50 protein-coding genes and 1 pseudogene (1 of these 51 only partly in view) are annotated in these 55962 nt (G+C 74.0%); 26 read left to right on the top strand and 25 right to left on the bottom strand.

The window, feature by feature from the left end; genetic code table 11:
• Positions 1-280, bottom strand: the start of a protein-coding gene (locus ACWGSR_RS20005) for an SDR family oxidoreductase (RefSeq protein ID WP_376235980.1). Its footprint begins 464 nt before the window's first position; only the first 280 of its 744 coding nucleotides appear in the window; the start codon lies at positions 278-280; its stop codon lies off the left edge, out of view.
• Positions 281-415: 135 nt separating this feature from the next.
• Between ACWGSR_RS20005 and ACWGSR_RS20000 the strand changes: the two genes are divergently transcribed.
• The gene (locus ACWGSR_RS20000) at positions 416-2047 is read left to right on the top strand and encodes an alkaline phosphatase D family protein (RefSeq protein ID WP_453567856.1); all 1632 of its coding nucleotides are present in this window, start codon (positions 416-418) and stop codon (positions 2045-2047) included.
• A gap of 15 nt (positions 2048-2062) precedes the next feature.
• On the opposite strand, the gene ACWGSR_RS19995 is transcribed toward ACWGSR_RS20000, so the two are convergent.
• The gene (locus ACWGSR_RS19995) at positions 2063-3049 is read right to left on the bottom strand and encodes a Gfo/Idh/MocA family protein (protein ID WP_453567853.1); all 987 of its coding nucleotides are present in this window, start codon (positions 3047-3049) and stop codon (positions 2063-2065) included.
• A 100-nt stretch (positions 3050-3149) separates the two neighbouring features.
• Between ACWGSR_RS19995 and ACWGSR_RS19990 the strand changes: the two genes are divergently transcribed.
• Both ACWGSR_RS19990 and ACWGSR_RS19985 read left to right on the top strand, forming a co-directional pair.
• On the top strand, positions 3150-4544 hold the full coding sequence (locus ACWGSR_RS19990) for a Bcr/CflA family multidrug efflux MFS transporter (RefSeq protein WP_453567851.1): 1395 nt from the start codon (positions 3150-3152) through the stop codon (positions 4542-4544).
• Positions 4545-4553: 9 nt separating this feature from the next.
• Positions 4554-5540 (top strand): small ribosomal subunit Rsm22 family protein, encoded by a 987-nt coding sequence (locus ACWGSR_RS19985; protein WP_453567849.1) that lies wholly within the window; start codon positions 4554-4556, stop codon positions 5538-5540.
• A gap of 16 nt (positions 5541-5556) precedes the next feature.
• Here ACWGSR_RS19985 and ACWGSR_RS19980 read toward each other — a convergent pair whose 3' ends face one another.
• Positions 5557-6969, bottom strand: a complete 1413-nt coding sequence (locus ACWGSR_RS19980) for an MFS transporter (RefSeq protein ID WP_453567846.1) — start codon at positions 6967-6969, stop codon at positions 5557-5559.
• 70 nt (positions 6970-7039) lie between these two features.
• Between ACWGSR_RS19980 and ACWGSR_RS19975 the strand changes: the two genes are divergently transcribed.
• On the top strand, positions 7040-7711 hold the full coding sequence (locus ACWGSR_RS19975) for a TetR/AcrR family transcriptional regulator (protein WP_453567844.1): 672 nt from the start codon (positions 7040-7042) through the stop codon (positions 7709-7711).
• Positions 7712-7831: 120 nt separating this feature from the next.
• Here the strand turns inward: ACWGSR_RS19975 and ddaH are convergent, their stop codons facing one another.
• A complete protein-coding gene (ddaH, locus tag ACWGSR_RS19970; RefSeq protein WP_376235963.1) occupies positions 7832-8662 on the bottom strand; it encodes a dimethylargininase in 831 nt (276 codons plus the stop codon).
• Positions 8663-9039: 377 nt separating this feature from the next.
• Between ddaH and ACWGSR_RS19965 the strand changes: the two genes are divergently transcribed.
• On the top strand, positions 9040-9603 hold the full coding sequence (locus ACWGSR_RS19965) for a TetR/AcrR family transcriptional regulator (RefSeq protein ID WP_453567870.1): 564 nt from the start codon (positions 9040-9042) through the stop codon (positions 9601-9603).
• 104 nt (positions 9604-9707) lie between these two features.
• Positions 9708-10487 (top strand): bifunctional DNA primase/polymerase, encoded by a 780-nt coding sequence (locus ACWGSR_RS19960; RefSeq protein ID WP_376235959.1) that lies wholly within the window; start codon positions 9708-9710, stop codon positions 10485-10487.
• Positions 10488-10526: 39 nt separating this feature from the next.
• Here the strand turns inward: ACWGSR_RS19960 and ACWGSR_RS19955 are convergent, their stop codons facing one another.
• The 3 genes and pseudogenes from ACWGSR_RS19955 to ACWGSR_RS19945 form a co-directional block, all read right to left on the bottom strand.
• Positions 10527-11564, bottom strand: coding sequence for a hypothetical protein (locus ACWGSR_RS19955; RefSeq protein WP_376235957.1), 1038 nt, complete (start codon positions 11562-11564; stop codon positions 10527-10529).
• On the bottom strand, positions 11521-12483 hold the full coding sequence (locus ACWGSR_RS19950) for an FTR1 family iron permease (RefSeq protein WP_453567840.1): 963 nt from the start codon (positions 12481-12483) through the stop codon (positions 11521-11523). The genes ACWGSR_RS19955 and ACWGSR_RS19950 overlap by 44 nt, the downstream gene beginning before the upstream one ends.
• Before the next feature lie 147 nt (positions 12484-12630).
• Positions 12631-12897: pseudogene (locus ACWGSR_RS19945) on the bottom strand (hemin ABC transporter ATP-binding protein); the annotation flags it as partial.
• Between the two features lie 381 nt (positions 12898-13278).
• On the opposite strand from ACWGSR_RS19945, the gene ACWGSR_RS19940 reads away from it, so the two are divergent.
• Positions 13279-13977, top strand: a complete 699-nt coding sequence (locus ACWGSR_RS19940) for a PhzF family phenazine biosynthesis protein (RefSeq protein WP_453567837.1) — start codon at positions 13279-13281, stop codon at positions 13975-13977.
• Between the two features lie 22 nt (positions 13978-13999).
• On the opposite strand, the gene ACWGSR_RS19935 is transcribed toward ACWGSR_RS19940, so the two are convergent.
• On the bottom strand, positions 14000-14650 hold the full coding sequence (locus tag ACWGSR_RS19935) for a biliverdin-producing heme oxygenase (protein WP_453567835.1): 651 nt from the start codon (positions 14648-14650) through the stop codon (positions 14000-14002).
• 126 nt (positions 14651-14776) lie between these two features.
• A complete protein-coding gene (gene map, locus ACWGSR_RS19930) occupies positions 14777-15634 on the bottom strand; it encodes a type I methionyl aminopeptidase (RefSeq protein WP_376235946.1) in 858 nt (285 codons plus the stop codon).
• Between the two features lie 59 nt (positions 15635-15693).
• Between map and ACWGSR_RS19925 the strand changes: the two genes are divergently transcribed.
• Entirely contained in the window at positions 15694-15927 is a 234-nt protein-coding gene (locus ACWGSR_RS19925) for a hypothetical protein (RefSeq protein ID WP_376235943.1), read from the top strand.
• A gap of 115 nt (positions 15928-16042) precedes the next feature.
• Here ACWGSR_RS19925 and ACWGSR_RS19920 read toward each other — a convergent pair whose 3' ends face one another.
• Positions 16043-17356, bottom strand: coding sequence for an MFS transporter (locus tag ACWGSR_RS19920; RefSeq protein WP_376235941.1), 1314 nt, complete (start codon positions 17354-17356; stop codon positions 16043-16045).
• Positions 17357-17437: 81 nt separating this feature from the next.
• Positions 17438-18040 carry a hypothetical protein gene (locus ACWGSR_RS19915; protein WP_376235938.1) on the bottom strand — a complete coding sequence of 201 codons (603 nt, stop codon included), beginning with the start codon at positions 18038-18040 and terminating at the stop codon, positions 17438-17440.
• 105 nt (positions 18041-18145) lie between these two features.
• On the opposite strand from ACWGSR_RS19915, the gene npdG reads away from it, so the two are divergent.
• Positions 18146-18859 carry an NADPH-dependent F420 reductase gene (gene npdG, locus ACWGSR_RS19910; RefSeq protein WP_376235936.1) on the top strand — a complete coding sequence of 238 codons (714 nt, stop codon included), beginning with the start codon at positions 18146-18148 and terminating at the stop codon, positions 18857-18859.
• 71 nt (positions 18860-18930) lie between these two features.
• Positions 18931-19176 (top strand): hypothetical protein, encoded by a 246-nt coding sequence (locus tag ACWGSR_RS19905; protein ID WP_376235934.1) that lies wholly within the window; start codon positions 18931-18933, stop codon positions 19174-19176.
• Positions 19177-19193: 17 nt separating this feature from the next.
• Here ACWGSR_RS19905 and ACWGSR_RS19900 read toward each other — a convergent pair whose 3' ends face one another.
• Positions 19194-19988: a site-2 protease family protein gene (locus tag ACWGSR_RS19900; RefSeq protein ID WP_383323402.1), complete on the bottom strand. Its 795-nt coding sequence runs from the start codon at positions 19986-19988 to the stop codon at positions 19194-19196.
• 250 nt (positions 19989-20238) lie between these two features.
• Here ACWGSR_RS19900 and ACWGSR_RS19895 point away from each other — a divergent pair, with 250 nt between their 5' ends.
• Positions 20239-23574: a BTAD domain-containing putative transcriptional regulator gene (locus ACWGSR_RS19895; protein ID WP_453567831.1), complete on the top strand. Its 3336-nt coding sequence runs from the start codon at positions 20239-20241 to the stop codon at positions 23572-23574.
• Between the two features lie 24 nt (positions 23575-23598).
• Here the strand turns inward: ACWGSR_RS19895 and ACWGSR_RS19890 are convergent, their stop codons facing one another.
• The 3 genes from ACWGSR_RS19890 to panB all read right to left on the bottom strand — a co-directional run bounded on the left by ACWGSR_RS19890 (position 23599) and on the right by panB (position 26462).
• Positions 23599-24468, bottom strand: coding sequence for an ABC transporter permease (locus ACWGSR_RS19890; RefSeq protein ID WP_376235927.1), 870 nt, complete (start codon positions 24466-24468; stop codon positions 23599-23601).
• Positions 24465-25457, bottom strand: a complete 993-nt coding sequence (locus ACWGSR_RS19885) for an ATP-binding cassette domain-containing protein (RefSeq protein ID WP_376235924.1) — start codon at positions 25455-25457, stop codon at positions 24465-24467. The genes ACWGSR_RS19890 and ACWGSR_RS19885 overlap by 4 nt, the downstream gene beginning before the upstream one ends.
• Positions 25458-25589: 132 nt before the next feature.
• Positions 25590-26462 carry a 3-methyl-2-oxobutanoate hydroxymethyltransferase gene (panB, locus tag ACWGSR_RS19880; protein ID WP_376235922.1) on the bottom strand — a complete coding sequence of 291 codons (873 nt, stop codon included), beginning with the start codon at positions 26460-26462 and terminating at the stop codon, positions 25590-25592.
• Between the two features lie 384 nt (positions 26463-26846).
• Here panB and ACWGSR_RS19875 point away from each other — a divergent pair, with 384 nt between their 5' ends.
• Both ACWGSR_RS19875 and ACWGSR_RS19870 read left to right on the top strand, forming a co-directional pair.
• A complete protein-coding gene (locus ACWGSR_RS19875) occupies positions 26847-27869 on the top strand; it encodes an endonuclease/exonuclease/phosphatase family protein (protein ID WP_453567828.1) in 1023 nt (340 codons plus the stop codon).
• A 146-nt stretch (positions 27870-28015) separates the two neighbouring features.
• Positions 28016-29299 carry an MFS transporter gene (locus ACWGSR_RS19870; protein WP_453567826.1) on the top strand — a complete coding sequence of 428 codons (1284 nt, stop codon included), beginning with the start codon at positions 28016-28018 and terminating at the stop codon, positions 29297-29299.
• Here the strand turns inward: ACWGSR_RS19870 and ACWGSR_RS19865 are convergent.
• Positions 29265-31028: an NAD+ synthase gene (locus ACWGSR_RS19865; protein WP_453567824.1), complete on the bottom strand. Its 1764-nt coding sequence runs from the start codon at positions 31026-31028 to the stop codon at positions 29265-29267. The two genes, ACWGSR_RS19870 and ACWGSR_RS19865, sit on opposite strands and share 35 nt — an antisense overlap.
• Before the next feature lie 224 nt (positions 31029-31252).
• Between ACWGSR_RS19865 and ACWGSR_RS19860 the strand changes: the two genes are divergently transcribed.
• Both ACWGSR_RS19860 and ACWGSR_RS19855 read left to right on the top strand, forming a co-directional pair.
• Positions 31253-31996, top strand: coding sequence for a DUF998 domain-containing protein (locus tag ACWGSR_RS19860; RefSeq protein WP_453567822.1), 744 nt, complete (start codon positions 31253-31255; stop codon positions 31994-31996).
• The gene (locus ACWGSR_RS19855) at positions 31993-32847 is read left to right on the top strand and encodes an alpha/beta fold hydrolase (RefSeq protein ID WP_453567819.1); all 855 of its coding nucleotides are present in this window, start codon (positions 31993-31995) and stop codon (positions 32845-32847) included. The genes ACWGSR_RS19860 and ACWGSR_RS19855 overlap by 4 nt, the downstream gene beginning before the upstream one ends.
• Positions 32848-32999: 152 nt before the next feature.
• Here ACWGSR_RS19855 and ACWGSR_RS19850 read toward each other — a convergent pair whose 3' ends face one another.
• The 4 genes from ACWGSR_RS19850 to ACWGSR_RS19835 all read right to left on the bottom strand — a co-directional run bounded on the left by ACWGSR_RS19850 (position 33000) and on the right by ACWGSR_RS19835 (position 35289).
• Positions 33000-33419, bottom strand: a complete 420-nt coding sequence (locus tag ACWGSR_RS19850; RefSeq protein ID WP_376235908.1) for a CBS domain-containing protein — start codon at positions 33417-33419, stop codon at positions 33000-33002.
• Positions 33420-33548: 129 nt separating this feature from the next.
• Complete coding sequence (locus tag ACWGSR_RS19845) at positions 33549-34178, bottom strand: DUF305 domain-containing protein (protein ID WP_376235905.1); 630 nt, start codon at positions 34176-34178, stop codon at positions 33549-33551.
• Entirely contained in the window at positions 34175-34852 is a 678-nt protein-coding gene (locus ACWGSR_RS19840) for a DUF3105 domain-containing protein (protein WP_376235903.1), read from the bottom strand. The genes ACWGSR_RS19845 and ACWGSR_RS19840 overlap by 4 nt, the downstream gene beginning before the upstream one ends.
• Positions 34853-34944: 92 nt before the next feature.
• Positions 34945-35289, bottom strand: coding sequence for a hypothetical protein (locus tag ACWGSR_RS19835; RefSeq protein ID WP_376235901.1), 345 nt, complete (start codon positions 35287-35289; stop codon positions 34945-34947).
• A gap of 290 nt (positions 35290-35579) precedes the next feature.
• On the opposite strand from ACWGSR_RS19835, the gene ACWGSR_RS19830 reads away from it, so the two are divergent.
• From ACWGSR_RS19830 to ACWGSR_RS19810, 5 genes are all read left to right on the top strand, one after another.
• Positions 35580-36941 carry a glutamine synthetase family protein gene (locus tag ACWGSR_RS19830; RefSeq protein WP_125666630.1) on the top strand — a complete coding sequence of 454 codons (1362 nt, stop codon included), beginning with the start codon at positions 35580-35582 and terminating at the stop codon, positions 36939-36941.
• A 137-nt stretch (positions 36942-37078) separates the two neighbouring features.
• Positions 37079-37582 (top strand): hypothetical protein, encoded by a 504-nt coding sequence (locus tag ACWGSR_RS19825; RefSeq protein ID WP_453567815.1) that lies wholly within the window; start codon positions 37079-37081, stop codon positions 37580-37582.
• 107 nt (positions 37583-37689) lie between these two features.
• Positions 37690-38052: a hypothetical protein gene (locus ACWGSR_RS19820; protein WP_453567813.1), complete on the top strand. Its 363-nt coding sequence runs from the start codon at positions 37690-37692 to the stop codon at positions 38050-38052.
• A 39-nt stretch (positions 38053-38091) separates the two neighbouring features.
• Positions 38092-38616, top strand: coding sequence for an Imm21 family immunity protein (locus ACWGSR_RS19815; protein ID WP_453567811.1), 525 nt, complete (start codon positions 38092-38094; stop codon positions 38614-38616).
• Positions 38617-38657: 41 nt separating this feature from the next.
• Positions 38658-39152 carry a GNAT family N-acetyltransferase gene (locus ACWGSR_RS19810; protein ID WP_453567809.1) on the top strand — a complete coding sequence of 165 codons (495 nt, stop codon included), beginning with the start codon at positions 38658-38660 and terminating at the stop codon, positions 39150-39152.
• Positions 39153-39194: 42 nt separating this feature from the next.
• On the opposite strand, the gene ACWGSR_RS19805 is transcribed toward ACWGSR_RS19810, so the two are convergent.
• Positions 39195-39626: a VOC family protein gene (locus tag ACWGSR_RS19805; RefSeq protein WP_435187742.1), complete on the bottom strand. Its 432-nt coding sequence runs from the start codon at positions 39624-39626 to the stop codon at positions 39195-39197.
• Positions 39627-39972: 346 nt separating this feature from the next.
• Here ACWGSR_RS19805 and ACWGSR_RS19800 point away from each other — a divergent pair, with 346 nt between their 5' ends.
• On the top strand, positions 39973-41244 hold the full coding sequence (locus ACWGSR_RS19800) for a cytochrome P450 (RefSeq protein ID WP_376235876.1): 1272 nt from the start codon (positions 39973-39975) through the stop codon (positions 41242-41244).
• Positions 41241-42500, top strand: a complete 1260-nt coding sequence (locus ACWGSR_RS19795; RefSeq protein ID WP_453567806.1) for a cytochrome P450 family protein — start codon at positions 41241-41243, stop codon at positions 42498-42500. Before ACWGSR_RS19800 ends, ACWGSR_RS19795 begins: the two co-directional genes overlap by 4 nt.
• Positions 42501-42644: 144 nt before the next feature.
• Here ACWGSR_RS19795 and ACWGSR_RS19790 read toward each other — a convergent pair whose 3' ends face one another.
• Entirely contained in the window at positions 42645-44915 is a 2271-nt protein-coding gene (locus ACWGSR_RS19790) for a PIG-L family deacetylase (RefSeq protein WP_453567804.1), read from the bottom strand.
• Between the two features lie 368 nt (positions 44916-45283).
• Between ACWGSR_RS19790 and ACWGSR_RS19785 the strand changes: the two genes are divergently transcribed.
• Positions 45284-48271, top strand: coding sequence for a bifunctional [glutamine synthetase] adenylyltransferase/[glutamine synthetase]-adenylyl-L-tyrosine phosphorylase (locus tag ACWGSR_RS19785; RefSeq protein ID WP_376235867.1), 2988 nt, complete (start codon positions 45284-45286; stop codon positions 48269-48271).
• 30 nt (positions 48272-48301) lie between these two features.
• On the opposite strand, the gene ACWGSR_RS19780 is transcribed toward ACWGSR_RS19785, so the two are convergent.
• Entirely contained in the window at positions 48302-48910 is a 609-nt protein-coding gene (locus ACWGSR_RS19780) for a TetR/AcrR family transcriptional regulator (protein ID WP_376235865.1), read from the bottom strand.
• Positions 48911-49070: 160 nt separating this feature from the next.
• Here ACWGSR_RS19780 and ACWGSR_RS19775 point away from each other — a divergent pair, with 160 nt between their 5' ends.
• The gene (locus tag ACWGSR_RS19775; RefSeq protein ID WP_453567800.1) at positions 49071-50615 is read left to right on the top strand and encodes an APC family permease; all 1545 of its coding nucleotides are present in this window, start codon (positions 49071-49073) and stop codon (positions 50613-50615) included.
• Positions 50525-52096 carry an amidohydrolase gene (locus ACWGSR_RS19770; RefSeq protein ID WP_453567798.1) on the top strand — a complete coding sequence of 524 codons (1572 nt, stop codon included), beginning with the start codon at positions 50525-50527 and terminating at the stop codon, positions 52094-52096. The genes ACWGSR_RS19775 and ACWGSR_RS19770 overlap by 91 nt, the downstream gene beginning before the upstream one ends.
• Before the next feature lie 11 nt (positions 52097-52107).
• Here the strand turns inward: ACWGSR_RS19770 and ACWGSR_RS19765 are convergent, their stop codons facing one another.
• The gene (locus ACWGSR_RS19765) at positions 52108-53016 is read right to left on the bottom strand and encodes a phosphatase PAP2 family protein (protein ID WP_376235856.1); all 909 of its coding nucleotides are present in this window, start codon (positions 53014-53016) and stop codon (positions 52108-52110) included.
• 74 nt (positions 53017-53090) lie between these two features.
• Entirely contained in the window at positions 53091-54125 is a 1035-nt protein-coding gene (locus tag ACWGSR_RS19760) for a LacI family DNA-binding transcriptional regulator (RefSeq protein ID WP_376235853.1), read from the bottom strand.
• Between the two features lie 357 nt (positions 54126-54482).
• Here ACWGSR_RS19760 and ACWGSR_RS19755 point away from each other — a divergent pair, with 357 nt between their 5' ends.
• On the top strand, positions 54483-55763 hold the full coding sequence (locus ACWGSR_RS19755) for an extracellular solute-binding protein (RefSeq protein ID WP_376235851.1): 1281 nt from the start codon (positions 54483-54485) through the stop codon (positions 55761-55763).
• The last annotated feature ends 199 nt before the right edge of the window (positions 55764-55962 follow it).

Raw genomic sequence — 55962 nt, 5'->3', positions numbered from 1 at the left:
CCGGGGTCCCGCCGCCCGCGAACGTCCCCGCGTTGTTGAAGAGCAGGTCCACGCGCCCGTAGCGGTCCCGTACCGAGGAGAAGAGGGCCGCGACCTGCGTCTCCGACGTCACGTCCGTCGGGACGCACAGGAAGTCCCCGTCCGGGAGGGCCGCCGCCGTCTCCTCCAGGTGCTCCGCCCGGCGGCCCGCGAGCGCCACCGACCAGCCCGCCGCCGCGAGCGCGCGGGCCACGCTCCGGCCGATGCCCGAACCCGCTCCCGTCACCACTGCGATGCTCATGGGCGCGCAGCGTACGCGAGACGCGTGCACCGTGAACTCATCCGTCCGACACGTGGATGTCCTGTACCCGACAACGCGTGGTCGTCCCGGCCCCCTCGAATGACGGACGCACGGCATCCGTCAGGGGAGGGTCACATGAGTCAGACGCATCAGCACGGGCGGGAACTCCGGGAGGCCGCGCGGCACTTCGGGCGGCGGCGGTTCCTCACCGTCACCGGCGCCGCCGCCGCGCTCGCCTTCGCCACCCAACTGCCCGCGGCCGGCTCCGCGGCCGCCGCCGAGCTCGACGCCCGGCGCGTCACCGAGGACCCGTTCACCCTGGGCGTCGCCTCCGGCGACCCCCAGCCCGGCTCCGTCCTGCTCTGGACCCGGCTCGCGCCCCGCCCCTTCGAGCCCGGCGGCGGACTGCCCGACCGGCGGGTCACCGTCCACTGGGAGCTCGCCCACGACGAGCGCTTCCGGCGCGTCGCGCGGCGCGGGGCCGCCACCGCCCACCCCGAGTTCCGGCACACCGTCCACGTCGAGGTCGAGCACCTCGAACCCGGCCGCGCGTACTTCTACCGCTTCCGTGCCGGTGCCTGGACCAGCCCGGTCGGCCGCACCCGCACCGCTCCCGCCCCCGGCGCCCGCAACGCGGCGCTCTCGTTCGCCGCCGTCTCCTGCCAGGCGTACCACGACGGCCACTTCACCGCCCACCGCCACCTCGCCCAGGAGGACGTGGACGTCGTCCTCCACCTCGGCGACTACCTCTACGAGTACGCCGTCAACGCCACCGGCGGCGCCCGCGCCTACACCGACCGCGTCCTGCCGGACCTCTTCAACCGCGAGACGCTCACCCTGGAGGACTACCGGCTGCGCTACGCCCTCTACAAGACCGACCCCGACCTGCGGGCCGCCCACGCCGCCCACCCCTTCGTCGTCACCTGGGACGACCACGAGACCGAGAACAACTACGCGGGCGACACCCCCGAGAACACCGTCCCGCCCGAGGAGTTCCTGCTCCGCCGCGCCGCCGCCTACCGCGCCTACTGGGAGCACCAGCCGCTGCGCCGCCCCCAGCTCCCCGACGGCCCCGACATGAGGCTGTACCGGCGGCTGAGCTTCGGGCGCCTCGCGCAGTTCGACATCCTCGACACCCGCCAGTACCGCTCCGACCAGGCGTACGGCGACGGCTGGCAGGTCCCGGGGCCCGAGTCCGAGGACCCGTCGCGCACCCTGACCGGCGCCGCCCAGGAGCGCTGGCTGCTCGACGGCTGGCGCCGTTCCCGGGCCCGCTGGAACCTCCTGCCGCAGCAGGTCGTCCTCGCCGAGCGCCGCGACCGCCCCACCGCCGACTTCAAGCTCTCCATGGACTCCTGGGACGGCTACCCGGCCTCCCGGCAGCGGATCCTGGCGGGCGCGGAGGCCGCCGGCGTCGAGAACCTGATGGTGCTCACCGGCGACGTGCACGTCTCCTACGGCCTCGACCTCAAGACCGACTTCCGCGACCCGGCCTCCCGGACCGTCGGCACCGAGATCGTCACCACCTCGATCACCAGCGGCAAGGACGGCGCCGACCGCCCCTCGAACTACGACAAGCTCATGCAGGCCAATCCGCACCTGCGGTTCTTCAACGGGCGGCGGGGCTACGTGAAGGTCTCCCTCGACCGCGAGAGCGCCCGCGCCGACTTCCGCACGGTCCCGTACGTGACGACCCCGGGCGCCCCCGTCACCACCGCCGCCTCCTTCGTCACCGAGGCGGGGAACCCGGGGCTCGTCCCGGCGTAGTCCCCCGCGCGGAGGTCACTCCCCGGGATAGCGGACGCCGATGCGGTCCCGTACCGCGTCGAGCGTCCGCATCACCGCGAGCGAGCCGTCCAGCGGCACCAGCGGGGACTCCCTCTCGCCCGCCCGCAGGCAGCGCATCACCTCGGCGGCCTCGTGCCGGAAGGAGTGCGGGTCGTCCCCGGCGACGAACTCCTCGGGCTCGGCGCCGTCGCGGTGCAGGGTGAACCGCTCCGGGAAGAAGAAGCCGCGCGGCACGTCGATCCGGCCGAGCGAACCCGTCACCGAGGCCGTCAGCGGGGTGTCCGCGGCGATCGAGCAGGACAGCAGGGCCGACGCGCCCGTGCCGGACCAGCCGAGGAGCATCCCCGTGTTCAGGTCGACGCCCTCCGGCGAGAGCAGCGCGTGGGCCTGGACCGAGTCCGGCTCGCCGAGCAGGAGCTGCGCGAACGACACCGGGTACACCCCGAGGTCGAGCAGCGCCCCGCCGCCCGTCTTCGGGTCCCGCAGCCGGTGGTCGGCCGCGAACGGGCCCGCGAGCCCGAAGTCCGCCTGGACCGTGCGGACCTCGCCGACCGCCCCGTCGCGCACCAGCTCCGCGATCCGCCGGATCATCGGGTTGCAGTACATCCACATGGCCTCCATCAGGAAGAGGCCGCGGTCCCGGGCGAGGGCGACCAGCTCGGCCGCCTCCCGGGCGTTGAGCGTGAGGGCCTTCTCGCAGAGCACCGCCTTTCCCGCCTCCAGGGCGAGGCCGGCCGCCGTCCGGTGCGCGTGGTGCGGGGTCGCCACGTACACCACGTCGACGTCCTCGTCGGCGAAGAGCCCGGCCCACTCCCCGTACGCCTTCGGTATCCCGAACCGCTCCGCGAAGGCCTTCGCGGGCGCCTCGCTGCGGGAGGCCACCGCCACCACCTCGGCGTCGTCGAGCGTCAGCAGGTCGGTGGTGAACCGCTCCGCGATGCCGCCCGTCGCCAGGATCCCCCAGCGCACCTTCCCGCCCATGTGCCCACCCGTCCCCATGTCCCCGCCCGTCTCGCAGAGGTCTCGACCACGCCGGTCGAGCTGAGAGCATAGGCAAGGTTTCAACGAAATGGAGCGGTCGATGCCGGAGAGCGGTCAGAAGACAACACGAGGGAACATAGACGAAACGGGGCCCGTCGCTCCCGACGCGCCCGGCGCCCTCGCCGCCGCCGGTGTCCCCGCCGCGACCGCCGACCCCGCCGCCCCCGCGCCCGCCGCCCCCGGCGTCACCGCCGCCCGCCGGGCCGGTCTGCTCGTCACCCTCGTCCTGGGCGGCCTCACCGCCCTCCCCCCGCTCTCCATGGACATGTACCTCCCGGCCCTGCCGGAGGTCACCGGCGCGCTGGCCGCGCCCGCCGCCACCATCCAGCTCACCCTCACCGCCTGCCTCGCCGGCATGGCCCTCGGCCAGCTCGTCGTCGGCCCCATGAGCGACAAGTGGGGCCGCCGCCGCCCGCTGCTCGCCGGCATGGTCGTGTACGTCCTCGCCACCGCCGCCTGCGCCCTCGCGCCCACCGCCGAGGCCCTCATCGGCTTCCGGCTGCTCCAGGGCCTCGCGGGCGCCGCCGGCATCGTCATCGCCCGCGCCGTCGTCCGCGACCTCTACGACGGCGTCGAGATGGCCCGCTTCTTCTCCACCCTGATGCTGATCTCCGGCGTCGCCCCGATCGTCGCCCCGCTCATCGGCGGACAGATCCTGCGGATCACCGACTGGCGGGGCGTCTTCCACGTCCTCACCGGCGTCGGCGTCCTGCTCACCCTCGTCGTCCACCGCTTCCTCGCCGAGACGCTGCCGCCCGAGCGGCGGCACGAGGGCGGGGTCGGGCAGGCCCTGCGCACCATGCGGGGACTCCTCGCGGACCGGGTCTTCACCGGCTACATGCTGACCGGCGGCCTCGCCTTCGCCGTCCTCTTCGCCTACATCTCCGCCTCGCCGTTCGTCGTGCAGGAAATTTACGGCGCCTCGCCGCAGACCTTCAGCCTGCTCTTCGGCCTCAACTCCGTGGGCCTCGTCATCGTCGGCCAGATCAACGGCAAGCTCCTCGTCGGCCGCGTCAGCCTCGACAAGGTGCTCGGCTGGGGCCTCGGCACCATCCTCCTCGCCGCGCTCGCGCTGCTCCTCATGACCGGCGGGGTCTTCGGCGAGGTCGGGCTCGTGCCCGTGGCCGCCGGACTCTTCGTCCTGATGTCCGCGATGGGCCTCGCGATGCCGAACACCAACGCCCAGGCCCTGATGCGCACCCCGCACGCCGCCGGATCCGCCTCCGCCCTCCTCGGCACCACCTCCTTCCTCGTCGGCGCCGTCGCCTCCCCGCTCGTCGGCATCGCGGGCGAGCACACGGCCGTCCCGATGGCCGTCGTCCAGCTCACCTGCGCCGTCCTCGCCCTGGTCTGCTTCCTCGGCCTGTGCCGCCCGTGGCGGAAGCCGGCGGCCGGACCCGCCGGACCGGGGAAGGGGCAGGACCCGGCCGCCTAGAATGTCTCGGTGAACGCCTCCGCCCCCTCCGCCGACTCCCTGCGCGCCGCCCTCGCCGGGCTCCTCGGCGGTCTGCCGCCCCACCGGACCGCCCAGGCCGTCGACCGGCTGATCGCCAACTACCGGGGCACCACCCCGACGGACGCCCCCGTGCTCCGCGACCGCTCGGACGTCGCCGCGTACGCCGCGTACCGGATGCCGGCGACCTTCGAGGCGGTACGGGGCACCCTGGACGCCCTGCGGGACGCCGCGCCCGACTGGGAGCCGCGCACCCACACCGACGTCGGCGGCGGCACGGGCGCGGCGAGCTGGGCCGTCGCGGAGGCCTGGGGCGACGCCCCGCCCCGCACCACCGTCCTCGACTGGGCCGAGCCCGCCCTCGCGCTCGGCCGCGAGCTGGCCGGCGGCGTCCTCGACGCGGAGTGGCGGCGCGAGCGGATCGGCGGCGCGCTGCGCCTCGCCGACACGGACCTGGTCACCGTCTCGTACGTCCTCAAGGAGCTGACCGGGGCCGACCGCGCCTCGCTCGTCACCGAGGCGGCCCGCGCGGCGCAGGCCGTCGTGGTGGTCGAGCCGGGCACCCCGGACGGCTACGAGCGGATCATCGCGGCCCGCACCCTGCTCGTCGACGCCGGGTTCACCGTCGCCGCGCCCTGCCCGCACAGCGGGGCCTGCCCGATCGCGCCCGGCACGGACTGGTGCCACTTCTCGGCCCGGGTCAGCCGCTCCTCGCTGCACCGGCAGGTGAAGGGCGGCTCGCTGCCGTACGAGGACGAGAAGTACGCGTACGTGGCCACCACCCGGTTCCCCGTGACCCCTGCGCCCGCCCGGATCGTCCGCAGGCCGCAGATCCGCAAGGGCCTGGTCCAGCTGGAGCTCTGCGACCCCGAGGGCCTCTCCCGCGACACCGTCACCAAGCGTCACGGGCCCCTCTACAAGCAGGCCCGTGACGCGGAGTGGGGCGACCCGTGGCCGCCGGAGGCGGACGGGTCCTGAGCGACCCGCCGCGCGGCTACCGGCGGCTCCCGCGCAGCAGGAACACCGGGGCGAGGACGGCGACGAGGACGACGGTCGCGTTGACGAGGACCGCGCGGCCGATGCCGTCGGGGAGCGTGGCGGCGGTGACGACCACGGCGCTCATGACCGGGGTGCCCAGGGTGATGCCGACCTGCTGGGTCATGGTGGCGATGCCGGTGGCCATGCCCTGCTCGGCGTCGGGCAGCCCGGAGGTGGCCGTCACCATGAAGCCGACGATCGCGAGCATGTTGCCGACGCCGCCCGCCAAGGTGGCGGCGAGCAGCAGCCCGTACGTGCTCCGCCCGTCGCCGAGCCCGACGAGGGAGAGGGTCGCGACGGCCTGGAGGACCCCGCCGGCGATCAGGGCGGTACGGGGCGAGAACCGGCCGATGAAGCGGGGGGCGAGCAGTCCGCCGAGGACCGTGCCCGCGCCCAGGACGCCGAAGGAGAGGCCGGCGGCGAGCGGGGAGAAGCCCAGGACGTCCTGGAGGTGCAGGGTCATCAGGAAGACCAGCGAGGTCTCGGTGGCGAAGGCGACGAGCCCGGCGAGGTTGCCCCAGACGACCGTGCGGCGCTTCAGGACCCGCAGCGGGACGAGGGGCGCGGCGGAGCGCCGCTCGACGAACGGGAAGGCGGTGAGCAGGGCGGCGGCCGCGGCCAGGGCGACGAGGACGCCGGGGTCGGTCCAGCCGTGCTCGCCGGCGGCGGTGAGTCCGTAGACGAGGGCGAGGAGCCCGCCGGTGACGGCGATCGCGCCGGGGACGTCGAGGCGGGGCCGCTCGGCCGGACGGCTCTCCCGGACGACGGCGGGGGCGACGAGCAGGACGGCGAGGGCGACCGGCACGTTGACGAAGAACGCCCAGCGCCAGGAGAGCAGGTCGGTGAGGACCCCGCCGAGGACGGCTCCGGTGGTGAACCCGGCGGACATCAGGGCGCCGTTGAGGCCGAGGGCCTTGTCCCGCAGCGGTCCCTCGGGGAAGGCGGAGGTCAGCAGCGCGAGCCCGGCGGGGGTGACGGCGGCGGTCGCGAGGCCCTGGGCGACACGGGCGGCCATGAGCACTTCGGGCGTGGTGGCGAGGCCTCCGGCGAGCGAGGCGGCGCCGAGGACGGCCATGCCGCCGAGGAAGACCCGGCGGCGGCCGAGGAGGTCGGCGACGCGCCCGAAGAGGAGGGTGAAGCCGGCGGCGGAGAGGGCGAAGGCGGTGGCGATCCACTGGAGGCCGCCGAGGGAGAAGCCGAGTCCCTCCCCGATGACGGGCAGGGCGACGTTCAGGATCGAGAAGTCGACGGCCAGCATGAACTGGGCGACGAGGAGGACGACGAGGACGAGCCGCATGCGCCCGTCCATGCGGGGGGCGGCGGCGGCCTTGGACGCGGCCGGGACGGGCGGTGTGTCGAGGGCAGTCATGAGCGGGACCCCTTAAAGGGACGTCAGTTCCGTTAAGATGGCGCAGACGTTAGCAGAGTGAGGAGCATTAATGGAACAGGATTCCCGTTTGGGTGGGGGCCCGTCGGCCTCGGGCGGGGACCCGTCGGCCGTGCCCGGCACCCGGCGCCCCGGCGGGCGCACCGCCAAGGTCCGCCGCGCCGTCCTCGACGCCACCCGGGACGCCCTGGCGGCCTCCGGCTTCCACACGCTGAACATGGACCAGGTCGCCGCGAGCGCGGGCGTCGGCAAGACCACCGTCTACCGCCGCTGGGGCTCCCCGGTCGGCCTGGTCGCCGACCTCCTGGACGACATGGCCGAGCAGTCCCTGCCCGCCGCCGACACCGGCGGCCTCGCGGGCGACCTGCGGGCCAACGCCGCGCTCGTCCTGGAGACCCTCACCGACCCCCGGATGGGCGCCGTCTTCCGGGCCGTCATCGCCGCGGCCGCCTGCGACGAGGAGTGCGCGCGCGCCCTGGGCGGCTTCTACCGCACCCGCCTGGCCGAGTGGGCCCCGGTGGCGGAGCGGGCCGTGGCCCGGGGCGAACTCCCGGCCGGCACCGACCCGCTCGAACTGCTCCGCGCGGTCTCCGCCCCGCTCTACTACCGCTTCGCCGTCACCCACGAGGAGCCGGTCCCCGCCGACGCCGAACGGGCCGTCACGGCGGCCCTGGCCGCGGCGGCGGCGGGCGCCTTCGTGCCGGGGGGCACGGGCGGGGCCTAGGACCTGCCCGGTGGGGCCTTCACGCCGTCGCCCCCGCACCATGACGCGGTGCGGGGGCGACGGTCCTTCCCGTACGGGGTCCTCAGGGGCCGGTACGGGTCCCCAGGGGCGTGCCGGCCCCTAGGGGCGCAGCTCCTGGGTGCAGCACTTCACGCTGCCGCCGCCCTTGAGCAGCTCGCTCAGGTCCATGCCGACCGGCTCGAAGCCCCGGTCGCGCAGCGGCTCGAAGAGGCCCACCGCCGCCTGCGGCAGCAGGACGTTCCGCCCGTCGCTCACCGCGTTGAGCCCGAAGGCCGCCGCGTCCTCCTCCGTCGCGACCAGGGCGTCCGGGAAGAGGCGGGCCAGCACCGCCCGGCTGCCGGGCGAGAAGGCGCCCGGGTAGTACATGACCTCGTCACCGGCGTCGTCCAGGACGCACAGCGCCGTGTCCAGGTGGTAGTAGCGCGGGTCCACCAGGTCCAGGCCGATCACCGGGCGCCCGAAGAACTCCTGCGCCTCGCCGTGGGAGAGCGGACTGGCGCGGAAGCCGCGCCCGGCGAGGATCCAGGAGGCGGTGACGGCGAAGTCCCCCTCGCCCTCGTTCACGTGCTGCGGGATCCGCAGGTCCTCCTCCGCCCAGCCCCGGGCGCGGAACCAGGCCAGGTGCGCGTCGGCCTCGGCCGCGCGCTCCGGGTACGCGAACCGCGCGCCGAGGACCCGGCCCCCGACGACGGTCGCGCCGTTCGCCGCGAAGACCATGTCCGGGAGCGCCGGGTCCGGCTCCAGGACCTCCACGGTGTGGCCGAGCGCGCGGTAGCGGTCCCGCAGGTCCTCCCACTGGGCGAGGGCGAGCGGCAGGTCGACCGGTTTCGTGGGATCCATCCAGGGGTTGATGGAGTACGTCACCGTGAAGTGCGCGGGTGGGCACATCAGGTAACGGCGGGGCGAGGGCGAGCGCGGAGTGGTGCGCAAGAAGGGCTCCTCACGGACGGACGGGCGGAAGCACCGAGGTGCGGTGGACCCCATGGTCCGCCCTCGGAGCCCCCGGCGCAGTGGACCGTTCGGGTGGTTCGCGCACCACCCGCCACGGCGAGACGCGCCGTCTCGGCCGCGGCTAGATTGACCCCATGCCCAAGCCCAAGCCCATGCCCGATTCCGATCCCGATCCCGACGGCAGAACCGATCCCGACGGCGGAAGCGACCTCGACGGCAGAACCGAGCCGGGTCCCGGTCCCGGTCCCGGTCCCGGACCGGGTCCCGGGACCCGGCTCGGACCGGGGTCCAAGACCGATCCCCGGTCCAGGACCCTCCCCGACGCCTCCCGCCGCAGCGAGCGCTCCCGTCGCGCCATCTTCGACGCCGCCCTCGCCCTCGTCTCCGAGAACGGCTACGCGAAGACCACCGTCGAGGGCATCGCCGCCCGCGCCGGCGTCGGCAAGCAGACCATCTACCGCTGGTGGCCCTCCCGGGCGGCCGTCCTCCTCGACGCCTTCCTCGACCTCCAGGCCCGGGCCGCCGAGGCCGCGGGAGGCGACTCCGGAAGTGAGATCCCCGACACCGGCGACCTCGCCGCCGACCTGAAGCGCGTCCTGCGCGCCACCGTCGACGAGATGAACGACCCCGTCTTCGAGGCCCCCACCCGCGCCCTCGCCGCCGAGGGGATCGCCGACCCCGACCTCGGCGCCCGCTTCACCGCCGCGCTGCTCGAACCCCAGCTCCAGCACTACGCACGCCGTGTCGAGGCGGCCCGGGAGGCCGGTGACGTGGACCCCGGCACCGACCCCCGGCTCGCCGTCGAACTCCTGGTCGGCCCCCTCCACCACCGGTGGATCCACCGCACCCTGCCGCTCACCCACGCCTACGCGGACGCCCTGGTCGACCACGTCCTGCGCGGTCTCGCCCCGAGGGACTGAGGGGCCGGGGAGCACCCCGGTTCCGCACTCCGGTCACCCGGGGCGCAGGATGGTGGGACCATGGGCAGAGCCGAACGGGCGAGCGCGAGGTTGTGAGGGGATAGATGGGCGACGGCATCGGCCGCTACCGCGGCACGGAGAGCAGACTCGCACAGTGGCTGCGCAGGCGTCCCAAACGCAGCGCGGCCGAGGACGAGAACGACCGCGAGAAGCTGCTCCTGGCCGTCGCCGCAGCCGGGCTGCCCCTGGCCCCCGCCGCGTACCCCGTCGGCTACAGCTGTTCCTGCGAGCGGATCGGCTGTCCCACCCCCGCCCGCCACCCCGTCTCCTTCGCCTGGCAGACCCAGTCGACCACCGACCGGGGCCAGATCGAGCGCTGGGCGCGCAACGAGCCCGGGGCGAACTTCGTCACCGCCACCGGCATGGTCCACGACGTCCTCGACGTGCCGCTGGCCGCCGGCCGGGCCGCCCTGGAGCGCCTCCTCGCCGAGGGCGTCGAGGTCGGCCCCGTCGCCCAGTCCCCGGCCGACGGCCCCGACGGCGGCCGGATGCTCTTCTTCACCGCCACCCGCGGCACCCCCGAGGACGAGGACGAGTGGTGGCCCTGTGAGCTCGACTGCCACCCGGAGACCATGGACGAGCACCCGGGGCTCCGCTGGCACTGCCGCGGCAGCTACGTCCTCGTCCCCCCGGCCCGGCTCCCCGGCGACGAGGACGCCCACCCGGTGGTCGCCTGGATCCGCGGCCCCGAGCACCCGCTGCCCGATCCGCTGAACCTCCTGGAGACCCTCCAGGACGCCTGCGCCCGCCACGCGGCCGAGCGCGGGGCGGACGGCGACGGCGGACACGCGGCCCACGAGATCGCCTGGCCGCTGACCCGCTGACCCGCTGAGTCCCGGCCGGAGAGCCGGGGGACCGGAGCGTTACGAGCCCACCGCGCCCACCACGCCCTGGAGCCGGCCCGTGATCGTGACCCCGTCCCGGTCCGTGCCCGCCGGCTTCACCAGGACCGACTGGCTGGACACCCACTCCCGGGTGACCGTGTTCTTCACCTCGCCGGTCATCAGCGCCTTCACGTCCCGGGGCACCTTCGGCCGGTAGCCCGGCGCCGCCGTCTGCCGCTCGAAGTAACGGGTCGCGAAGAAGACCAGCGCGCCCCCGTCCCGGGTCCGCAGCCCCAGCGGCGCGAAGTCCCCCCGGTCGGCGACCCGGTCCGCGTACTGGGTGGCGAGCCCCGGCCGCGCGGCGGTCCTCGCCCGCTGCGCCCGCCACTCGCTGGTGTGCGGACCGGCCGCGAACGCCCCCGGCTTCCCGTCCTTCAGGTACGCGACGTACTCCGCGCCGAGCTTCCCGGGCGCGACCGCCAGCGCGTCGGTGTCCGCGGCGACCGGCACCGCGTACCCCTCCTCCTCGGCGAACTCCGGCACCTCGGTCGCCTTGAGGATGCTGAGGTAGGCGGCCTCCCAGCGCTCCTGGGGGCCGTTGCGCACGAAGACGAGCAGCCAGCGCTGGTCCTTGGACCCCTGGTCGACGTCCCGGTCGGAGTCGACGTCCGCGACGAACCAGCGCGGCCAGCCCGCCTTGCGGGGCAGCAGGAAGCGCGCGTCCGTCAGCTCCAGCGGCCGGTGCTCCCCGTTGCCGTCCGGGTCGGTGATCGCCCGGGCGCGCAGCCCCGCCTGGTTTATCTCCCCGAGCGGTCCGGTGACCCGGTCCGCGTTCAGGGAGGGATCGTTGGCCTTGTCGGCGCGGTTGAAGGCGCTCGTGAACTCCGCCACGGCCTCCGCCGCCTCGGCCTCCGTCGCCGGCGGCAGCAGCGCCAGCTCGCCGTGCACCGTCACGCAGCCGCTCGCCGCCAGCGCCAGGGCGGTCACGGCCGCCGTCGCCGCGAGCAGCCTCACCGGCCGTGCCGGCCGCCGCTCACGCGGTCGTCCCGGCGCTCGCCCCACCCTCAGCCTGCTCATCGGTCGCCTTCTGCTTCTTCACCCGCGCGGACGGACCCGACCCTATCGGGGACAGGAACAGCGCGAGCGCCGGGACCAGATACAGCGCCCACACCGTGACCTGAAGAACCGTCGGGTCCGGCTGGAAGGCGAACGCCCCGCCGAGGAACGTGCCGGACCAGCCGTCCGGCGGCACCGCCGACGAGACCTCGAAGGCGGTGTCCGCGAGGCCGCCGAGGAGGCGCGCGTCCTGGAGGTCCCGCACGCCGGACGCGAGGACGCCCGCCGTCATCACGAGCAGCGCGCCGCCGGTACGGGTGAGGAGCCCCGCCGGACCGGTCCGCACGGCGACCCGGTGGAGGAGCAGGCCGAGGAGGACCGCCGTGAGCAGGCCGAGGAGGACCCAGGTCAGGGGCTCGAACGAGCCGCCGGCGCCGCTCGGCGAAGTCGCCCGCACCGACGCCCACACGAAGAGCGCCGTCTCCGGTCCCTCGCGGCCCACCGCCAGGAAGGCGGTGATGGCCAGCACGCCCGCTCCTGCGCCGAGCGCCGCGCCCTCAGCCTTCGAGCCGAGCGCCGTGTCTCCCGCCCCCGCCCCCGCACCGAGCGCCGCGTTTCCCGCTCCCGCGTCGAGCGTCCCGTCCCCCGTCCCCCGGAGGGCCGCGCGCCGGATCCGGAAGACCGTCCAGGTCACCAGGGCCGCCGCGGCGATCGACAGCGAGCCGCCGATCAGCTCCCGCGCCTCGGGGGTCAGCTCCCGGGAGCCGAACTCCAGGGCGGCGCCGAAGGAGAGGAAGACGCCGACGGCCGCGCCGGCGCCGGCCAGGACCGGCCCCGCGGCGTTCCGGCGCCCGCTCCCCGCCAGGTACGCGACGAGGACGAAGACGATCAGACCGGCCTCCAGGCCCTCGCGCAGGCCGAACAGATAGGTGCCGAGCACGGCTCTCCCCTCCCGGTGTCACGCGTACGGGACCCGGCCCCGCCGGGTGCCCCGGTCACGGCCGCCCCGTGCCGCCGCCGAACGAGTATCCCCGGCGGGGGCCCGCGCGCCGGGCCCGGGTCGGGACCGGTCACGGTCGACGGGCCGTCAGGGGCGCTTCGGGGAAGGCGAACCGCCCGTGCCCGGGTGCCGTACGGGCACGACGAGGGGGACGCCGGTCCGGGGGTGCGGGAACACCTCCACCGGCTGCCGGTAGACCCGGCTCAGGAGCTCCTCGCCGAGCACCTCCGCAGGGGGGCCGTCCACCGCGATCCGGCCCCCGTGCAGCACCCCGACCCGGTCGGCGTGGGCGGCGGCGAGCCCCAGGTCGTGCAGGACCACCACCACGGCGGTCCCGGCCGCCGCCCGCTCCCGGCGCGGCAGCGGTTCCACCGGCGGTGACGACGGCGGCTCGTCCACCACGGGCGGCGGTGGCACCGTCGGCGGTGGCGGCACCGTCGGCGGCGGCACGGCCGGTGGCGGGACCGCCGGAGGGGTCGGCTCGGTCGGTGGCGGGACCGCCGGAGGCACCGGCTCGGTCGGCGGCTCCGGGGCCCTCGCCTCCACCGGTTCGGACGTTCCGGCCGGCCTCCTCGCCGGGGCCGCCGCCCTGACCGTCGCGGCCGGCGCGGCCGTCGTCGTCGCGGCCCGGCGCCGTACCACGGGCTCCTGATCCGCCACCTCCCACCCGGCAGGGCCGCACCCGGAATCCGGGTGCGGCCCTGCCCCCTTGCGGACGAGTGGTTGAATTCCGCCATGAACACGACCGCCACTGACATCGACGTCCTGCGGGTCTTCTGTGCGGGCGACGGCCGGTACGGCAACCCCCTCGGGGTCGTACGGGACGCCCGTACCCACCCCGACGAGTCCTCGCGGCAGGCGCTCGCCAAGGAACTCGGCTTCAGCGAGACGGTGTTCGTGGACGACCCGGAGCGCGGGCTCGTCGACATCTACACGCCGGGCCTCCGGCTGCCGTTCGCCGGGCACCCGCTCGTCGGCGCGGCCTGGCTGCTCGACCTGGAGGTCGTCCACCCGCCGGCCGGCGAGGTGTGGGTGCGCGGCGACGGGGAGTTCACCTGGATCGAGGCGCGCGCGGAATGGGCCCCGCCCCGCACCCTGCGCCGGTACGCCTCCGCCGCCGAGGTGGAGGCCCTGGAGGTGCCGGAGCCCGGGGTTGGGGTATCCCCTGGACGAAGTCCTTGGGGAGGGATCTACGCCTGGGCCTGGGAGGAGGAGGCCGCCGGGCGGATCAGGGCGCGGGCCTTCCCGGGGCGCGGCGACGGCATCGACGAGGACGAGGCCACCGGCGCGGCGGCGCTGCTCCTCACGGCGGAGCTGGGACGGGCCCTGAACATCACGCAGGGCCGGGGGTCGCAGCTTCTCACCGCCCCCGGCCCCGACGGCATCGTGGAACTCGGCGGACGCGTCCGCCTGGAGGGCACGCTCACGCGCTGACCCTCCCGCACGGATCACCGCGTCACGCGCTCAGCGGGAACTCGCTCCCGAGCTGGTGGAAGACCGCGCCGTTGAAGTCGAAGGCGCGCTTGCACTCGTCGATGATCCGCTGCTTCTCCAGGTCGTCGGCGTTCACCCCGTCGAGCAGCTCCCGGTACGCCCGCTTGAACGCGGCCGGGTTGGAGATCTCCTCGAAGACGTAGAAGCGGACGCCGTCGCCCTTGCGCGCGAAGCCCCAGGTGCGCTCCGCCTTGTCGCGGATGATCTGGCCGCCCGACAGGTCGCCCAGGTAGCGCGTGTAGTGGTGCGCCACGTAGCCGGCGGGCCAGTCGCGGGCGCACTCGGCGACCCGCTCGGCGTACGCCTCGGTGGCCGGCAGCGGCGAGAGGCCGTCGCGCCAGTCCGGGCCCCGCAGATGGGCGAGGTCCTGCTCCAGGGCGGCCGTGCGGAACAGCTCGGGCTGTATGAACGGCCCGGCGACCGGGTCCTCGCGCAGCGCCTCCGCGCCCTCCTCCAGGGCCCGGTACACGAACCAGAGCTGCTCCGTGTAGCGCGCGTAGGCGTCGACGCCCAGCCGCCCGCCGAGGAGGTCACCCATGAAGGACGACGTCTCCGCTTCGGTGTGCTGCTCGTGCGACGCCGTGCGGATGAGCGTCGAGAAGGGCGTGTCCAAGGCGTGCCTCCGGGACCGATGGGACGGGAACCAGTGCCGATCCTGCCAAGTTAGGCTTACCTAAGTCAACTGGTTCCCGACGTCCTGTCGGTAAGAGGGCTACCCACTTCCCGGGGCGGGGCAACGTCAGGGCAGGGTCAGGATCTCCGCCCCGTCCTCCGTCACGACGAGGGTGTGCTCGAACTGGGCCGTCCGCTTGCGGTCCTTGGTCACCACGGTCCAGCCGTCGTCCCACATGTCGTAGTCGTGGGTGCCGAGCGTCAGCATCGGCTCGATGGTGAAGGTCATGCCCTTCTTGATCTCGGTGGTGTGGTGCGGGGAGTCGTAGTGCGGCACGATCAGGCCGGAGTGGAAGGACGAGTTGATGCCGTGCCCGGTGAAGTCGCGCACGACCCCGTAGCCGAACCGCTTGGCGTACGACTCGATGACCCGCCCGACGATGTTGATCCGGCGGCCCGGCCGCACCGCCTTGATCGCCCGGTTCAGGGCCTCCCGGGTCCGCTCCACGAGCAGCCGGGACTCCTCGTCGACGTCGCCGCAGAGGTAGGTGGCGTTGTTGTCGCCGTGGACGCCGTGGATGTACGCGGTGACGTCCAGGTTCACGATGTCGCCGTCCCGCAGCACCGTGGAGTCCGGGATGCCGTGACAGATGACCTCGTTGACCGAGGCGCACAGCGACTTCGGGAAGCCGCGGTAGCCGAGGGTGGAGGGGTAGGCGCCGTGGTCGCACATGAACTCGTGCGCGACCCGGTCGAGCTCGTCGGTGGTGACGCCGGGGGCGATGTGCTTGGCGGCCTCCTCCATCGCCTGCGCGGCGATGCGGCCGGCGATCCGCATCCGCTCGACGGTGTCGGAATCCTGCACCTCGGGCCCGGTGTACGGGGTCGGTGCGGGCTTCCCGACGTACTCGGGGCGGCGGATGGAACCCGGAACGGAGCGGTGGGGGGAGAGCTCCCCCGGTACGAGAAGCGACTGGCCAGACATGCCAGCGAGTGTAACGACCGGGTCTGGGGCACCATGATCCTCGGAGGAAGGAGCCGACGATGGCCCTGTTCAAGAAGAGCACCACGGGCAAACCGGGCGAGTGGTACTACTGCCTGGAGCACAAGAAGGTCGAGGAGGGCCCCGAATGCCCCTCGAAGAACCGTTTCGGCCCGTACACCACCCGTGAGGAGGCCTCCCACGCCATGGAGACCGCCCGCGAGCGGAACCTGGAGTGGGAGACCGACCCGCGCTGGCACGACGCCGGCGGGAAGAAGGACGGGGACCCCGAGTAGCCGGTACGGACGTCACGCGGGTCCCGGGGCCGCTCGGACGGGCCCCGGGCCCTCTCCGTCCGGACGGAGAGGGCCCTTCCGCGCCCTCCGGCGCGGCCCCCCGGGCCCCTCGGGCTCAGGCGGTGTCGGCGGCCCCCGCGCGCGCCTTCTCCGCCGCCTCCTGCTGCGCCCTGCGCCGCAGCGAGTCCGCGTCGGTCTCGGAGTCGTACGTCATGAGCTTCGGCAGCGCCGTGCAGAGCAGGGCCACCGAGGCCACACAGGCCACGCCGCCCGTCCAGACCGCCGTCCGGGTGCCGGTCCAGCCCGCCATCACGCCCGCCCGCACCTGGCCGAGCTGCGGGCCGACGCTGTAGGAGAGCACCTCGATGCCGGCGAGCCGGCCGCGCAGCTCCTCCGGGATCGTCTGGTTCCAGATGGTCGAGCGGCCCAGACCGCTCAGCATGTCGCCGGCGCCCGCGAAGGCCAGGCAGAGCAGCACCAGCCACACGTTCCCGAACCAGCCGGCCGCCGCGATGGCCAGGCCCCAGCCGGCCGCGCCGCCGGCCACGAGCAGCCCGTGCCGCCGCACCTTCGAGGTCCAGCCGCTGGTCAGACCGAGGACCAGCGAGCCGACCGAGCCCGCCGCGTACATCAGGCCCAGCGACCAGTCCGCGTCCAGCTCGTCCGCGAGGAACGGGAAGATCGTGTTCGGGAAGGCGAAGAACATCGCCGCCAGGTCGACCGCGTACGTGCCGAGCAGCACCGGCCGCGACCAGGCGTACCGCGCCCCCTCAGCGATGCCCCGCAGCGACGGCTTCTCCGCGTCGTGCGCGGGCGGCGCGGGGGAGAGGCGCCGGCACATCAGGACCGAGACCGCGAAACCGCAGGCCGTCACCGCGTACGCGGGCGCGTGCCCCGCGAACGCCACGACCAGGCCCGCGATCGAGGGGCCCGCGATGGCGCCCATCTGCCAGCGCAGCGAGTTCAGGGCGGCCGCCGCCGTCTGGTGCTCGTGCGGCACGATCCGGGCGAACAGCGAGTCGAGCGCGGGCCGCTGGAGCCCCGCGAGCGCCGAGACGCCGGCCGCGACCACGTACAGCGGCCAGAGCATCGGCTCCGGCAGCACCGCGTTGACCAGCAGGACCACGGCGAGCGCGCCGAGGCCCGCCTCGGTCCACAGGATCACCCGCCGCCGGTCGACCGCGTCCGCGAGCGCCCCGCCGTACAGGCCGAACACCACGAGCGGCACCAGCTCGACCGCGCCCATCGCCCCGACCGCGAGCGGCGAGTTCGTCAGCTCCTTGATCTGGAGCGGCAGGGCGATCATCGCCATCGCGCTGCTGAAGAACGTCACGAGCCCCTGCACCCACAGGAGCCGGAAGTCGCGGGAGGCGCGCCACGGCGCCGTGTCGGGCAGGAGGGCGGAGAGCTTCGAGAACGCGGAGGGCACGAAGGGTCATGTTCCGTCCGGAAGGTGCCGAAGGCAACCTGATTATCGGTGAGGTCCGCCGGCCGTCCGGGCGCGGACCGCTCACCAGCGCTGCGGCGGCGGGGCCGTCAGCCGGTCCACGAGGTCCGAGAGGCGGTCCCGGAAGCGGCGGTTCCCGCGCGGCGACGGCAGGCTGTTCTCCCCGGCCGCCGCGCTCACCAGGTGCTGCACCGTGTCCAGGTCCACCCCCGACCCCTCCGCCACCGCGAGCGCCTCGTGCGCGAGCCCCCGCACCTCCGGGTCGCCCCCGTCGAGCGTCAGCACCGTCGCCCCCGCCCGCCGGGCGTCGTGCACCCGCTGGAGCAGCCCCGCCCCCGGCCGCTCCGGCGCCACCACCAGCAGCGTCGACCTCCGCCCCGCCGCCTCCAGACGCCCCGGGCCCACCGCCAGGTGCGCCGGATCGCCCGGCCGCACCCGGTGCCGCACCAGCGTCGGCGCCAGCTCCGGAAGCCCCGACCAGACGGACTCGTCGACCAGGTGCGCCGCCAGGTGCCAGGGCTCGTACTCCTCCGTGCCGACCAGGAGCAGCCCGCCCCCGCGCGGGACCACCGCGCCCCGGAGCGCCCCCGCGAACCGGCGGACCTCCCCCGGCCACTCCGTCCCGGCGAGCACTTCCCGCAGCAACGCGACCCGTACGGCATCCATGCGGACGCATCATGTACGACGCCGGGCCCCCGCGCGGCCGAACGCCGATGGATCACCCGTACGGGAAGCGGCCCGCCGGTCCGACCGGTCGGTAATGTCGGGGCCATGACTTCCTCCAGCGCACCCCAGGACCCCACCGCCAAGGCCCCCAAGGACCCGTGGGACCTCCCCGACGTCTCCGGCCTCGTCGTCGGCGTCCTCGGCGGCACCGGCGAGCAGGGCCGCGGCCTCGCCCACCGGTTCGCCCTGGCCGGCCAGAAGGTGATCATCGGCTCCCGCGCCGCCGACCGCGCCCGGGACGCGGCCGCCGAGCTCGGCCACGGCGTCGAGGGCGCCGACAACGCCGAGACCGCCCGCCGCAGCGACGTCGTGATCGTCGCCGTGCCGTGGGACGGCCACGCCAAGACGCTGGAGTCGCTGCGCGAGGAGCTGGCCGGCAAGCTCGTCGTGGACTGCGTCAACCCGCTCGGCTTCGACAAGAAGGGCGCCTACGCCCTGAAGCCCGAGGAGGGCTCCGCCGCCGAGCAGGCCGCCGCGCTCCTCCCGGACTCCCGGGTCACCGCCGCCTTCCACCACCTCTCCGCCGTCCTCCTCCAGGACACCTCGATCGAGGAGATCGACACCGACGTGATGGTCCTCGGCGAGGAGCGCGCCGACGTGGAGATCGTCCAGGCCCTCGCCGGCCGCATCCCCGGCATGCGCGGCGTCTTCGCCGGCCGGCTGCGCAACGCCCACCAGGTCGAGTCGCTCGTCGCCAACCTGATCTCGGTCAACCGCCGCTACAAGGCCCACGCGGGCCTCCGGATCACCGACGTCTGAGCACGCCCCACGGGCCGCCCGCACGGGCCGCCCGCGCCGGAGGGCGAGCCGGAGAACGGACGCTTCCGGGCATGGGGGACACTGGACGGGCACCGAAACACGCCGTACCCGGACAGGAGCCGACCCCCATGCCCCGCCTCGCCCTCTACGCCCTCGTGGTCTGCGCCCTGGCCGTCGCCGCGGCCGTCGTCGCCTTCGTCCAGGGCAGCTTCCTCGGCATCGTCTGGGTCCTCCTGGCCGGCCTCTCCTCCAACATGGCCTGGTACTACCTCCGCCGCGCCAAGGTCGAGCGGGAAGCCGCCGCCGCACAGGGCTGAGCCGGGACCGACCCCGGCTAGACCTCGCAGAACTCCGGCGTCCCCTGCCAGAACCGGAAGAGCTGCGAGCCGCAGTACCGGCTCAGCTCCGGCACCCCGAGGGACCGCATGAGCGCGTCGATCGCGTCGAAGAAGGCGCCGTTGACCGCCGGGACGAACAGCAGCGCGATCACGACGAAGAAGCCGTACGGCGCGTACGGCTCGATCTGCCGCTTCACCCTGTACGACAGCCAGGGCTCCACCACCCCGTACCCGTCGAGCCCCGGCACCGGCAGCATGTTCAGGAGCGCCGCCGTCACCTGGAGGAACGCCAGGAACGCGAGCGCGTACCGGAAGGCCGGCGGCACGCCGTCCAGCGCGTCCAGCCAGAACGGGGCCGTGCACACGAGCGCGAAGAGCACGTTCGCCAGCGGGCCCGCCGCCGAGATCAGGCTGTGCTTCCAGCGGCCCTTGATCCGCCCCTGCTCGATGAAGACCGCGCCGCCCGGCAGACCGATCCCGCCCATGATCACGAAGAGCACCGGGAGCACGATGCTCAGCACCGCGTGCGTGTACTTCAGCGGGTTCAGGGTCAGATAGCCCTTCGCGCCCACCGTGATGTCCCCGCCGTGCAGGGCCGTCCGGGCGTGCGCGTACTCGTGCAGGCAGAGCGACACCACCCACGCCGAGGTCACGAAGAGGAAGACCGCCAGACCGGGCAGGGCGGCGAAGTCCGTCCACACCGCCCAGCCGGTGACGGCCATGACGGCGAGGATCGCCAGGAAGACGGGGCTGATCCGCCGTTCGTGGCTCCGGGTGGTGGCCGTGGTCATCGCGGGGGCTCCCAGGGGACGGGGAAAGGGGGACGGGAAGGCTGGTGTGCGGGAAACGTACCGGGACCCGGCCCGGTTCCGGGGACGGGCCCGCTCCTGGGACGGGCCCGCTCCTGGGACGGTCCCTTGCTTCCGGGCCGGACGGCCGCGGGGGTCCGGAACCCGGGGTCGGGCCCGACGTCCGGTCGACCACCGGCCCGGACGGCTCCCCGCCGGGAGCGGGAGCCGGGTGCTCACGGAGAATGGGCCCGTGCGCTACTCCGTCCTCGGCCCCACCCTCGCCCACGCGCCCGACGGCACCGACGTGGCCGTCGGCGGCCCCCGGGTCCGCGCGCTGCTCACCGTCCTCGCCCTGCGGGCGGGCCGACCCGTGCCCGTACGGGACCTCGTGGACGAGGTCTGGCACGGCGACGAGCCGCCCGCCGACGCGGTCGCCGCGCTCCAGGCCCTGGTCGGGCGGCTGCGCAGGGCCGTCGGCCGGGACCGGGTGGTCTCCGGCGAGGGCGGCTACCGGCTCGACGCCGCCCGGGACGACGTCGACCTGTACCGCTTCGAACGGCTCGCCCGCGAGGGCACGGCCGCGCTGGGCGCCGGGGACGCCGGGCGGGCGGCCGTCCTGCTGGACGAGGCCCTCGGGCTCTGGCGCGGTCCCGCCCTCGCCGACCTGCCGGACCGGGCCGCCGAGGCCGCCCGCCGGGAGGCCCGCCGCCTCGACGCCCGCCGCGCCCGCCTCGACGCCGCCCTGGCCCTCGGCGACGCACCCGCCGCCCTCCCCGAGCTGACCGCCCTCTGCGAGGCCCACCCGCTGGACGAACCCCTCCAGGCCCTGCGGATCCGCGCCCTCCGCGACACGGGCCGGGCGGCCGAGGCGCTCGCCGCGTACGAGTCGGTGCGCCGCGCCCTCGCCGAACGCCTCGGCACGGACCCGTCCCCGGCCCTGCGCGCCCTCCACGCGGAACTGCTCACCGGGGAGGCGCCGGCGACGGCCACGGCGACGGCCACGGCGACGGCCACGGCGGGACCGGAGCCCGCCTCCGTCCCCGCCCCCCTCCCCGGCAACCTGCGCGCGCGGCTCACCAGCTTCGTCGGCCGCGACGAGGAGATCACCGCCCTCCAGGAGGACCTGCGGGCGGCCCGGCTCGTCACCCTGCTCGGGCCCGGCGGCGCCGGGAAGACCCGGCTCTCGCAGGAGGCCGCCGAGCGCGGCGCCGGAGCCTGGCCCGACGGCGTCTGGATCGCCGAACTCGCCCCCGTCACCGCCCCGGAGGCCGTGCCCGAGGCCGTCCTCGCGGCCGTCGGCGCCCGCGAGACCGTCCTGCGCGGCGCGGGGGCCGAGGAGCTGCGGGCCGGGAACGACCCCCTCGCCCGGCTCGTGGAGCACTGTGCCGGGCGCCGGATGCTGCTGCTCCTCGACAACTGCGAGCACGTGGTCGGTGCCGCCGCCGAGCTGGCCGAGGCCCTGCTCGCCCGCTGTCCCGAGCTGCGGATCCTGGCGACGAGCCGGGAGCCGTTGGGGGTGCCGGGGGAGGTGGTGCGGCCGTTGGGTCCGTTGCCGGTGGGGATGGCGTTGCGGTTGCTGGGGGAGCGGGGGGCGGCGGCGCGGCCGGGGTTCTCGGTGGGGGAGGACCGGGCGGCGGCGGAGGAGGTGTGCCGTCGGCTCGACGGGTTGCCGCTGGCGGTCGAGCTGGCGGCGGCGCGGTTGCGGATGCTGTCGGTGCGGCAGATCGCGGACCGGCTGGACGATCGTTTCCGGTTGTTGACGGCGGGGGCGCGGACGGTGCTGCCGCGGCAGCAGACGCTGCGGGCGGTGGTCGACTGGTCGTGGGACCTGCTCGACGGTCCGGAGCGGGTGGTGCTGCGGCGGCTGGCGGTGTTCACGGGCGGGTGTGATCTGGCGGCGGCGGAGGCGGTGTGTGCCGAGGACGGCGGGGCCGGGGAGGTGCTGGAGGTGCTGGGGGCGTTGGTGGACAAGTCGTTGGTGGTGGCGTCGCCGGGTGGGGCGGGGATGCGCTACCGGCTCCTTGAGACGGTGGCGGAGTACGCGCGGGAGCGGTTGGCGGAGGCGGGGGAGCGGGCGGGGGTGGGGCGGCGGCATCTGGCGTACTACCGGGAGCTGGCCCGGCGGACGGATCCGGAGCTGCGCGGGCCGGACCAGGTCGCCGCCATCGCCCGCTTCGGGACCGAGTACGGCAACCTCCGCACCGCCCTGCGCCGGGCCGTCGACGCCCGCGACGAGGACGAGGCGCTCGTCCTCGTCCACTGCCTGCTCTGGTACTGGCAGATGCGGGACCTGCGCACCGACGCCCTGTACTGGGCCGAGGCCGCCGCCGCGCTCGGACCCGACCCGTTCGCGCCGCCCGCCGCCCCCGTCGTCCCCCTGTACGAGCCGTGCACGGCCGCTCCGCCGCCGCTCTCCGAGGAGCAGCGCCGGGAGGCCCGGCGCGGGGTGCGGCTCGTCGAGCTGATCAACATGAGCCACGACACCGGCCGCTGGACCACCCCCGAGGGCGTGCGGCGGCTGCGCGAGATGACCGCCGGCTACGAACCCGGCCTGCCCCAGTCCTGCCGGCTGCCCGGCTCCTTCGCCGTCTTCGGGGTCCTCCTCATCGGGGAGGCCGGCCGGCTCGGCGAGCGGCTCGACACCACCGTCGACGCCTGCCGCCGCCACGGCTACGACTGGGACCTCGCCAACATCCTCCAGCTGCGCGCCAACATGCTCGCCAACCGGGGCGACCGGGCCGCCGAGGCGATCGCCGACGCCGACGAGAGCCTGGAGATCTTCGAACGGTTCGGCGACGCCTGGGGCGCGGCCGAGGCGCTCTCCTCCCGCGCGGAGGCCAGGGAACGGCTCCTCGACTTCGAGGGGGCCGCCGCGGACTTCACCGCCGCCATCGGCCACGCCGAACGGATCGGCGCCCAGGCGCAGACGCTGCTCCTGCGGGCCCGGTACGCCGGCACGCTCGTGGAGTCCGGACGGCCCGCCGAGGGCGAGGCGATCCTGCGCGAGATCCTGGCCGACGACCACGGCCTGGGCCACGAACCCCGCGTCGGCGCCCGCATGTTCCTCGGCGTGGCGCTCGGCCGCGCGGGACGCACCGACGAGGCCCGCGAGCACCTCCACGCGCTCCTCGGGGAGTTCGACTCGGACACCCTCGCCCTCTTCAAGGGCTTCACCCTCGGCGTCCTCGGCTGGTTGGACGTCCTGGACGGGCGGTACGCCTCCGGGCTCGCCCTCGCCACGGAGGCGTACGAGAGCTCCCTCGGCCCGCTGTCCATGATGATCGGCCCGCAGATGCCGGCGATGCACCTGATCATCGCCGCCTGGGCCCTGGCCGGGCTCGGCGGACCGGAGGCGCGGACCGGTGCGGTGCTGCTCGGGGCCAGGGACGGACTGCTCCCGGCGGAGCACCTGCCGCCGCCGACCGAGCGGGAACAACTGGAGCGGGCCACCGTGCTCGCCCGGTCCGTGCTCGGCGACGCGGAGTTCGGGGCGGCACGCGCCGAGGGCGACGGCCTCTCCTTGGAAGAGGCCGCCGCCCTGCTCGGTCGCGCCGCCGACGCGATCAGAGAGCGCGCCGAGTCCTGACCCCCCCTGGGGGCGTCCCGCGACTCAGGTCTTGTTGCGGAACCTGGCGACCGCGATCGGCGCCGTGACGACCGTGATCAGCACCGACCAGCCGAGGGTCATCCACACCGAGTGGGCGACCGGGCCGCCGTTGACGAGGTTGCGCGCGGCGTCGGCGAGGTTGGAGAGCGGGTTGTAGTCGGTGAAGGTCTCCAGCCAGCCGGGCATCGAGGTCGGCGGGGCGAAGATCGACGAGCCGAACTGGAGCGGCATCAGGACCAGCATCGCGACCCCCTGGACCGCCTGGCTCGTCTTCATGGTGAGGCCGAGCAGGATGAAGATCCACATCAGCGAGGCGCCGAAGACCATCGACAGGCCGATCGCGGCGAAGAGGTCGAGGACCGAGGTCTTGATCTCCAGGCCGAGCAGGAAGCCCATGCCGAGCAGGATCGCGGTGGCGATCAGCATCCGGCCGACCTCGACGACGATCTTGGCGATCAGGACGGAGGACCGGGCGATCGGCATCGTCCGGAACCGGTCCATGACCCCCTTCTTGAAGTCCTCGTTCACACCGGACCCGACGGCCATGGCGATGTTCATGCCCATCATCGCCATCAGGCCGGGCGTCACGTAGTTCACGTACGCGTCGTTGTTGCCCTTGCCGGCGATCGCGCCGCCGAAGACGTACACGAACAGCAGGATGAAGATGATCGGCATCAGGACGGCGTCGAACATCGACTCCGGATCCTGCTTGATCTGGAGGGCGTTGCGCCGGGCCAGGGCGCCGATGTGGCGCAGGTTGGCCCGCAGGCCGATCCGGCCCTCGCCGGGCAGCGCCCGCGCCGGGCCCGTGCCCCGGTCCGGGCCGCCGACGGGGGTCTTGGAGAGCGGTGTGGTCGTGGTGGCGGTGCTCATGCGGCGACCTCCTCGGGAAGCGCGTCGGACACGGTCGTCTTCTGGCCGGTGATCGCCAGGAACACCTCGTCCAGGCTGGGCAGATGGGTGCCGATGTGGGCGATGCCGAAACCGCGCGCGCCCAGCAGGGCCACGACGGCGGTCAGCTGCTCGTCGGCGAGGATCGGCACGTACAGCGCGCCCTCGTCGGGGACGACGGTCGCGCCGGCGACGCCGTCGAGACCGGTCTCGCGGAGCGCGGCGGCCATGGCGGTCAGGTCGGCCGGGTCCACCGGACGCACCTTCAGGGTGCGGCCGCCGACCCGGGCCTTGAGGTCGTCGACCTTGCCGTTGGCGATGACCTTGCCGCGGTCGATGACGGTCAGCTCGCTCGCGAGCTGCTCCGCCTCCTCCATGTACTGGGTGGTGAGCAGGACGGTGGCGCCCTCGGAGACCATCCGCTTGACCTCGTCCCAGACCTCGTTGCGGGTGCGGGGGTCGAGGCCGGTGGTCGGCTCGTCCAGGTAGAGGACGGCCGGGTTCCCGATCATCGAGGCGGCCAGGTCGAGCCGCCGGCGCATGCCGCCCGAGTAGTTCATCGCGGGCCGCTTGGCGGCCTCGGTGAGCGAGAAGCGCTCCAGGAGCTCGTCGGCGCGGGCCCGGGAGTCCTTGCGGGAGAGGTCGAGCAGCCGCCCGATCATGTAGAGGTTCTCCCAGCCGGACAGCTTCTCGTCGACCGAGGCGTACTGGCCGGTGAGGCCGATGGTGCGGCGCAGCTGCCGGGGCTGGCGCACCACGTCGTAACCGGCGACGGTGGCGGTCCCGGAGTCCGGGACGATCAGGGTGGACAGGCAGCGGACGAGGGTGGTCTTCCCGGCGCCGTTGGGGCCGAGGACCCCGAGGACCGTGCCCTCCCGGACGTCCAGGTCGACCCCGTCGAGGGCCTTCGTCTCGCCGAAGTGCTTCACGAGGCCCCGTACCTCGACGGCGTTGGTGTGTGATCGCGTCATGGACACCAGTGGACCAGGCGCCACCGACAGCGCTCCTACAGACGGCCGACAGCCCGCCGATGGGGGATGTCGGCGGGCTGTCGGAGGTGCCGCAGTGGCTTCTCGGGACCCTCTGCGAGGGGCCTTCCGGGATCAGTGGAAGGTGTGCTCCTCGGCGGGGAACGCCCCGCCGGAGACGTCCTCGGCGAAGGCGCGCGCGGCGTCGCCGAGCGTCTCGCGGAGGTTGGCGTACTGCTTGGTGAAGCGCGGCACCTTGCCGCCGGTCAGACCGGCCATGTCGGTCCAGACGAGGACCTGCGCGTCGGTCCCGGCGCCGGCGCCGATGCCGATGGTCGGGATGTGCAGCGAACGGGTGACCTCGGCGGCCAGCTCGGCCGGCACGAGCTCCAGGACGACCGCGAACGCGCCCGCGTCCTGCGCGGCCTTGGCGTCGCTGAGCAGCCGGTGGGCGGCCTCGTCGGAGCGGCCCTGCACCCGGTAGCCCATGGTGTTGACGGACTGCGGGGTCAGGCCCAGGTGGGACATGACGGGGATGCCGGCCTGGACGAGCAGCTCGGTCTGCGGCAGCGAGCGCTCGCCGCCCTCCAGCTTGATCGCGCCGACGCCGGCGTCCTTGACGAGCCGGGTGGCGTTGCGCAGGGCCTGGACGGGCCCCTCCTGGTACGAGCCGAAGGGCAGGTCGCCGACGACGAGGGCCCGCCTGGTGCCCCGTACGACGGCGGCGGAGAGCAGGGTCATCTCGTCCATCGTGACGGGCACGGTGGTGTCGTAGCCGAGGTGGCAGTTGCCCATCGAGTCGCCGACGAGGATCACCGGGATGCCGGCCTCGTCGAAGACGGAGGCGGTCATCGCGTCGTAGGCGGTGAGCATGGGCCACTTCTCGCCGCGGGCCTTGGCGGCGGCGATGTCGTGGACGGTGATGCGGCGGGTGCCCTTCCCCCCGTAGAGCGACTTGTCGCCGTCGCCGCCGGAGGCGGGCGGCTTCTGGGCAGCCTGAAGCGTCATGGTGCACGGCTCCTTGTCGTCATCTCGAGGCGCCCTCACGGCGTCCCCGGACCACATCCATGGTGGCACTTCGGCGGGCGGACGGGAAAGTGGGCCGGAGTGGCGCTGTTCACACCGCCGCAATGTGTGAAACCGGCGCGGCACCGCTCCGGGGTCCGGCCCGCGCCGCTCCGGAGCCCCGCCCGGCGGGTCCCCGGCCCCGCCCCGGACCGTCGCGAATATGAGCGTTCTGTCACAGCCGTCCCACTTCGGCACTTCCCGAGGAACCCGCCACGCGTGCGGTGTCGTCCCTGGGGGAGTACGGCCGTCCCCTCATCGCCTAGTGTCGACGTCGGGCCACGGCAGCAGGCACGACGGTACGGCGGCAAGGCAGTGAGGGCAGCGATGACGCGGGTGGACACGACGGGGACCGAGTACGGCGGCGCGAACGGCGAGCGTCCCCGTTCCCGGTTCCGGGCCGCCCTCGACCGGCTCCGCAGAGACCGGGGGGTCTGGCGCCGGGGCGTCCTGATCGCCCTGACCGCCGTGGCGCTCACCCTCGTGATGGTCTTCCACGCCGACATCCCCAACCGGATCGGCAACCTGGGCAGCCTCACGGAGACCTTCCTGCCCTGGTTCGGCCTCTTCGTGCCGCTCCTGCTCGTCCTCGCGCTGCTGCGCCGGTCCGCCACCGCGCTGATCGCCCTGCTGCTTCCGGCCGTGGTGTGGCTCAACCTCTTCGGCGGGCTCGTCGCCGACAAGTCCGCCCCCGGCGGCGACCTGTCCGTCGCCACCCACAACGTGAACGCCGAGAACCCCGACCCCGAGGGCGCGGCCCGGCAGCTCGCCGCCTCCGGCGTCGACGTGCTCGCCCTGGAGGAGCTCAAGGGCGACATGGTCCCGGTCTACGAGGAGGGCCTCGCCGAGGCCTACCCGTACCACTCCGTCCAGGGCACGGTGGGCCTCTGGAGCAAGCTGCCGCTGCGGGACGCGCGGCCCGTCGACATCCACATGGGCTGGACCCGGGCCATGCGCGCCTCCGTCGTGACCCCGAAGGGCGAGGTGGCCGTGTACGTCGCCCATCTGCCCTCCGTGCGGGTCCGGATGAACGCCGGCTTCACCGCCAACCAGCGCGACAACAGCGCCGACGCGCTCGGCGAGGCCATCTCCCGGGACCGGCACGAGCGGATCGTCCTCCTCGGCGACCTCAACGGCACCATGAACGACCGCGCCCTCAACGCCGTCACCTCGCAGCTCCGCTCCACCCAGGGCGCGGCCGGCGACGGCTTCGGCTTCAGCTGGCCGGCCTCGTTCCCGATGGCCCGCATCGACCAGATCATGGTCAAGGGCGTCGAGCCCGTCTCCTCCTGGGCGCTGCCCGCCACGAGGAGCGACCACCTCCCGATCGCCGCCCGCGTGACGTTCTGAACCGGTTCCCGCACCGGCCCCGCGCCGAAACGTCCCCTTCATCCTCCGGAAGCCACCGGGAACACGTCGTCTGCGACAATTTGTTCAGACGAAGAACTAATTCGGGGGGCAGCCCCCGGCCCCGTCCCCGGAAGGCCCTCCCCCTCATGCCCCTGGCGTTGTTCGCCCTGGCCGTCTCCGCCTTCGGCATCGGCACCACCGAATTCGTGATGATGGGGCTCCTGCCCCAGGTCGCAGAGGACCTCGGCACCTCCGTCCCCACCGCCGGACACCTCGTCTCGGCGTACGCGATCGGGGTCGTCGTCGGCGCCCCGCTGCTCACCGCCCTCGGCTCCCGCATCCCGCGCAAGCGGATGCTCCTGCTGCTCATGGCGCTCTTCACGGTCGGCAACCTCGCCTCCGCGCTCGCCCCCGGCTTCGGCTGGCTCGTCGCGGGCCGGGTCCTCGCCGGCCTCCCGCACGGCGCTTTCTTCGGCCTCGGCGCGGTCGTCGCCGCCCGTCTCGTCCGCGAGGGACGGCAGGCGCGGGCGGTGGCCACCATGTTCCTCGGCCTCACCGTCGCCAACATCCTCGGCGTACCGGCCGCGACCCTCCTCGGCCAGCACCTCGGCTGGCGGGCCACCTTCCTCGTGGTCTCCGCGATCGGCCTGCTCGCCATGGCCGCGCTCGCCCGCCTGGTCCCGCCGATCCCCGCCGACGGGCACCAGGGCCTGGGCCGCGAGGTGCGCGCCCTCGGCCGCCCGCAGGTGCTGCTCGGCCTGCTCACCGCCGTCTTCGGCTTCGCGGGCGTCTTCGCCGTCTACTCGTACCTCGCCTCGATGACCACCGAGGTGATGGGCTTCGGCGACTCCACCGTCACGCTCGTCCTCGCCCTCTTCGGCCTCGGGATGACCGGCGGCGCGCTCGCCGCCGGACCGCTGACCGACCGGGCGCTGCGCCCCACCCTGTACGGCTCGCTCGCCGCCCTCGTCCTCGCCCTGGTCGCCTTCCGCTTCACCGTCCACGTGCCCTGGCTGGCCCTGGTCACGGTCGTCGTCCTCGGCGCGGTCGGCTTCATGACCACCACTCCGCTCCAGATGCTGGTCATGAACAAGGCCAAGGACGCCCCGACGCTCGCCTCCGCCTCCAACCACTCGGCCTTCAACCTCGCCAACGCGGGCGGCGCCTGGGCGGGCGGCGCGGCCGTCGCCGCCGGCTGGGGCTGGACCTCCCCGGCCCTGGTCGGCGCGGGCCTCACCGCCGTCGGCCTGGCGGTCGCGGTGGTGGCGGGCCTGCTCGACCGCCGCACGCCGGAGGGGGCCTCCCGCGTGGTCGCGGGAAGCCCCCTCAAGGACGCCGGAAAGGACACCGGGAAGCACACCGGAGAGGACGCCGGAGAGGACGCCGGGGCCGGGGTCAGCCGGCCGGGGACTCCCGCCAGCGGTTCGTGATCGGCAGGCGCCGGTCCTTGCCGAAGCCCTTCGCCGAGATCTTGGTGCCCGGCGGGTACTGGCGCCGCTTGTACTCCGCCGCGTCCACCATCCGCAGCGTCCGCGTCACCAGCTCCTCGTCGTACCCGGCGGCCACGATCTCGTCCCGGCCCAGGTCCCGGTCCACGTACAGGGCGAGGACGCCGTCCAGCACCTCGTAGTCCGGCAGCGAGTCCGTGTCGACCTGCCCCGGCCGCAGCTCGGCGCTGGGCGGCTTGGAGATCGAGTTCTCCGGGATCGGCGGGGTCTGGCCGCGCTCCTCGGCCGCCCGGTTCCGCCAGCGCGCCAGCCGGAAGACGTCCGACTTGTACACGTCCTTGATGGGCCCGAACGCGCCCACCGCGTCCCCGTACAGCGTCGAGTAGCCCACCGCCAGCTCGGACTTGTTGCCCGGCGCGAGCACCAGGTGCCCCTCCTGGTTGGAGAGCGCCATCAGGGCCGTGCCGCGCAGCCGGGCCTGGAGGTTCTCCTCCGCGAGCCCGGTGAGGCCGAGCGCCCCCATGTACGCGTCGAACATCGGCTCGATCGACACCGTGCGGTAGTTGAGGCCGGTCCTGCGGGCCAGCTCGGCCGCGTCGCCGCGCGAGTGCGCGGAGGAGTACTTCGACGGCATCGACACCCCGTACACGTTCTCCGCGCCGAGCGCGTCGCAGGCGATCGACGCGACGAGCGAGGAGTCGATGCCGCCGGACAGGCCGACCAGGACCGAACGGAAACCGTTCTTCGCGAGGTAGGCGCGCAGGCCGATGACGAGCGCCGAGTACACCTCCTCGTCGTCGTCGAGCCGGTGCGCGTAACCGCCCGTCAGCTCCGGCTCGTACGCGGGCAGCGGCTTCTCGGAGAGCGTCACCCGGTCGATCCGCAGCCCGTCCTCCCCGGTCGGCCCCTCCGGCGCGTCCGGGTCGTACGCGGGAAGGTCCAGGTCCAGGATCACGCTGCCCTCGACGAACTGCGGGGCCCGCGCCACCACTTCGCCCGCCGCGTCCACGACGATCGAGTCGCCGTCGAAGACCAGCTCGTCCTGGCCGCCGGTCGTCGCCAGGTACGCCGTGACGCACCCGGCCTCCCGGGCCCGCGCCCGGACCAGTTCGAGGCGCGTGTCGTCCTTGTTCCGCTCGTACGGCGAGGCGTTCACCGACAGGAGCAGTCCGGCCCGCGCGGCGCGCGCCGCCGGGACCCGGCCGCCGTCCTGCCAGAGGTCCTCGCAGATCGCCAGGGCCACGTCGACGCCGTGGACCCGGACGACGGGCAGCGTGTCGCCCCGGACGAAGTAGCGGTACTCGTCGAAGACGCCGTAGTTGGGCAGGTGGTGCTTGGCGAACCGCAGCGCCGGCTCCCCGCCGTACAGGACGGCGGCGGCGTTCTCCGGCGACCCGGCCGGCCGGCCGAGCCGGGGCTCCGCCCGCTCCGAGCGGTCCAGGTAGCCGACGACCACCGGCACCTCCCCGAACCCCTCCTCGGCGAGGCGCCGGGCGAGCCCGCGCAGGGCCGTCCGGGACGCCTCCACGAAGGAGGAGCGCAGCGCGAGGTCCTCGACGGGGTATCCGGTCAGCGCCATCTCGGGGAACGCGACGAGATGCGCGCCCTGCCCGACGGCGTGCCGGGTCCAGTGCACGATCGCCTCCGCGTTCCCGGCGATGTCTCCGACGGTCGAGTCGATCTGATTCAGGGCGAGGCGTAGTTGAGGCACCCGCCCAGTGTAATCGTCAGACCGACGCTATGTCCTGGGATACGGGTCGGGGATTCCGGGTCCCAGGGCCGGGCGTCCGCCCGGAAGGCGCCCGTGCGGAGTCGTCCGTTCGTGGAGGCGTCCGTGCGGAGCCGCCCGTTCGTGGAGCCGCCCGTGCGGAGCCGCCCGCGAGGCCGGGGCCCGCCACCGGGAACCCCGGGGCCCGTCCCGGCGTTCGAACCGGTATGTCCAGGAGTGTCGCGCGCACGGCCGCAGCCCTGTTGGCCCTCGGTGCGTTCGCGTACACCGCCTGGGTCCTCGAAGTCGTCGTCCGCACCGGCCTCGACCCGGTCCGGACGTACGTCTCCGAACTGGCCGCCGCCGACCAGCCCCTCGGCGGCCTCTTCCGCGCCACCGACTTCGCGGCGGGCCTCCTGGTCCTGGCGGGGGCGCTGACGGGCCTGGCGGGGGCGTGGCGGGCGCGCGGAGGGTCCGGCGGGCCGCCGGACCCGGGCAGCCGCGCGGGCCGCGACCCCTGGGCCGTCGGCGGATGGATCGCGCTCGCCGTCTTCGGGGCCGCCACCGTCGCCGACTCCCGGCTGCCGCTGAGCTGCACCCCGACCGCCGACCCCGTGTGCGCGGCGCGCGAGACCGCCGGGCTCGTCCCCGCCACCCACGCGGCCCACGCCGTCAGTTCGAGCCTGGCGATGACGGGCGCGCTCGCCGCCCTGGTCGCCCTGACCGTCGCCGCCCGCCGCCACGACCGCCTGCTGCCCCTCGCCCGCACCGGACCGGTCCTGGTCGTCCTGGAGCTCGCCGCCACCGCCTGGACCCTCGCCGCCGTCGCCGCCTTCGAGGCCGGGAAGGGCGTCTGGGCGCTCGGCGCGGGCCAGCGGCTCCAGGTCCTCCTGGTGGCCGTGTGGCTCGCCGTCCTCGCACACTCCCTCGCGCGCTCCCCGGCCGGGGACGGACGGAGGGAGCGGCGGTGACCTTCGTACGGATCGGGGGCGTGCCCCACCACGTGGTGACCGAGGGCTCCGGACCCGTCTGCGTCCTGAGCGCCGGCCTCGGCATGAGCTGGTTCGACTGGGACCCGGTCGTCCCGCACCTCGCCCCGTACCGCACGCTCGTCCGCTTCGACCGTCCCGGCCACGGCCTCTCCGCCCCGGCGGCGGCCCCGCCGACGGCGGCGGGCGAGGCGGACCGGATCGCGGCGGTCCTCGACGCGCTCGGCCACCGCGGACCGGCCGTCGTCGTCGGGCACTCGATCGCCGGGTTCCACGCGGAGGCCTTCGCCCGGCTGCACCCGGACCGGGCCGCCGGCCTCGTCCTCGTCGACTCCTCGGTGGAGGAGGACCCGCGGCCGTCCCGTACCACCGCGCCCGCCCGCGCCCTCGGCGCCGTCCTCTGCGCCGCCGGACTCCCGGCGGCGCTCGGCCCGGCGGTCCGGGACCTCGCGGTCCGGGCGGGGACCGTACGGAGAGGCGCCCCGCACCCCGGCCCCGCCCCCGTCCGTACCGACCCCGCCCTCGTCCGCCGCGTCTACCGCACCTCGCGCGTGCTGCGCGGCACCCTCCTGGAGAACGCCCGCTACGGAGCCGTCGCCGCCGAACTCCTCGCCCTGCGGGACGAGCACCCGCTCCCGCCCGGCCTCCCCGTCACCGTCCTCGCCGCCCCCGACGGCTCCGCCCGCTGGGAGCGGCGGCAGCGCGCCCTCGCCCGGCGGCTCGGCGCCCGCTACGAGGCGGCCGAGCCGTCGGGCCACCTGGTCATGAGGGACCGCCCGGACGCGGTGGCCCGGGCGGTCCTGGATCTCCGGAGCGGTCAGGAGGACGCGTAGACGTCCATGGGCGTCCGGAGCGGTCAGGAGGACGGCGCAGACGCCCGTGGAGGCCCGGAGAGCCGTCAGGAAGACGGCGCAGACGCCCGTGGAGGCCCGGAGAGCCGTCAGGAAGACGGCGCGGACGCCCGTGGACCGTCCGGAGGGGGCCGTCAGGAAGACGCGTAGACGCTCATACAGAACGCCTTGATCTGCTCGTCCGACAGGTGCTGCGCCAGCTCGGCCTCGCTGATCATGCCGACGAGCCGCTTCTCCTCGATGACGGGGAGCCGCTTGATCCGGTGGCTCTGCATCTCCTCCAGGACGGCGCCCACGTCGGCGTCCGACTCGACCCAGCGCGGGGTGCCCTTGGCCATCTCGCCGCAGGTCACCTTGGACGGGTCGTGGCCCATGGCCACGCAGCCGACGACGATGTCGCGGTCCGTGAGGATGCCGCAGAGACGTTCGTTCTCGTCGGCGATGGGCAGCGCGCCCACGTTCATGTCGCGCATGAGCTGCGCGGCGCGGTCGAGCGTCTCGTGAGCCGGGATCCACCGGGCCCCGGTGTGCATGATGTCCTTCGCCGTGGTCATGGGGTCGCGTACCTTTCGTCGTCGAACGTCGTACGAATCCCCGAGCCCACCCATTGTCGGCGCACGGCACGGCCCCCGCGACCGCAGCGGGTCACGGGGGCCGTACGGCCTCTGCTCACGGGCCCGGGATCAGGCCCCGCGCTCCTTCAGCATGTCCGCCATCAGCAGCATCTCGGACTTCTGCGCGTCGACCATGCCCTGGGCGAGCGAGCGCTCGACGCCCACGGTGCACTTCTGCACGCACCCCTCGGCCATGTGGACCCCGCCTCTGTGGTGCTCGGTCATGAGCTTCAGGTACAGGACCTCGGCCTCCCGGCCACTGGCCTTCCGGAGCTCCTCGATCTGCGTCTTGGTCGCCATGCCCGGCATGAGCGCCCCGTCCAGCGGACCGGCGTCGCCCGAGCCGCCCATGCCCATCCAGGTCATCGGCTCGACGCCGGACTCGGTCTTGGGCAGCCCCCACAGGTCGAGCCAGCCGAGCATCATGCCCCGCTGGTTGGCCTGCGTGTTCGCGATGTCGTACGCGAGCCGGCGCACGGCCTCGTCCTTCGTCCGGTCCCGGACGATGAACGACATCTCGACGGCCTGCTGGTGGTGGACCGCCATGTCCCGGGCGAACCCGGCGTCCGCCGACGTGGAGACGGGGGCGGCGGGCGCCTCGTCGCGGTCCGCGGAGGCGACGGTCACCGCGCCCCCGGCGAAGAGCACCGCGAGGGCGACGGCGGCGATCGCCGCCCCCTGCGTGCGGTTCGGCCTCACTGGCCCATCCCGGCGCCGCCCGCACCCGCCGCGTCGAGCCCGCCCGTGCAGGCCGCGCCCGGCTCCGGGGTCTGCGGGCCCTGCACGTACTTGGTGAAGAAGGCGTCGACGCGCGGGTCGTCCGCGCCGTCCACGGTCACCTGCTTGCCCCAGGCGGACAGCATGATCGCGCCGGCCTGGTCGTCCACGGGGCTCATCAGCGTGTACTTGGTCTTGCCGACCTTCGCGGCCAGCTTCTCCACGTCGCCCTTGGGGGCCTGCTTGTTGTACGTCACCCAGACGGCGCCGTGCTCGAGCGAGTGCACGGCGTTCACGTCCGGGACCGGCTTCGTGTAGACGTCGCCGTCGCAGTTCATCCAGACCTGGCTGTGGTCACCGCCGACCGGCGGCTTCATGTCGTACTTCACGGCCGTCTGGACGTGGTTGCGGCCGAGCTTGGCGGGGTCCCAGCTCTTCTCGGCGGAGATCGGGGCCTTGGCGGCGGCTTCCTTCTTGTCCTGCTCGTCGGACTTCTTCATCAGCACGAAGCTGCCGAAGCCGACGAGGCCGAGCACGACGACGGTCGAGACGCCGATCGTGATCAGGCGGTTGCGGCGCTCACGGGCCTGCTCGGCGCGGCGCATCTCCTCTATTCGGGCGCGGCGGTCGGCGTTGGCGGAGCGGTTGGCGGCCATGGTGGTGTCGTCCTTCTTCGGGAGGTGGGGGTGGGGTTCGGTACGGGCACGGACGTGCGGCGGCGGGGACGGAGGGCCGCCCCGTCACCCGCCTACGTGCGGAGAACCTGAAGGACGTGCAGGTCCGGCGCGCGCGGCCGGACGCCGGAGCGGCGCGCCGGCCCGTCGCCGGAGACCGGGGCGAGGCGCGGAAGCCCGTCCGCCGCCTGGAGCGGGGGATCGAGCGCGGGCGCGCCGAGCACCGCGGGGGAGGGGGACGGGAAGAGGGAGCAGCCGCCGCGGTCGTACGGGCAGACGTACTCGACGGCGACGGCGTTCGCCGCCGCCCGCACCCGCTGCTCCGGGGCCGGCCCGTGGTGGGACTCCGCCCCCGGCCCGGTCCCCAGACAGAAGGAGAGCGCGGCGAGGAGCGTCGCCACGGCACTCACCAGTGCCATGGGACGCGCGTGCCGGGACGGGCGTACGAGCCGTGGGGCCCCCATGGGCGGAGATCGTAGTGGGCGAACGCCCTCCGTGGGCCGAACGGGGTACCACCGGATGCCGGACGACGGGAGCGGACCGGGGGACGGGGGCCAGGATCGGGCCCTCCCCCGTTACCTGAGTCACAACCGAGCAGGCAGTATGGGTGTGCAACGTGCGCGAAACCATGTGGTGGGATGCTCAGGTGCCCCCGATGTGCCCGAGGCGGTGGGATCAGGCGGCCTGACCAGCGAGGATGGGTGTGGAAATGGACAAGCAGCAGGAATTCGTGCTCCGTACGCTCGAAGAGCGCGACATCCGCTTCGTGCGCCTGTGGTTCACCGACGTGCTCGGCTTCCTCAAGTCGGTGGCCGTGGCGCCGGCCGAACTGGAGCAGGCCTTCGACGAGGGCATCGGCTTCGACGGCTCCGCGATCGAGGGCTTCGCCCGCGTCTACGAGTCGGACATGATCGCCAAGCCGGACCCGGGCACGTTCCAGATCCTGCCGTGGCGCGCGGAGGCGCCGGGCACGGCCCGGATGTTCTGCGACATCCTGATGCCGGACGGCTCGCCGTCCTTCGCGGACCCGCGCTACGTCCTGAAGCGGGCCCTGGCCAAGACCTCGGACCTGGGCTTCACCTTCTACACCCACCCCGAGATCGAGTTCTTCCTCCTGAAGGACAAGCCGCTCGACGGCTCCCGGCCCACCCCGGCCGACAACTCGGGCTACTTCGACCACACCCCGCAGAACGTCGGCATGGACTTCCGCCGCCAGGCGATCACCATGCTGGAGTCGATGGGCATCTCGGTGGAGTTCTCCCACCACGAGGGCGCGCCGGGCCAGCAGGAGATCGACCTCCGCTACGCCGACGCGCTCTCCACGGCCGACAACATCATGACGTTCCGCCTGGTCATGAAGCAGGTCGCCCTCGAACAGGGCGTCCAGGCCACCTTCATGCCGAAGCCGTTCTCGGAGTACCCGGGCTCGGGCATGCACACCCACCTCTCCCTCTTCGAGGGCGACCGGAACGCCTTCTACGAGTCGGGCGCCGAGTACCAGCTCTCCAAGGTGGGCCGCTCCTTCATCGCGGGCCTCCTGAAGCACGCGGGCGAGATCTCGGCCGTCACCAACCAGTGGGTCAACTCCTACAAGCGCATCTGGGGCGGCTCCTCCCGCACGGCCGGCTCGGGCGGCGAGGCCCCCTCGTACATCTGCTGGGGCCACAACAACCGCTCGGCCCTCATCCGGGTCCCCATGTACAAGCCGGGCAAGACGGGCTCCTCGCGCGTCGAGGTCCGCTCCATCGACTCGGGCGCCAACCCGTACCTGACCTACGCCGTCCTCCTCGCGGCCGGCCTCAAGGGCATCGAGGAGGGCTACGAACTCCCGGCCGGCGCCGACGACGACGTCTGGGCCCTCTCCGACTCGGAGCGCCGCGCGATGGGCATCGAGCCCCTCCCGCAGAACCTCGGCGAGGCGATCTCCCTGATGGAGCGCAGCGAACTGGTCGCGGAGACCCTGGGCGAGCACGTCTTCGACTTCTTCCTGCGCAACAAGAAGCAGGAGTGGGAGGAGTACCGCTCGGAGGTCACGGCGTTCGAGCTGCGGAAGAACCTGCCGGTGCTGTAGCGGCGGCCGGAGCGGGCGAAGCTCCGAACCCGCGGTCGGGGCCGGCGGTCGGAAACCGCCGGCCCCGACGCGTTCCGCCCGGGGCCTCGCAAGGGGTCGGCGGGCCCGCCACGAGGACCTGACGAGGAGCACGGGACGTGGGAAGTCTGTTGAGGGGCGTCTCCGGGGTCCGCTGGGGAGAGCTGCGCGACGCGACGGGGGCCGCTGCCGGCGGTGTTCCTCCGCTGCTGTCCCGGATCGCGTACGGGGACGAGAGCACGGCCCGTGCCGCCGTCGACGACCTGGGCGACGCGCTCTGCGCGCTGGGGTTCGTCGTCGGCGAGGCGACGGCTCCCGCGGTCCCGTTCCTTCTCGAACTGGCCGGCTCCCCGCACGTGGCGTGCAAGGCCGAGTTGCTGGAGCTGCTGGGGAGCATCTGCCGGGCCGACCAGTGGCACTCCGCCGCCGCGGCGACCCGGGGCCGGGGGAGCGACGTGGACTACCGGCGGCAGACCGGCTGGGAGACGGCCGCGAGGGCAGCGGTCCACGCGGGCCGACCGACCGTCGAGGGCCTCGCCTCGTCCGTACGGCCGGAGGAGGCCACACCCGCGCGGAAGCTGTTGCGGGTGCTGGACGGCGCCCCACCGTTCCCGGAGCCGTGAACGGCCGTCGCGAGACGGTCCACAGCGGGCTGCTGACGCGCGGCCCGGACGAGGAGGAGCCGGTTGTCCGGTGGTCGGTGGCCGGGCTCCGCAAGTACGGTCCGGGCATGTGCACTTACGCCTTCGTCCACTACAAGCTGCACTACGTGTGCGTCTCGTGCCGGATCGGTTTCAAGCGGCACCCGAACGGCGCCGGGCATCCGTGTCCCCGCTGCTCCGAGCCGATGCTGTGCGCCGGGCACGACTTCGCGGCGCCCCGGCGCAGTGACCGGAAGGCGTGGTCGGTCGTCGCGGTGGTGCTCGGGGCCGGGCTCCGGTACGAGGGGTTCGAGGGGTGCGGGTGCGGGCGGGAGCCGAAGTTCCGGCCCCGGACGCGGGCCCAGGTGCGGGCCCGGCGCATCGCCGCCGCCCGGACCGGCGCTCCGTTCGCGGAGGTGCTCGGGCGGGTCGAGCCGTCGGAGCCGCGCTGAGGCCGGGGCGTTGTCGGTGGGCGGTGGCATGCTCGGCGCATGGAGAACTGGGTCGAGTCCATGGGCGGGCCGCTCGTCGTGGTGCCGGTGTCGGGGCTGCGGGAGTGGGGCGGGGGTACGGGCGACTGGGTTCTCGTCGGCGAGGGGACGGTGGTGGACGACTACGACCGGGCCTGCGCGGTGCGGGATTACGCCGGGGTGATCGAGAAGAACGTCCTCGTGCTCGGGGGCGAGCCCGCCACCACGCGGTACCTGTCCGAGCGGCGGGCCTTCGTGCGGTGGATCGGAGCCGACTCCGAGGAGGAGTTGGTCGCCGCCGCCGAGGCCCTGCTGGACGACCCCCGTACCCCCTGGGAGGAGTACGGGGTCTGGGAGACCGACGGGGCCGCCGTGCTGATGGACTCCGCCGAGGCCGGGGCCGATCTCGGGACGCCGTACCCCGGTGGCACGGAGATGCCGCAACAGGCCGACGTCGACATACCGGCGGGGCGGTGGCGGGTCGGGGCCCACCACTCGACCGAGGGGGCCGCCTGGGTCGGTGTGGTGCGGCTCCTGGCCTGCTGAAATCCGTTGCCCGGGGCGCGGCGGGTGATCACACTTCCGGGGTGAACATCTCCTCCGTCGCCACCGCGCGGCTTCTCCTGCACCCCTTGACCGTCGACGTCGCCGAGCGGATCGTCGCGCGGACGCCCCTCGCCGGGGACCTCTGGGCGGAGGGGTATCCCCAGGACGGGGACGTGCGGGGGTGTGGCGGGTTTCTGCGGGGCGTTGCCGAGCGTGGGGATCCCGGGGTCTTCCGTGCTTATGAGATACGGCTTCCCGAGAGCGGGCTCGCCGTCGGTGGCATCGGGTTCCACGGGCCGCCCGACGAGGTCGGGGTCGTGACCGTGGGGTACGGGATCGTGCCCGGCGCACGCGGGAAGGGGTACGCCTCCGAGGCCCTGCGCGCGCTCCTCAAAATCGCCCGGGTGGCCGGCGTCGCCGGGGTCAAGGGGGACGCCGACCTGGACAACCCGGCCTCGCACCGGGTCATGGAGGCCGCCGGGATGCGGTGCGTCGCGGAGAGCGACGGGCTCCGGCACTTCTATCTGGCGTTCTGAGGGCCCGGCATCCGGGGTTCTGAGGGCCCGGTCGGGCGGTGTTCAGCGTTCCGACAGCTCCGACGGTGCCTCCTGGACCACCCAGCCGTTGCCGTCCGGGTCCTCGAAGGTCATGAACGAGTTCCAGGTGCCGCCCTTCCCCTCCTCCCAGCCCGTCGCGCCGACGTGCATCACGGGGGAGACCTCGACGCCCCGGTCCACCAGCTCCTTCCGCGCCGCCTCGATGTCCGTGACGCAGAGCTGGAGGCCGTGCAGGCCGCCCGGGGGCGTCTGCCTCGTGCCCGGCATCGGCGGCATCCCGCTCAGCAGCGCGATCGAACAGCGCGAGCCCGGCGGCGTCGCCTGGACGATCCGCGTGCCGGGGGCCACCTCGTCGTCCAGGTCGACGGTGAAGCCGCACTTCTCGCCGTAGAACTCCTTCGACCGGTCCATGTCCGTGACGGGGACCGGAACCACTTCCAGTGTCCAGTTCATGGGTTCTCCTCTTCCGTTTCCCGGGCTCCGAGGGGCCGGAATGCCGAAGGTCGGGCTCTTTCACCGTCGCCCACCCGGGCAGGCCGCGCACCTCGACCTGACGGAAAATCGTCGTTCCCGTCGTCCGGTTCTCGCACCGGGAGGGTCCGCCGGGGTGGGAATGCTCCCCCTTGTTCCTTGTTGTTCCGTTGCCGATCGTCAACTGGCCCGCATCTTCTGCCTGCTGTGCGGAATTGATCGCGATTGAGGGCTCCTGCGACACACAACCTCCCTATAGTGAGCCAGCGTTGATCACATGAACGCGACACGTGCGGCTGTCGCCACAGGAGTCGGGAGTTCAGGACTCATGACGCGCCCCCCTTCCGAGCAGCCGCCCCCCGGGTGCCCCGCGCACACGGGCACGGCCCCCGCCGTTCCGCTCGACGGGCCCGGGTTCCAGGTCGACCCCCAGGCCCTCTACCGCGCCATGCGGCGCGACCACGGGCCCGTCGTCCCCGTCGAGCTGCCGGGCGGGGTGCCCGCCTGGCTGGTCATCGGGTACCGCGAGCTCCACCGGGTCACCAGCGACGGCGAGCTGTTCCCGCGCGACGTGGGCCTGTGGAACCAGTGGCCGCACATCCCCGAGGACTGGCCGCTGCTCCCGATGGTCGGACAGCCCATGCCGTCCATCTACTTCACCGCGGGGGAGGAGCACCGGCGGCACGTCCGGATGGTGGTCCCCGCCCTGGAGGGCGCCGACCCGTTCGAGATCCGCGGGCACTGCGAGCAGCTCGCCGACCGGCTCGTCGACGCCGTGTGCGGCCGCGGCACGGCCGACCTCGTGGCCGACTTCTGCGAGCCCCTGCCCGTCCTCGTCCTCGCGCGCCTCGTCGGCTTCCCCGACGCCGAGGGCGAGGACATCGCCAAGGTGTTGAAGGACCTGGCCGACGGCGGACCGGGCGCGCACGGCGCCCACCAGCGGTTCGGCGAGCACATGGCGCGCCTGGTCGCCGCCAAGCGGGCCGCGCCCGGGAACGACGTCACCTCCCGCATGCTCGCCTTCCCCGAGGCGTTCACCGACGAGGAGTACGTGCTCGACCTGATGGCCGTCACGGCCGCCGGGCACCTCACCACCGCCGACTGGCTCGGCAACTCCCTGCGCCTGATGCTCACCGAGGACGCGTTCGCCGACTCGATGGCCGGCGGCCGGCGCAGCGTCTCCGAGGCCACCACCGAGGTGCTCTGGGAGGACGCCCCCACCCAGATCCTCGCCGGACGCTGGGCCGTGCGGGACACCCGGCTCGGCGGGCAGCACATCAGGGCCGGGGACATGCTGCTGCTCGGCCTCGGCGCGGGCAACACCGACCCGCTGATCCGCCAGGGCGCCCACGGCGCCCACGGGGGCGGCGGCGCGCACCTGGCGTTCAGCCACGGCGAGTACCGGTGCCCCTTCCCCGCCCAGGAGATCGCCGAGATCGTCGTCCGCACCGGCATCGAGGTCCTCCTCGACCGGCTGCCCGACCTCGAACTCGCCGTCCCCGCCGGGGAGCTCGTCCGGCGGCCCTCCGCCTTCCTGCGCGGCACCACCTCGCTCCCCGTCCGGTTCACCCCCGTTCGTACGACAGGAGACCTCTCGTGAACTGCCCCCACGCCGCCGCCGCGCGGGCCGCCGCCCAGGACGGCGGGACCGTCGTCATCGACCCGATGGTCCAGGACCTGGACGGCGAGACGGCGCGGCTGCGCGACGCCGGTCCGCTGGCCCGGATCGACCTGCTCGGAGTGCCCGCCTGGGCCGTCACCCGGCACGCCGACGCCCGGCGGCTCCTGGTCGACCCCCGGCTCGTGAAGGACCTCGACGCCTGGGGCCTGTGGCGCAGCGGCGAGGTCACGCACGCCTGGCCGCTCATCGGGATGATCGACGCCGGGCGGTCCATGTTCACCGTCGACGGCGCCGAGCACCGCCGGCTGCGGGCCAAGACCTCCCAGGCGCTCACCCCGCGCCGCCTCGAAGCGATACGCCCCGACATCGAGGAGTTCACCGCCGAACTCCTCGACGCCCTGGAGGAGGGCGGGAGGGACGGGGCCGTCGTCGACCTCAAGTCCGTGTTCGCCCAGCCGCTGCCCATGAAGGTCGTCGGCATGCTGATGGGCGTCGACCCCGCCGCGAACGCCATGCTCACCCGGCAGTACAAGAAGTTCTTCTCGATGCTCACCCCGCAGGACGAGCGCCTCGCCCTCCTCGCCGACCTGGACGTCTTCTACGCCGGTCTCGTCCGCGAGAAGACCGCGCGGCCCACCGACGACCTGACCTCCGCGCTCATCCTCGCCGACGAGGGCGGCGAGCCGCTCACCGAGGAGGAGGTCGTCGGCAACCTCAAGGCGATGGTCGCCGCCGGGCACGAGACCACGATCGGCCTCATCCTCAACGCCGTACGGGCCCTGCTCGCCCACCCCGACCAGCTGAAGCTGGTCCTGGACGGGGAGGTCTCCTGGGAGGCCGTCATCGAGGAGACCCTGCGCTGGGACACCCCGACCACCCACCTCCTCATGCGGTTCGCCACCGAGGACATCGAGGTGGGCGACGGGATCGTCGCCGAGGGCGAGGGCGTGGTCATCTCCTACCGCGCGATCGGGCGCGACCCCGAGCAGCACGGGTCCGACGCCGACGCGTTCGACATCACCCGGACCGCCCCGATCCGGCACATGACCTTCGGCCACGGCCCGCACATCTGCCCCGGCGCCGCCCTCTCCCGCGTCGAGGCCGGGATCGCCCTGCCCGCCCTCTTCGCGCGCTTCCCTCGGCTGCGGCTCGCGGTCGCGGACGCCGACCTCCGCAAGCTGCCCGTGATGACGCAGAACGACATGGAGGCGTTCCCCGTCCTCCTCGGCGGCTGACCCCGGGCGGCCGGCGGTCGGGCGCCCGCTGGCCGGGTGCCCGTCGGTCGGGTGCCCGTCGTCCGGGCCCCGGGGCCGAAAAGCCCCGGGACCGGCCTCGGGGCCGAAGCCTCGGAACCGGCCCCGAGGCCGAAAGGCCCCGGCTCAGCGTCCCGTCGGCGTCCAGTGCAGCCGCCCGTCCAGGCCCATCGCCGCGACCCCGTCCGTCCCCGCGGTCGGCGCCCCCGCGAACAGGAACCGGTCCAGCGTCCACACCGGCCGCGTCCCGGCCCCCTTCTTCCCCGTCCCCGCCCCGCCGTGCGACGCCGTCGCCAGGAAGCCGGTGCGGGAGCGGACCGCGAGGAGGCCGTCGCCGCCGCTCACCGGGCCGAATCCGGCGACCCCGGTGCCCGGCAGCTCCGTGAACGGCGAGGCCGGGCCCGTACCCGAGAAGTCGGCGCTGCGCAGGTCGCCGGAGGCCGGCTTGCGGAACCAGAGCCGCACCCCGTCGCCGTGCGGCGCCGCGCTCAGCGCCAGCGTCGTCTGGGGCAGACCGGTCGGGGCCAGGGCCGTCAGCGGCCCGCCGGGACGCCGCTGGGCCCAGGCGAGCACGGTCTTCGTGGTGCTCGCGAAGACGTACCCCCGTCCGCTCGCGTCGGTCGCCGCCACCGGATCGCCGATCACGTTCGCACCGCCCAGGAGGCGCCACGGCCCCCACGCCCCGTCGGCCCGCTGCTCGCGGAAGGTGAGGACGCGGCGGCTGTCCCGCACGGCCAGGACCGCCCGGCCGTCGGCGCCCACGGCCACGGCGGGCGCGCTGATGTCCGAGGCGCCCGAGGCGTCGTTCCGCTCGGGGGTGCCGAGCGCGCGCCACGGGCCGAAGCCGCCGCCCGGCGCGGTCTGGGTCGTGCTCACCACCTCACGGCGGTAGTCCTTCAGGACCGTCCGGGTCCCGTAGACGGAGACGCGGCCGTCGGGCAGGACCACGGAGGTGACCCCGGCGTCGACGCCGTCGCCGGGCAGCAGCTCCGGACCCCGCCACGCGACGGCGTCCGCCGCCTTGCGCCAGACCCCGAGGCGCCCGTCGAGGACGGAGAAGGCGAGCAGACCGCCGTCCGGCTCCCGCTGCACCCAGGAGGTGGAGGTGCCCCGGGAGTACCGGACGGTCTGGGTCCAGCCCCGTCCGGCGGGCCGCGCGGCCACCTTCAGGTCGCCGCAGCCCGCGAGGGTCCCGCAGTCCGCGACCCCGTCCAGCCACGCGTACGTCTTCAGGGTCTTCAGCTTCGCGCCCGCGGCCTCGGCATCGAGGGTGTGCGGTAGGGCGCCGGTCGGATAGCCGAGGTAGTTCTGCACGGCGACGTGCGGGTGGCCGGGCCGCTTCGCGTACCGGGCCAGCGCCTCCTGCAGGAACCGGGCCCCGTACAGGTGGTCCTGGTGGTCCCGGTACACCCCCGACCCCGGGTGCGTGCCGGGGGTCGGGTCCTGCATCCGCACGAAGGTCGGCCGGAAGCGCTCCAGGAGCCCGGTCATCGTCGCGACGACCTGCTCCCTGGTGTACGAGAAGTCGGCGGCGACCGGAGTGCCGGCGGACCGCTGGGAACCGAGCGCGGGCACGCGGCCGTGCCAGAGGCCGTTGAGGCTGCGCGGGCGGTCGCCGCTGATCGAACCGGCCTCGTGCATCTGCAACCACACCAGCTTGACCTGCGGTTTCGCACGCAGGGTGTCCAGCTCGGCCCACGCGCCGCCGGCCGTGGGGATCGCGACCCGGTCCCAGGGGCTGGTCCTGCTGCCCGTCGCCATCTCGGCGTACGCGGCGCGTATGCCGTTCTGCCGGGCCTCGGCGTAGCCCGCCTTGTCGGCCGCCGGCTTGGCGGCGTCGCGCGGGCGCGCGTTGACGCCGTCCGACTCGCCCGCGGTGAGGTAGACGGAGGCCAGCGGGCCGTCGGAGTGGAGCGACTGGGATATGTCCGGGTTCATGAAGAACAGGTCGTCGTCCGGGTGCGCGACGACCTGCATCACCGAGGCCGAGGACGGCGGGGCCGGTACGGGCTTCGCCGCCGTCTTCCGGCCCGCCGGGGCGCCGGTGGCCGCCTCCGGTTCCGCGGGCACGCGGGGCCCGGGAACCCTCGCGGCCGTTCCCGGCCCCGTGACCGCTCCGGATCCCCCGGCGGTCCCGGATCCCCCGGCCGTCCCGGATCCCCCGGCGGTCCCGGATCCCCCGGCCGTCCCGAACTCCGGGACCGCCCGCGCGCCGGTTATCGCGTGCGCGTTCGTCGCCGTGCGCGCCTCCGGCCCCTCCTGCGCGCCCGTCATCGAGAGGATCCCGGTGAGGGCGCCGCCCACCAGGGCGGCCGTGACCACGGTCGCGGTGGCCGCGCGGCGGGACGGGAGGTCGGAGGTGCGGGGACGACGGGGACGGCGGAGGCGGACGGGCATGGGTCGGGGACGCGCTTTCGGATCGAGCGGACGGAACGCATGGAACGGAGGGGCCGGACGGAAGGGCCCGGACGGCGAGGTCGAACGGAGAGGTCGAACGGAAGGGCCGGGCGGAGAGGTCGGATGGAGGGAGCAGAGGGCCGAACGGACGGAACGGGCGGGTCGAACGGACGGGCGGACGAGTCCCGCGGTCGGCAAGACGGACTTTCAAGAAATACGGTTCATCCGACCGGAAAAGCGACCGATGTGCGGGATGTCACGTGTGATCCGTTTCGAACCGAAGGCCTGCGCGCCCCCGTCCTCCGCGCCGGATAGGCTCGATCCCCCGGGCTCGCCCCAGCTCGGACGTGCTCGGAGGGAGCGGCGGAATGACGGTGCCGGGACGCAGGAGCAGCACGTTCACACGCCTGCTGCGGCACGGGTTCACCGACCCCTCGGGAGCCGAGCGGCTCCTCGACGTGCCCGAACTGTCCGAGCTGCGCGGCGACTCCGTCCTCCTCGACGCCCTCGGCGCCACCGCCGACCCCGACCTCGCCCTGCGCGGCCTGGTCCGGCTCGTCGAGGCGCAGCCCGAGGCCGAGCGGCAGCGGTTCACCACCACGCTGCTCTCCGCCAAGCCCTTCCGCGACCGGCTCCTCGGCGTGCTCGGCGCCTCCGAGGCGCTCGCCGACCACCTGGCCCGCCACCCCCGCGACTGGGAGACCCTCGTCACGTACGAGGCGGCCGACCTGCATCCGGGGGTCGCCGAGTTCGAGCGGGGGCTCGCCGACGCGACCGACCCGGTCGCGCTGCGGGTCGCCTACCGCCGCTGCCTGCTCGCCATAGCGGCCCGCGACGTGTGCGGCACCACCGACGTCGCCCAGGCCGCCGCCGAGCTGGCCGACCTGGCGACGGCGACCCTGCGCGCCGCGCTCGCCATCGCCGAGGCCGCCGCGCCCGCCGACGCCGCCCAGTGCCGGCTCGCGGTGATCGCGATGGGCAAGTGCGGCGGCCACGAGCTGAACTACGTCTCCGACGTCGACGTGATCTTCGTCGGGGAGCCGGCCGACGGCGCCGACGAGGGCAAGGCGATCCAGGCGGCGACCCGTCTCGCCTCCCACCTGATGCGGATCTGCTCCGAGACCACCGTCGAGGGCACCATCTGGCCGGTCGACGCCAACCTGCGCCCGGAGGGCCGCAACGGCCCGCTCGTCCGCACCCTCTCCTCCCACCTCGCCTACTACCAGCGCTGGGCGAAGACCTGGGAGTTCCAGGCCCTCCTGAAGGCGCGCGCGGTCGCGGGCGACCGGGAGCTCGGCGAGCGGTACATCGAGGCCGTCTCGCCGCTCGTCTGGCAGGCCGCCGAGCGCGAGAACTTCGTCCCCGACGTGCAGCGGATGCGCCGCCGGGTCGTCGACAACATCCCGGCCGCCCAGATCGACCGCGAGCTGAAGCTCGGCCCCGGGGGCCTGAGGGACGTCGAGTTCGCCGTCCAGCTCCTCCAGCTCGTGCACGGCCGCAGCGACGCCACCCTGCACAGCGGCGCCACCCTCGACGCGCTCGCGGCCCTCGCCGCCGGCGGCTACGTCGGCCGGGCCGACGCGGCCCAGCTCGACGAGGCGTACCGCTTCCTGCGGGCCATGGAGCACCGCATCCAGCTCTACCGGCTGCGCCGCACCCACCTCGTCCCCGAGGACGAGGCCGACCTGCGCCGCCTCGGCCGCTCCCTCGGGCTGCGCACCGACCCGGTCGCCGCGCTCACCAAGGAGTGGCGGCGGCACGCGGCCGTCGTCCGCCGGCTGCACGAGAAGATCTTCTACCGCCCGCTGCTCGACGCCGTCGCCCAGCTCGCCCCCGGCGAGATCCGGCTCAGCCCGAAGGCGGCCGGGCAGCGGCTCGAAGCGCTGGGGTACGCGGACCCCGCCGCCGCCCTGCGCCACCTGGAGGCGCTGTCCTCCGGGGTCAGCCGGAAGGCCGCGATCCAGCGGACCCTGCTGCCCGTGCTGCTCGGCTGGTTCGCGGACTCGGCCGACCCGGACGCCGGGCTCCTCGGCTTCCGCAAGGTCTCCGACGCCCTCGGCAAGACCCCCTGGTACCTGCGGCTGCTCCGCGACGAGGGGGCCGCCGCCGAGAACCTCGCCCGGGTCCTCTCCGCCGGGCGGCTCGCCCCCGACCTGCTGCTCCGCGCCCCCGAGGCGGTCGCGATCCTCGGCGACCCGGAGGGCCTGAAGCCGCGCGACCGGGGCCATCTGGAGCAGGAGGTCCTGGCGGCGGTCGGGCGCGCGGACGACGCCGAGCAGGCGGTCGCGGCGGCGCGCGGGGTGCGCCGCCGGGAGCTGTTCCGCACCGCGGCGGCCGACCTCATCGGCTCGTACGGCACCGAGGACAGCCCCCGCGAGCCCGACCCGGGCGCGCTCGTCGACCGGGTGGGGGAGGCCGTCACCGACCTCAACGCGGCCACGATCGCGGGCGCGCTGCGGGCCGCCGTGCGCGCCGAGTGGGGCGAGGAGCTGCCGACCCGGTTCGCGGTCATCGGCATGGGCCGCTTCGGCGGCCACGAGGTGGGGTACGGCTCCGACGCCGACGTGCTGTTCGTGCACGAGCCGCGCGAGGGCGTCGACGAGCAGGAGGCGGCCCGGGCCGCGAACCGGGTGGTCACCGAGATGCGGCGGCTCCTCCAGCTGCCCACCGCCGACCCGCCGCTGCTGATCGACGCGGACCTCAGGCCGGAGGGCAAGAGCGGCCCCATGGTCCGCACCCTGAAGTCGTACGCCGCCTACTACCACCGCTGGTCGCTCGTCTGGGAGAGCCAGGCGCTGCTGCGCGCCGAGCACATGGCGGGCGACGGGGACCTCGGCGAGCGGTTCGTCGAGCTGATCGATCCGCTGCGGTACCCGGCCGAGGGGCTCGGGGAGGACGCGGTCCGCGAGATCCGCCGCCTCAAGGCCCGGATGGAGTCCGAGCGGCTGCCGCGCGGCGCCGACCCGACGCTCCACGCCAAGCTGGGGCGCGGCGGCCTGAGCGACGTCGAGTGGACGGTCCAGCTCCTCCAGATGCGGCACGGCTGGGCCGAGCCGGGGCTGCGGACGACCCGTACCCGCGAGGCGCTCGCCGCCGCCCACGCGGCCGGACTCGTCCCCACGGAGGAGGCGCAGATCCTGGACGAGGCGTGGGTCCTCGCCACCCGCGTCCGCAACGCGGTGATGCTGGTGCGCGGCCGCCCCGGCGACACCTTCCCCTCCCAGCCGCGCGAACTCGCGGCGGTCGGGCGGTACCTGGGGTACGAGTCGGGCCACGTCGGCGAGATGGTCGACGACTACCGGCGGATCACCCGCCGGGCCAGGGCGGTCGTCGAGGAGCTGTTCTACGGGGCGTGACGCCTCCGGCGGGGGAGGCGTGCGGAGGTCCTACGGCGCGTCGAGCAGCGTCCGCACGTGCGCCAGGTACCCCGTCAGCGCCAGCTCGAACGCCTGGTTCGCGCGGCCCTCCGGGACCGCGCCCAGGGCGCGGGCCAGGCGCGGGGTGGCCGTCTCGTCGGCGAGTTCCCACATCGACTCGGGGGCGGCCAGGTCGAGGGCCGAGCCCAGGACGAGGTTCTCCAGGGCGATGATCACGGGCATGACGTCCGGCAGGGCGAACCCCGCGTCGAGCAGCCGGCCCACGGCCTTCTCGTACTGGGCGAGGACCTTCGGCGCGCGCACCGGTGAGGTCATGAGGAGCGGGATCGCGCGCGGATGGGCGGCGAAGGCGGCCCGGTAGGAGCGGGCCCAGGCGACGAGCGCCTCGTCCCAGGGGTCCAGGTCCAGGGTCCCGCCGTCGATGCCGGCGGCCACCCGCTCGCGGAGCAGCTCCACGATCCCGTCCCGCCCGTCGACGTGGTGGTAGACGGAGGCCGTCTGCACCCCGAGCCGCTTCGCGATCTGCGGGACGCTGAACTCGCCCCGCTCGTCCACGACTTCGAGCGCCGTGGCGGCGATGCGCTCCCGGTCGAGGAGGGGTCTGCGCGGCCGGCCCATGGGGCGTCACTTCCTGTCCGGGTTCCCGTCGGATTCCCGTCGGGTCTTCCCGAACGGTCGGAGCCGAGGCTACATTGCGCGAACCGAAAGCCTTTAGGTTTACGTCCGGCCGGACATCCCGACACACCTGCCACCCGCCACCGGAAGGCCCTCCCCAGCCATGTCCGCACCCGCCCCACCCGCTCCCGGCGCGCCCCCGGGACTGAGGACCGGCACCCTCACCACCGCCGACGTCTCCTTCTTCGTCGTCTCCGCCGCCGCCCCCCTCACCGTCATGGCCGGCGTCGCCCCCGTCGCCATCCTGCTCGGCGGCATCGGCGCCCCCGTCGGCTACCTCCTGGCCGGCCTCACCCTCACCGTCTTCGCCGTCGGCTTCACCACCATGAGCCGCCACGTCCGCAGCGCCGGCGCCTTCTACGCGTACATCGCGCGCGGCCTCGGCACCCCGATCGGCATCGCCGCCGCCCTCGTCGCCATGCTCGGCTACAACGGCATGGAGATCGGGGTGTACGGGCTCCTCGGCTCCGCCACCTCGGACACCGCCGCCGCCCTCGGCCACGGCGTCCCCTGGCTGCCGGTCTCCCTCGCCGGCCTGCTCCTCGTCTGGTACGGCGGCTACCGCTCCATCGACTTCGGCGCCAAGGTCCTCGGCGTCCTCCTCGTCGCCGAGACCGGCATCCTCGTCCTCCTCGCCGGCGGCGTCCTGCTCGACGGCGGGGCCCACGGCCTCTCCCTCGGCGGCCTCGCCCCCGCCCACGTCCTCACCGGCGGCACCGCCGCCGTCCTGGCCTTCGCCTTCGCCGCCTTCAGCGGTTTCGAGTCCACCGTCATCTACCGGCGCGAGGCCCGCGACCCCGCCCGCACCATCCCCCGCGCCACCTACGCCGCGGTCGCCTTCCTCGGCCTCTTCTACGCCTTCGTCGTCTGGACCGTGATCCAGGCCTTCGGCGAGGACAAGGTGGTCCGGGCCGCCGCCGACGACCCCGGCGGCCTCTTCTTCGCCGCCATCACCACCTACGTCGGAGCCTGGGCCGCCGACCTGATGCACGTCCTCATCGTCACCAGCGTCCTGGCCTCCCTGCTCGCCTTCCACAACGCCATCAACCGCTACACCCTCGCCCTCGCCGAGGAGGGCGTCCTGCCGGAGGCCCTCGGCCGGATCCACCCCCGCCACCGCTCCCCGTACGTCGCCGGGGCCGCCCAGACCGTGCTCGGCGCCGTCGTCGTCCTCGCCTTCGCGCTCGCCGGAGCCGACCCGTACCAGCAGCTCCTGCTCTGGGTGAACACCCCCGGGATGCTGGGCCTGATGCTCCTCCAGCTCCTCGCCGCGCTCGCCGTGCCCTGCTTCTTCCGGCGGATCGACCACCGCGAGGGCGTCCTGCGGACCGTCGTCGCCCCCCTCACCGCCTTCGTCCTCCTCGCCGCCGCGATCGTCCTCGTCGCCGCCCACGTCGACCTCTTCACCGGCGCCACGACCACGGTCGACACCGTGCTCGTCTCCCTCGTCCCCGCCGTCTTCCTCCTCGGGCTCCTCCTGGCGCGCCGGCTCCGCCGCACCCGCCCCGAGGTCTACGCCCGCTTCGCCGCCGAACCGTCCGAAACCGGAGACCTCCCGTGTCCGCACCCGACCTCGTCCTCGTCGACGCCCGCGTCCGCGCCCCCGAACTCACCGGCCACACCGCCGTCGCCGTCCGCGACGGGCTGATCACCGCCCTCGGCACCGACGCCGAGGCCCGCGCCTGGGCCGGACCCGGCACCGAGACCGTCGACCTGGCCGGCGCCACCCTCGTCCCCGGCCTCACCGACGCCCACAGCCACCCCGTCTGGGGCCTGGAGATGACCGCCGGAACCGACCTCTCGGCCGTCACCGACCTCGACGGGCTGCGGGCGGGGCTCCGGGCCGCCGAGCGCCGCGACGGCTGGGTCCTCGGCTTCGGCCTCGACCACAACGCCTTCGGCGGCCGGCCCGTCCACCACGACCTGATCGAGGACGCCCTCGACGGCGCCCCCGCCCACCTGCGCCTCTACGACGGGCACTCCGCCCTCGTCAGCGCCGCCGCCCTCGGGGCCGCCGGCATCGACGGGCCCCGGGCCTTCGCCCAGCACGCCGAGATCGTCTGCGGTCCCGACGGGCGCCCCACCGGACACCTGATCGAGCACGCCGCCATGGACCTGGTGTCCCCGGTCCTGCCCGTCCTGCCGTACGCCGAGCGCCGCGACCGGCTCGTCGCCCTGCTCACCGCCATGGCCGCCACCGGCCTCGCCTCCGCCCACGTCATGGACCTCGGCGGACACGACGTCCCCGGCCTGCTCGCCGCGATCGAGGAGGACGGCGACCTGCCGCTGCGGCTGCGCCTCGCCCCCTGGTGCATGCCCGGCGTCACCGACGACGAGCTCGACGGTCTCGTACGGCTCCAGGAGCGGGCCGGCCGGCTGTGGCGGATCGGCGGGGTGAAGTTCTTCATGGACGGCACCGTCGAGGGCGGCACCGCCTGGCTGGAGCACGCCGACTGCCACGGCCGGGGCACCGACGCCTTCTGGCCCGACCCGGCCGCGTACTCCGCCGCCGTGGCCCACCTCCACCGCGCCGGGGTCGGCACCGCCACCCACGCCATCGGCGACGCGGCCGTCCGCCACGCCCTCGACACCGTCGAAGCCCTCGGCACGGGAGGCCCCCGGCACCGGATCGAGCACATCGAGACCGTCCCCGACGACCAGCTCGGGCGCTTCGCCGCGCTCGGCGTCGCCGCCTCGATGCAGCCCCCGCACACCGCGTACACCCGCGCCGACCACACCGACGAGTGGTCCTCGCGCCTGGGGGAGGAGCGGGCCGGGCGCGCCTGGCGCTGCCGCGACCTGCGGGACGCCGGGGCGCACCTCGCGCTCGGCTCCGACTGGCCCATCGCCCACCACGACGCCCGGCAGGTCCTCGCCACCGCCCGCGCCCCGCGCGGCGCGGCCTCGGCCCGGCACGGGCTCACGGGCCTGATGGCCCTGGAGGGGATGACCACGCACGCGGCGTTCGCGGCGGGTGAGGAGGCGGTCGCGGGCCGGATCGCCCCCGGCTTCCGGGCCGACCTCACCGCCTTCGCCCTGGACCCGGTGGAGGCCCCGGCGGACGAGACCGCCGGGGCCCCGGTCCGGCTCACCGTCGCGGGCGGCCGGATCACGTACCGGGGGAACTGAAGAGGGGGCGGCTAGCGCCGGGAGTCGACCGGCCGTTCCAGATCGCCCTCGCGGTCCGCCTCCGGGACCGGGCCGCCGTGCGCGACCACGCCCACGGGCTCCACCGGCTCCACCAGCTTCGGCAGCCGGTGGGGCCGCGAGCCGTACCAGAAGTACGAGACGGCGAAGCCGAAGCCCAGGCAGATCATGCCGCCGACCGCGTCCAGCCAGAAGTGGTTGGCGGTGGCCACGATGACGACGAGGGTCGCCGTCGGGTAGAGCAGGCCCAGGATCCGCGCCCAGGGCGCCTTCGCGAGCAGGAAGATCGTGATCCCGCACCAGAGCGACCAGCCGATGTGCATCGACGGCATCGCCGCGTACTGGTTCGACACGTGCTTGAGGTTCCCCGAGGCCATCGAGCCCCAGGTCTGGTGGACCAGGACCGTGTCGATGAAGTCCTGGCCGTTCATGAGCCGCGGCGGCGCGAGCGGGTACAGGTAGTAGCCGACCAGGGCCACGCCGGTGGTCGCGAACAGGACCGTGCGGAACGCCGCGTAACGGCCCGGCTGCCATCGGTACAGCCACACCAGCACACCGATGGTCACGACGAAGTGCAGCGTCGCGTAGTAGTAGTTCATCGTCACGATCAGCCACGTCACCGAGTTCACGGCGTGGTTGACGGTGTGCTCGAAGGCGAGCCCGAGGGACTCCTCGGCCCGCCAGATCCAGTCGGCGTTCCTGAGCGCCTGGGCCTTCTGCTCCGGCACCGCGTTGCGGATGAGGGAGTACGTCCAGTAGCTCACCGCGATGAGCAGGATCTCGAACCAGATGGTGGGACGCCGGGGCACGCGCGTGCGCAGCCGCGACAGCCTGCCGTCGGCCGCGATGGGTGACGACGGGGTCGTCCGGTTGTCCACACTCTTCACGGTCGTTTCACCCATGGGAGGAGAGTCTGCCAGATGGCCGCCCCCGACCGATCATCCCAAGGTCGGGCCCGGTGCGCACCCGGTCGGTCTCAGGAAGGAGGCCTGACGGAGGACGGCGCGGAGGCGGTGGAGCCCCGGACCACCAGCTCGGGCATGAAGACGAATTCGGAGTGCGGGGCCGGGGTGCCGCCCACCTCTTCGAGCAGCGCGCGGACCGCGGCCTGCCCCATCGCCTGCACCGGCTGCCGGATGGTGGTCAGCGGCGGATCGGTGAACGCTATGAGGGGGGAGTCGTCGAAGCCGACGACGGAGACGTCCCTCGGCACGTCGAGCCCCTGCTGCCGGGCCGCCCGGATCGCGCCGAGCGCCATCATGTCGCTCGCGCAGACGACCGCCGTGCAGCCGCGCGCGATCAGCGCGCCCGCCGCGGCCTGGCCGCCCTCCAGGGTGTACAGGGAGTGCTGGATCAGCTCCTCGGACTCCTCCGGGGCGAGGCCGAGCCGCTCCTCCATGCCCTTCTGGAAGCCCTCTATCTTGCGCAGCACCGGCACGAACCGCTTCGGCCCGACGGCGAGCCCGATCCGGGTGTGCCCGAGCGCGGCCAGGTGCGTCACCGCGAGCCGCATCGCGGCCCGGTCGTCGGGCGACACGAAGGGCGCCTGCACCTTGGGCGAGAAGCCGTTGAGGAGGACGTACGGGACGCCCTTGCCGCGCAGCCGGTCGTAGCGGGACATGTCGGCGGTGGTGTCGGCGTGCAGCCCCGAGACGAAGATGACGCCGGCGACGCCGCGCTCCACCAGCATGTCGGTCAGCTCGTCCTCGGTGGACCCGCCGGGGGTCTGGGTGGCGAGGACCGGGGTGTACCCCTGCCGGGTCAGGGCCTGCCCGATGACCTGCGCCAGGGCGGGGAAGATCGGGTTGTCCAGCTCGGGGGTGATGAGGCCGACGAGCCCCGCGCTGCGCTGCCGCAGGCGCACGGGCCGCTCGTAGCCGAGCACGTCGAGCGCGGCGAGGACGGATTCGCGGGTGGCGGTGGCCACGCCGGGCTTTCCGTTGAGCACGCGGCTGACTGTGGCCTCACTGACCCCCGCCTGGGCTGCGATGTCGGAGAGCCGCGCGGTCATGGAAGTGGACTGTACCGGTCACGGGGCGTATTGCCCACCGCCCCGGCGCACCCCGTCCGCCATGGCCGGGAGTCGCCCTTCTGCAAGGTCTTGCAGTTCTTGCGGGGCGTACCGGAGGTGCGTCAGGGGCGCGCGAGGTGCGGAAGGGCGCACTCCCGCCCCTGTCAAGCGACCCGTCGGCAACCTTAGGGACACGCGGATGTAACGATCCCCGGGTCTTGCAGAAAAATCCCGCAAGGTCTTTCGGCTCGTTTTCATCCCTGTTACGTTCCTGCCAACCCGGAGCGCCGCGAGGGAGCGGTCGCATGAGGAAGGTTCCAGCCCCTCGTCCCCCCGGGATCAGTTGAAGGAGTTCACATGCGGCGTGGCATAGCGGCCACCGCGCTGGTCGCGGCCCTGGGCGTGACCCTGGCGGCCTGCGGGAGCGGCGACAGCGGTTCCGACAACGGCGGCTCGAAGGGCTCGGGCGAGCTCTCCGGCACCGTGACCTGGTGGGACACCTCCACGGTCGGCTCCGAGGACAAGGTCTTCAAGAAGATCGCCGAGGGCTTCACCAAGAAGCACCCCAAGGTCACCGTCAAGTACGTGAACGTGCCCTTCGGCGAGGCGCAGAACAAGTTCAAGAACGCCGCGCAGTCCGGCTCCGGCGCGCCCGACGTCATCCGCTCCGAGGTCGCCTGGACCCCCGAGTTCGCGGACCTGGGCTACCTGGCCCCGCTGGAGGGCACCGCGGCCCTCAAGGACGCCGACGACTTCCTGGACCAGGCCGCCGCCTCCACCAAGTACAACGGCAAGACCTACGCCGTCCCGCAGGTCATCGACTCCATGGGCATCTTCTACAACAAGAAGATCTTCAAGGACGCGGGCGTCGAGGTCCCCAAGAGCATCGACGAGCTGAAGACCGTCTCCGCCAAGATCAAGGAGAAGACCGGCAAGACCGGTCTCTACCTGCGCGGCGACGACCCGTACTGGTTCCTCTCCTTCCTGTACGGCGAGGGCGGCGACCTGGTCGACGCCGAGAAGAAGACGGTCACCATCGACGGCGAGCCCGGCGTGAAGGCGCTCAAGGTCGTCAAGGACCTGGTCGACTCGAAGACCGCGATCACCGACGCGACCAACGGCTGGGACAACATGCAGGCCGCCTTCAAGGACGGCAAGGTCGCCATGATGATCAACGGCCCGTGGGCCGTCGCCGACACCTACGCCGGCAAGGAGTTCACGGACAAGGCCAACCTGGGCATCGCCCCGGTCCCGGCCGGCTCCGGCGGCCAGGGCGCCCCGCAGGGCGGCCACAACCTCGCCGTCTACGCGGGCTCCAAGAACCTCGACGCCTCCTACGCCTTCACCGAGTACATGACCTCGGTCGAGACGCAGACCGCCATCGCGAAGGAGCTCAGCCTCCTCCCGACCCGCGAGTCCGTCTACATCAAGCCCGACGTGGCGACCAACGAGATGATCTCCTTCTTCAAGCCGGTCGTGCAGAAGTCCGTCGAGCGCCCGTGGATCCCCGAGGGCGGCAGCCTCTTCGAGCCCGTCAAGGTCGAGTACACCAAGGTCCTCACCGGGCAGACCACCCCCGAGGCCGGCGCCAAGGCGATCGGCGAGTCCTACCGCAAGCTCCTGAAGGACTGGAAGTAAGAAGGAAGGCAGGCCGGCTGATGGCCGTGGACACCACCGGCCAGTCGGTGGCGAAGGCCGCGGGCGACACTGTCGCCCCCGGCCCGGGCCGCCGGACAGGCAAACGCCCGAGCACCCCGGAGCGCACCATCGCCCCCCCCACGGTAGCCGGGGGGGTGGTGGCCCCCCGGGGCGTCGTGATAGGGGGGATAAAAGGCAA

It is taken from the genome of Streptomyces sp. NPDC055632, assembly GCF_053618675.1.
The sequence above is the reverse complement of the archived record's forward strand: the minus strand, read 5'-3'. Positions and strand labels throughout refer to the sequence as shown.

Bases quoted from the DNA above. Each gene is read 5' to 3' on its own strand.
- ACWGSR_RS19800 (WP_376235876.1), top strand. From the start codon at position 39,973: ATGACGCGCCCCCCTTCCGAGCAGCCGCCCCCCGGGTGCCCCGCGCAC.
- ACWGSR_RS19925 (WP_376235943.1), top strand. From the start codon at position 15,694: ATGGCCCTGTTCAAGAAGAGCACCACGGGCAAACCGGGCGAGTGGTAC.
- ACWGSR_RS19780 (WP_376235865.1), bottom strand. From the start codon at position 48,910: ATGGGCCGGCCGCGCAGACCCCTCCTCGACCGGGAGCGCATCGCCGCC.
- ACWGSR_RS19860 (WP_453567822.1), top strand. From the start codon at position 31,253: ATGTCCAGGAGTGTCGCGCGCACGGCCGCAGCCCTGTTGGCCCTCGGT.
- ACWGSR_RS19905 (WP_376235934.1), top strand. From the start codon at position 18,931: ATGGGGGACACTGGACGGGCACCGAAACACGCCGTACCCGGACAGGAG.
- ACWGSR_RS19815 (WP_453567811.1), top strand. From the start codon at position 38,092: ATGGAGAACTGGGTCGAGTCCATGGGCGGGCCGCTCGTCGTGGTGCCG.
- ACWGSR_RS19900 (WP_383323402.1), bottom strand. From the start codon at position 19,988: ATGACCACGGCCACCACCCGGAGCCACGAACGGCGGATCAGCCCCGTC.
- ACWGSR_RS19830 (WP_125666630.1), top strand. From the start codon at position 35,580: ATGGACAAGCAGCAGGAATTCGTGCTCCGTACGCTCGAAGAGCGCGAC.
- ACWGSR_RS19835 (WP_376235901.1), bottom strand. From the start codon at position 35,289: ATGGCACTGGTGAGTGCCGTGGCGACGCTCCTCGCCGCGCTCTCCTTC.
- ACWGSR_RS19755 (WP_376235851.1), top strand. From the start codon at position 54,483: ATGCGGCGTGGCATAGCGGCCACCGCGCTGGTCGCGGCCCTGGGCGTG.
- ACWGSR_RS19890 (WP_376235927.1), bottom strand. From the start codon at position 24,468: ATGAGCACCGCCACCACGACCACACCGCTCTCCAAGACCCCCGTCGGC.
- ACWGSR_RS19955 (WP_376235957.1), bottom strand. From the start codon at position 11,564: ATGAGCAGGCTGAGGGTGGGGCGAGCGCCGGGACGACCGCGTGAGCGG.
- ACWGSR_RS19990 (WP_453567851.1), top strand. From the start codon at position 3,150: ATGCCGGAGAGCGGTCAGAAGACAACACGAGGGAACATAGACGAAACG.
- ACWGSR_RS19980 (WP_453567846.1), bottom strand. From the start codon at position 6,969: ATGACTGCCCTCGACACACCGCCCGTCCCGGCCGCGTCCAAGGCCGCC.
- ACWGSR_RS19820 (WP_453567813.1), top strand. From the start codon at position 37,690: ATGTGCACTTACGCCTTCGTCCACTACAAGCTGCACTACGTGTGCGTC.
- ACWGSR_RS20000 (WP_453567856.1), top strand. From the start codon at position 416: ATGAGTCAGACGCATCAGCACGGGCGGGAACTCCGGGAGGCCGCGCGG.
- panB (WP_376235922.1), bottom strand. From the start codon at position 26,462: ATGACGCTTCAGGCTGCCCAGAAGCCGCCCGCCTCCGGCGGCGACGGC.
- ACWGSR_RS19885 (WP_376235924.1), bottom strand. From the start codon at position 25,457: ATGACGCGATCACACACCAACGCCGTCGAGGTACGGGGCCTCGTGAAG.
- ACWGSR_RS19875 (WP_453567828.1), top strand. From the start codon at position 26,847: ATGACGCGGGTGGACACGACGGGGACCGAGTACGGCGGCGCGAACGGC.
- ACWGSR_RS19960 (WP_376235959.1), top strand. From the start codon at position 9,708: ATGGGCGACGGCATCGGCCGCTACCGCGGCACGGAGAGCAGACTCGCA.
- ACWGSR_RS19760 (WP_376235853.1), bottom strand. From the start codon at position 54,125: ATGACCGCGCGGCTCTCCGACATCGCAGCCCAGGCGGGGGTCAGTGAG.
- map (WP_376235946.1), bottom strand. From the start codon at position 15,634: ATGTCTGGCCAGTCGCTTCTCGTACCGGGGGAGCTCTCCCCCCACCGC.
- ACWGSR_RS19805 (WP_435187742.1), bottom strand. From the start codon at position 39,626: ATGAACTGGACACTGGAAGTGGTTCCGGTCCCCGTCACGGACATGGAC.
- ACWGSR_RS19785 (WP_376235867.1), top strand. From the start codon at position 45,284: ATGACGGTGCCGGGACGCAGGAGCAGCACGTTCACACGCCTGCTGCGG.
- ACWGSR_RS19975 (WP_453567844.1), top strand. From the start codon at position 7,040: ATGGAACAGGATTCCCGTTTGGGTGGGGGCCCGTCGGCCTCGGGCGGG.
- ACWGSR_RS19940 (WP_453567837.1), top strand. From the start codon at position 13,279: ATGAACACGACCGCCACTGACATCGACGTCCTGCGGGTCTTCTGTGCG.
- ACWGSR_RS19840 (WP_376235903.1), bottom strand. From the start codon at position 34,852: ATGGCCGCCAACCGCTCCGCCAACGCCGACCGCCGCGCCCGAATAGAG.
- npdG (WP_376235936.1), top strand. From the start codon at position 18,146: ATGACTTCCTCCAGCGCACCCCAGGACCCCACCGCCAAGGCCCCCAAG.
- ACWGSR_RS19790 (WP_453567804.1), bottom strand. From the start codon at position 44,915: ATGCCCGTCCGCCTCCGCCGTCCCCGTCGTCCCCGCACCTCCGACCTC.
- ACWGSR_RS19775 (WP_453567800.1), top strand. From the start codon at position 49,071: ATGTCCGCACCCGCCCCACCCGCTCCCGGCGCGCCCCCGGGACTGAGG.
- ACWGSR_RS19765 (WP_376235856.1), bottom strand. From the start codon at position 53,016: ATGGGTGAAACGACCGTGAAGAGTGTGGACAACCGGACGACCCCGTCG.
- ACWGSR_RS19995 (WP_453567853.1), bottom strand. From the start codon at position 3,049: ATGGGCGGGAAGGTGCGCTGGGGGATCCTGGCGACGGGCGGCATCGCG.
- ACWGSR_RS19850 (WP_376235908.1), bottom strand. From the start codon at position 33,419: ATGACCACGGCGAAGGACATCATGCACACCGGGGCCCGGTGGATCCCG.
- ACWGSR_RS19870 (WP_453567826.1), top strand. From the start codon at position 28,016: ATGCCCCTGGCGTTGTTCGCCCTGGCCGTCTCCGCCTTCGGCATCGGC.
- ACWGSR_RS19915 (WP_376235938.1), bottom strand. From the start codon at position 18,040: ATGGATGCCGTACGGGTCGCGTTGCTGCGGGAAGTGCTCGCCGGGACG.